Origin of the sequence: Massilia psychrophila (genome assembly GCF_002760665.1) — a bacterium.
Lineage (GTDB): Bacteria > Pseudomonadota > Gammaproteobacteria > Burkholderiales > Burkholderiaceae_D > JAFCUW01.
The window spans coordinates 1-56,727 of the sequence record NZ_PDOB01000023.1; the positions used below are offsets into that span (position 1 = coordinate 1).

A 56,727-nucleotide genomic window follows, 5' to 3' on the forward strand; every position below is an offset into this window, starting at 1 on the left:
GGCCGGCGCCGGCGCGCTACCGGGCGGCGCGGTGACTTGCGCCGGCTCGGGCGCGGCCGCGGCCGTCAATGCGCGCTGCATCTGCGGCTCGCGCTGCAACTGCGCCAGCGGCCGCTTGCCGGCCGACCATTCGGCCACGTGCGATTCGTAGAACAGGCCGCTGGCGCCGATGGCGTCTTTCAGCTGCGCCGCCAGCTTGGCCGGGTCGGTCGGCACTTGCGCCAGCAGCGGCAGCGGCGCGACGATCGACGTTTGCGGGTGTTCCGAGCGAGCCGCGGCGCCGAGCACGCTGCTGATGACACGGGCGGCGGCACTCAGGGTCGCCTGGCTGCTGGCCGAGTCAGGCGCGGCCGGCGCGTTGGCCGGCGCCGCCTCGCCGGGCAGGGCAGCAGTGCGCTGCAAGGCGCCGGCCTTGGCCATGCCGGCTGACGGCGTGTACAGTTCCGCGTCAGGCGGGGAGTGACGATCGACAAAGGCGGGGATGGCGGCCGATGTCGGCGCGTTGGTCAATTGAAAGGTGGGGCGCGGCGTCAGCGACACCAGCGTCAGCGCGATCGCGGCGCCCGGTAGCAGAGGCTGCTGCTGGTGCTGCTGCTGCGGCAGCACCATGCGCGCCGGGGTGTCGGCAACGCGGACCAGGAAACTGCCGTCGGTCAGGCGCGAGATCACTTCGGCCGGCATCGACTTGCCGACCAGGCCGGCAAGGGCGCGCTGGAAATCCTGCTGGCGGGCGTCGCCGACTGCGTCAAGCCCGACCGTCGCGGCGACCCGGCCGACCGGCGCGACGGTGATCGTGTCAACGCCCGGAATCATGCCGCGCCCATGCCGGCGCCGGCATCAACGTCCGCGCTGGCGGGCATGGTGGCCAGGCGCGCCTACACGCCGTACGCTGTCGACAGCTTGCGCGAGGCGCTGGTGCTGTTGATCAGGGACGCCAGTTCGGCCATCCACGGCGTGGTCAGGTTACGGATCTCGCGATCGTGCGCAAGGATCTGGTGGATGATTCTGACCTTGCGCGCGCGCTTGTCGCCGGTCAGCGCGACAATTGGCTCGCCATCCTTCAGGCATTGGATGTGGCTGGCGCAGTGCGACTCGAGCACGACCAGGTTTTCCCAGTCGCGCAACTGCGCAGCCTGCAGCATCTGGCCGGTCAGGTCGGAGACGGTTTCGTACAGCGAAATTACTTGGTCACTATTCATCATTATCCGGCACTCACAAAAGAGGCGCTTCGTGGGGTGAGGCTGTCGTAGGCCATCGGCCGCGGCGGCGCGGCGGCGGCGGCGACCGGCTTGGCGCTGTCGCCGATCGCTTCCCATGCGCCTTTGAGGTCGGCCAGCAGGGCGTGCACCTCGTCGAGGATGGCGCTATCGTTGGTCAGATTGGCCGTCAGCAAACGGCGTCCAATGTAGTCGTACAGCGCGTCGAGGCTGTGGGCGATCTGGCCGCCGGCGTCCTTGTCGAGGCTGGCGCGAAGGCCATTTTCGACGATCATGATGGCTTTCGAAATCGCGTTGCCCTTCTTCTCGATTTCGCCCGCTTTCATGTGGACGGCGGCGTCGCGCATGGCGACCAGCGCGCCGTCGAACAGCATTACGATCAGCTTGTGCGGGTTCGAGGCGACGACCCCGGTCTCGAGGCCGACCTTGGCGTAGGCGTTGGCTCCCTTATGCGACGATCCAAACATGGACGTTTCCTTTTCTGTTAACTGATTACTGCGAAGCGAGGTTGGCGAACTGCGCCAGCTGCTGGCTCAAGAAAGAACTGGTGGTATTCATTTTGCTGATGGTCAGGTCCAGCGCGGTAAATTGGGCACGATAGCGCTTTTCCGTCACGGCCAGGCGCGCGCTCATGTCGGCCTGGGCTTTGTCCAAGCCCTTGATAGAGGCTGCAATGCCGTCAGTCCGCGCAGACAGCGGGCCGGCGGTGGCCAGCATCGCGGTGGTCAACTTGTCGAACTGGTGCGCATAGCCCTGCGAAAAATTGAGCTTGCCGCGCGCCCCCAAAGCGCCGCCGGCGATCGATAGCGCCAGGCCAGAGGAATCGCCGCTGTTGCTCGTAAGCAATTGGCCGTTTCCTCCGGCAGGCAATCCATTAATTGTGCCCTGCACATCGGCGCCGGCCAGCTCAGTGACGCCGCCGGTAGGCAGGTTGAGGTAGGTCTGGCCAGTACCGCCGGTGATGCTCACTTTCGACGCAGAGCCATATTTTGTCGACGCGATCGTCAGGGCGCCGCCCGATTCGGTCACGACGACGGCCGCCCCGACGGTGGAAAATGCGGCCGCGCCGTTAATTTTCGATTGCACTTCGGCGGCCAGATCGGCTGCGCTGGCATACGTTTTTTGTGTCAGTTTGATTGTCGCTGTGAGACCATTGAGCATCACGTCGAGCGTGTCGTTGCCCGCTCCGATTGTCTTCCCGGCGACACCGGTGCCGCTGGTGCTGCCCTTGGTGGCCAGTTGTGACACGACGACGTCGTAGGCGCCCGGCTTGGTGGCCGGCGAAAATCCCGAATAGCCGATCAGACTGTCGCTGCTCTTGCCGATCGCTGCAAACAGACCGGAAAAATCGTTGAAATTGCTGCTGATCGCTGCTGACAGCTTGGTACTGTCGACGCCCAGCAGTCCGTCTTTTTGCATCGTCACACCGATGTCCGAGAGGCGCGAAAAAACGCCGGCGCCGCCTGCCACCGAGGTCGACAGCACGCTGCGCACCTGGCCCTGCATGGCGCGCACGGACGCTTCGCCATTGAGGATCGCTGCCTGCTTGGTGGCCGGATTGTAGGCGGCAGCGTCGAGCAGGTTCTGGCTGATGTCGTTGTATGCCTTGACGAAGGCGTTCACTGCGGTCGTCACCGACGCCGTGTCGCGCGCGATGGTGAGCGCGGTGGCAGTATCGGGATTGGTCTTGAGCAGGTTCAGCGTGACGCCGCCGATCACGTCGCTGACCGTATTGGTCGCCTTCGACACGGCAATGCCGTCGATGGTGAATTTGGCATTCTGCGCAGTGCTGGTCTGCACCAGCGCCTGCGCACTCGCCGGGTCGTGGTTCAATAGTGCCGACAGGCCGGTGTCGGCCTCGGTGTTGGTCACGGCGATTTTCATGCTCATCGCTTCGCCGGTCTTGTCCGACGTCAGCGCCAGCCGGTACGGCGTGCTGCCACCATCGTTGACAATGGTAGCAGTGACGCCGGCGCCGGCCTTGTTGATGGCGTCGCGTACGCCTGCCAGCGAGTCATTGGTCGCGTCGATGGTGACCGTCTTGACCCCGGAGCCGGAAGTGGTAAAAGTGGCGCCGGTGTACTTGCCGGTAACGGCGTCAAAGCTGCCGGCGCTGACGGTGCCGAAGTCGAAACTGATTACGCCCTTGCCGACCGGCGCGATGTCACTGAAGGTGCCGGCGGCGACCAGCTTTTGTGCTTGCGCCACCTGCGTCACCTTCAAGGCGTAGTTGCCCGGCACGGCAGTGGCCGAGGCGTTGGCAGTGGCGATGGTGGGATCGGCCGTGGTAACGCGCACCCCTTGAAACTTGCTGATGTCGGCCAGGCCACGTACCGAGGTCTGGAATTGCGAGAGCGCACCTTTAAGCGTACCGAAGCCCGACAGTTTCGCCTGATAGCTCGCTTCTTGTTTGGCAAGCTTCCTCAGTGGCTGTTGCTCCACTGACATAAGCTTGCTGACAATGCCATCGACATCCAGATTGGAACCGATGCCTGCAGAGGAAAGACCCACTGTTGACTCCCACGAAAGACTTGAATATAACTTATTAACGGCGCCGTTTAATCGGACTTTAGAGGGGGAATTACCCGTCTGTTCCGACGCGCGCGTTTAGGCGGTTTGCCTGATCAGCATGCTTTGCAGGCGATCGAGCGCCTTGGCAATTTGCAGCGCCTCTTCCGACGGCATCTGGCGAATGACTTCCAGCGTCTTCTTGTCGACGACCTTGACGATAGTGCGGTCGCTGTCCTTGTCGACCGAAAATTCCAGATCCGGTGAGCGCGACTGCAGCAGGTCGTTGATGCTCTTGAGCGCTTGCGTGACCTGGTCCTCGCTGGGAACCGGGTTTGCCTGCTGCGCTTCTTTTACTTTTTGCGCCGGGTCGACGCCGGCTTTTTTGCTGACGACGGCCTGTGGCGCCAGGTCGGCCGCGCGCGCGGCGGCTGCCTGGGTGGTCGTTGCGAATGGTTGGATATCCATGATTGCCCTTGAATGGAAAAAACCCGGCCGGGGAAAACCGGGCCGGGTTCAAATAAAGCTAAATTGCTGATTAGCCGCGCAGCAGTGCCAGCACGCCGTTTGGCAGCGAGTTTGCCTGTGCCAGCATGGCGGTACCGGCCTGTTGCAAGATCTGGCCGCGCGTCAGCGAAGCGGTCTCTTTGGCGAAGTCGGCATCCTGAATCCGGCTGCGCGAAGCAGACAAGTTTTCCGACGTCGTTTGCAGGCTGCTGACCACCGAAGCGAAACGGTTTTGGTAAGCGCCGAGCGAAGCGCGCGAGTTGTTCACTGTCGCCAATGCGGTATCGATCGTGGAAAGCGCAGCCTGTGCGCCCGCGGCCGTTTTCAGATTCAGCGCGGACATGCCAGAGCCAGCGGACGCGGTCGCCGCAGTTGTTCCAGCGGCCGCACCGATGATCGCTACCGTTGCCTGTGTCCCGCCGAGCGTGATGCCAGCGGCCGAGTCGGAGCTCAGTGAAACCGTCCCGTAGGTCGTGCCCGCAGTTGCGCCGGTACTACCAGCGGTACCTGCAACGATGTCGATGTTGCGCCCATCGGCCGCTGCAAGAGTGTAGGTTGCGCCGCTGACAGTGGCGGTAATGCCTGTCTGGGCTGAAACGGCGTTGAATGCGGCTGCGACTTCGCTGGCGCCAACAGTGGCGTTCGCCGTTGCAGTGCCTGCCACAGTCACGCCGTTGGCAGTCAAGCTGAACGCGCCTCCAATAGCTGTCGCTGTATTCGTCAAGCTCGCACCCGTCACAGAAGCGGTTACGCCGGTTGAGCCTGTAACGGCATTGATCGCATTTGCCTTTGCCAGCGCGCTGCCAGCGGCGCCAGCTGCTACCGAGACGCCGTCCGTGACTGATGCGCCAACGTTGTAGCCATTGATGGTCAGGCCGCCGGTCGTCAGTGAGGTGCCAGAGGTTATTGCCACGCTGGGAACGGTAGCCGAGTAGCTTGAATTCGATCCAACTCCGAGGCTGCTCGATTTGGCGCTGGCGATGGATGAGATGTTGATGCGGTCGTTGGCGGTATTGTTGGCGCCAACCTGAAACGACTGCGAAGTGAACGAACCGTCGAGCAGTTTGTTGCCGTTGAACGAGGAGCTCGAAGCGACACGGTCGATCTCCGCGATCAACGAGGTTGCTTCGTTGTTCAGTGCGGCACGGTCGCTGGCGCTGTTACTAGCGTTCGACGACTGGACAGCCAGTTCGCGGATACGCTGCAAGTTGGTACCGATCTGCGCCAAGTCGCCCTCGGCCGTTTGAGCCAGCGAGATGCCGTCGTTGGCGTTGCGTGCCGCTTGATCGTTACCGCGGATCTGTGACGTCATACGCTCGGAAATTGCCAGGCCAGCCGCATCGTCTTTTGCGCTGTTGATACGCAAGCCGGACGACAGGCGCTGGAGCGACGTGGTCAGTGCGGTTTGCGACGTGCTCAGGTTGCGCTGCGAGTTCAGGGATGCGGTGTTGGTGTTGATAAAAGCTGCCATGATACTTCTCCAAACTGGGTATTTCGGGGGGGCGACGTGCCGCTGTTCACCTTGGTGTGTCCCAATCTTCCGGGACAATCACACCGCAGTTGAATCTGGTAACGTCGGTCTTTGTAAAAAGTTGATAGCAGAAAACAATAATAATTCTGCGTTTTCACACTCAGATTTGGCCCGTTCGGTGCGCTTAAGCGACAGCGGTAACGGGAACTTTAGGGCGAAAATAATTTTATTTTTCGGCCTTACGGCCTCGAAAAGAGACCTGGCAGCGACCGTTTGTTGTCGTTTAATTCAGGTAATTGACGGTCGACGAGGGCACGCTGAACGGTGCCCGTAAAAAAACCATGCTACTGCTTATGCTGAAGAATTTGTCTCGCCGTCGCGCACGCAAAAAATTGGATCCCCGCGTGCGCCAGGGCGACAAGCGATGGGCGACAGGCGACGGAGCCCGGGGGCGATGGGCGATAGGCGATGGGCGCGGCGGCGCACACGCGAGGACTCCATTGTCGGTGCGTCGGTATAACGCGGCTTTCAACGCGCGGCAATGAGACAGCCGAAAAAAACCGCCGGCAAGGGCTAATGCCGTTCAGTTAAGCTGAACGGCATTTTTTATTTATTGGTTGTAAACGCCGCAGCACGCTGTTAACCTTCGTCGCAATGTTCGACGACACCCTTCATTTTCTTACCAATCATCTCGAGTCCCCTGACTGGCGGCGACTCGGAAAACACTTGCCGTTTGAGTGGATCGAACAGGCTGTGCAAAGCACCGAGGCAACGAGCATCCGCCATCGGCGTTTGCCAGCCGAGCAGGTAGTCTGGTTGATGGTTGATGGTTGATGGTTGCGTTGGCGCTGTACCGCCACAAATCGATCAGCGAAGTGCTCGATGAGCTTGGGCTGGCCGTGCCTAATGCGCAAACCCCTTTTGTCAGCAAGAGTGCAGTGGCGTAGGCGCGCCAGCGTCTCGGCGCCGACCCATTGAAGTGGTTGTTCGAGCATTCGGCTTGACATTGGAGCGGGCAAGATCGGCGGGTGTACCTGTTTAAAGGGCTGCAACTGTTTGCCATGGATGGTACTACGTTGCGCACCCACGACACGGCCGACAACCGCGCCCACTTCGGCGCGCAGCTCTATTCCAGTGGCGCCGTCGCCAGCTATCCGCAAGTGCGCGGCGTCACGCTCACCGCGCTGCCCACGCATGTCGTTCACAGTGCCGCATTCGGTCCTTACGGCACCAATGAAATGCTGTACGCGAAGCAGCTGATCGCGGAGGTGCCAGATGAATCGCTCACCGTGTTCGAGCGCGGTTTTCTTTCGGCGGAAATTCTATGCGGGCTGACCCGCACCGGCCCTGATCGCCACTTCATCATTCCTGCCAAATCGAATACCCGGTGGGAAGTGATCGAGGGCGACGGCGACGATTGCATTGTCAGCATGCGCGTGTCGCCCCAGGCTCGGGCGAAATGCCTTGAGTTGCCCAAATTCTGGGAAGCGCGTGCCATCACCATCGTCGATCAGCAAGCGCGCAAGCGCGTCTTGCTCACTTCATTGCGTGACCGGCGGCGCTATAAACCGGCCGACATCGCACGCATTTACGACAGACGCTGGGGAATCGAGACGAGTTACCGCGAGCTCAAGCAAACAATGTTGGGAACAGCGTTGACCTTGCGTTCGAAAACGGTCGACGGCGTGTATCAGGAAATCTGGGGCACCCTGATCGGCTACAACCTGATCCGCCTGGAAATTGCCAAAGCGGCGCTGACTGTCAAATGCGACCCGACCGAAGTGAGCTTCATCCGCGCATTTCACCTGATCCAGTTCGAGCTCCACTGGGCTGCCGTCACCAGGTCCTACGGCAAGCTGCCCGCTTCGATGAAGCACCTGCGTGAAAGGTTGGTTGGTCTCCTCAATGACGAACGGCCTGATCGTAAATACGACCGGGCCGTCAAGGCCAAACCAAACCGCTATGCCGTGCGGGTTCTGCGAAAACCTGCTTAACTGAACGGCATTAGCCGGCGAGGGCGGTTTGTTGGCTGCGGTATTATAGAGGCGAGATTACTCGGCCACCATCACCCGGTTCTTGCCAGCCTCCTTGGCCCGGTACATGGCCTGGTCGGCGCGCGCCACCAGCGCGGCCTGCTCCTCGTTCGGGATGCGCAGCGCGACGCCGGCCGAAAACGTGATCAGCAGTTTTTCGTTCTCGTGCAGGAAGAAGTGCTGGGTCAGTTCGCGCTGCAGCCGCGTCATCGTCTGCGCCGCCGCCTCGACGGTGGTCTCGGGCAGCAGGATGAGGAATTCCTCGCCGCCGAAACGGGCGATCACGTCCATCGAACGCAAGGTGTCCTTGACGATGCGCACCAGGTGCTTAAGGGCGGCGTCGCCGGCCTGGTGGCCGTAGGTGTCGTTGAGGCGCTTGAAGTCGTCGAGGTCGAGCATCGCCAGGCACAGCGGCGTGCCGCGCCGGTCCGAGCGGGCGGTCTCGCGTTCGAACACGTCGTCGAGCCCACGCCGGTTCAGGCTGCCCGTCAGTTGGTCTTCGCGCACCAGTTCGCTCATGTGACGCAGCTCCGCCTCCAGCGACACGATGCGCTGCTCGGCTTCGTGCACTTCCTGGCGCGCTGCAATCATGCGGTCGCGCGAGTTGAGCGCCTCGGCCTGCACCAGCCGGGTTTCGCGCAGCACGTCGCCAAGCACCACGTTGAGATCCTGGATATTGTCGGCGCGGCTGATTTTTTCCGAAAAACCGCCGATCTTTTCATGGAAGTCGCCGGTGCTGGCCGCGACCGAACCCAAGCGGTCGATGAACGTCATCATCATGTTCTTGACGGTGATCTTGACGTCCGCCAGGCTGTGCTTGAGCTGGCTCTGCTTGTAGATCACGTCTTTTAAACTGCGCGTGGCGTCTTCCAGCGCGCGCTGGTTCATCGGCGCGGCAATCAGTTCCTGCACCGCGTCGATCTGGCCGCGCAGCCAGCTGTCGTCATCGAGCAGGCTGCTGACGTTTTCCAGCAGCAGCTTGAATAGGCGCAGCAACAATTCTTGCTGCTCGGCGACGTCGCCGCTCTTGATTTCGATCTGATAACACAGCTGCTTGAGGCGGGCGGCGATTTCGCCCAGCGCCTCGTCGCCATGGGCCAGCTTGACGGCGGCGCCGAGCGACTCGGCTTCGCTCACCAGGGTGGGCGAACCGTCCAGCAGCGAGGCGACGGCGAACGTCAGCGTGCGGCTCAGCAGGTCACGCAACTGCTTCGATTCGCCATTCTCGTCGGCGGCAATGAGCCCGACCCCGACCCCGACCGGACTGGATTTGCGAAAATGCTTTTCCACCAGTTGCGACAGGCTGCGCGCATAAGCATCCCAGTCGCGCGACTTGACGGCACGGTTGAAACGGCGGCCGAATTCGGCCAGTTCGCCGGGGGTGTCGGACAGCTTGGTGGCGAAGCCGGTGAGGACGATTTCTGCGCCGGCCGGCGCCGGCTCTCTGCGCACGCCGGCGATTTCATTGTAGATGTCGCGGTAGGCATCGGGCGTCGGCGCGATGCGGCGCGTGGCCAGACGGCGGAACGCTTCGCGCGCGATGTCGGCGGGGTTCTGGCCGGGTGGCGCGGCGGCGGCTGGCGGGGTGGCGGGTGGCAGGGACATGGCGCGGGCGACAAGGACTCAGGATGATTCGGTTGCCATAACGATAATTCTATTTTGCCGGATTTCATCGTTCGAACAGAGGCCGAAAAGTTGATTTACTCCGGGGCATTAAAAAATGCCGGATGCTGATTGGTACTTGAAACCGCCTGGCCACGCCGCTATTACTCGATCAGCTGGTTCTTGATCGCGTAATGGGTCAGCTCGGCGCTGTTCTTGAGCTTCATCTTGACCAGCAGGCGGGAGCGGTATTCGCTGATGGTCTTGACCGACAGCGACAATTCCTCGGCGATCGCGCTGACCGTCTTGCCCGAGGCGATCATCGTCAGGGTCTGGTATTCGCGGTCCGACAGCGCCTCGTGGGGCGCGCCATCGTAGCCGTCGCCGAGCTGGCTGGCCAGTTCCTGCGCCAGCGCGGCGCTGACGTACTTCTGGCCGGCCGCAACCTGGCGGATCGCCACCACCAATTCCTGCGGCGCGCTCTGCTTGGTCAGGTAGCCGGCCGCCCCGGCCTTCAGCGAGCGGATCGCGTACTGGTCCTCGCGGTGCATCGACAGCATCAATACCGCCATCTCGGGATGCTCCTTCTTGAGCTGTTTTAAAACGTCGATGCCGCTGCGGTCGGGCATCGAGATGTCGAGCAGCATGACGTGGCACTTGGCTTTGCGGAACAGCTTGATGGCGTCGACGCCGTTTTCGGCCTCGCCGGCGACGATGATGTCGCGCGACTCGGCGAGGATCTGCTTGAGGCCTTCGCGCACGATGGCGTGATCGTCGGCGATAAAGACGCGGATGGTGGTTTTTTCGGTCATTGGTGCGATTGGTTACGAATTTGTGTACGGGTTTGTGTGCATTATGGGTGCGGTTCCGCGGCCGCGGCGGTCAATTTGACCTCGATCGTCACAATGGTGCCACCTCCGGGTGCGCGCGACAAGGCCATTGTGCCGCCCAGCGCGCGCGCCCGTTCGCTCATGCCGCGCAGGCCGAAGGAACCGGGCTTCTGGCGGTCGCCGGCGGCGATGCCGACGCCGTTGTCGGTGATCGTCAAGGCGACGTGATGGCGCCGCCGCTGCAGCGCCACCGTCACCCGGGTGGCGCCGGCGTGCTTGGCGATGTTCGTCAACGCCTCCTGGAAGATGCGAAACAGTGCAATGGCGTGGTCGGCGCCCAGGTCGATGTCTTTTTCGCTCGACGTAAAACTGCACGCAAACCCCATCTGCTTTTCGAATTCCCCGACCTGCCATTCGAGGGCGGCGACGATGCCGAAATCGAGCATCGACGGGCGCAGGTCGAGCGAGATGCGGTGCACCGCCTCGATCGTGCGGTCGACCAGCGCATCGACATATGCGGCCTTGTCGGCCAGTTGCGGCTGGTCGGCCGGCAGGCGCCGCGCCAGCATCGCCAGCGCCATCTTGATCGCAGTCAGGTTGCCGCCCAAATCGTCGTGGATCTCGCGCGCGATGCGGGTACGCTCCTGCTCCTTGACGTCCTCGATGTGGGCGGTCAGCTCGGCCAGGCCGGCGCGCGAGTCGGTCACTTCGAGCTGGGCCAGCTTGCTGGCGGTGATGTTGGTCATGATGCCTTCCCACTGGACGCTGCCGGGATGGCCCGGCAGCCGGCGCGGGGTCGACCGCAGGTTGATCCACTTGACGTCCTTCCAGGCATCGACCCAGATCCGGCCTTCCCAGTTCCAGCTCGACAGCGCGCCAGCCGACGCATGCATCGAGTCGACGTAAGCGCGGCTGTCTTCCGGCAGGATCAGGCCGAAAAACTTCCGCGGTTCCTGCTGCAGCGCCGCCGCGCCCAGGCCGAGCAGGGCGGCGCAGCCTTCGCTCAGATAGGGAAAGCTGACCGTGCCGTCGGCGCCCAGCACGAACTGGTAGACCAGCCCCGGCGTGTTGCTGACGATGGCGTTGAAGCGGGCCTGGTACAGCGCGAGCGCATCGATCAGGGCTGCCTCGCGAGTGGATGGCGGGGTGTGGCTGTTCATCGTGTTAAGCAAAATTTATGGAAAAAAACTTCATCGGTGGCGCGCGCGCCAGATCGCGATAAGGCGGCGCAGCATGCGCACCGGACGGCTCGCATGGCGCTCGCCGATGCCGTGCGGCCGCAACCGCGCCAGGGCGCGGCGGGCGCTAGCGCGCAGCATGGCCGAGACCATGCTGACGCGGCGAAACGCAGCGCTCGCTTTAAGGCGGCCGACCCAGACATTCTTCCAGTCCATGAACTTGCCGTGCCAATGCGCGAACCACGCCAGCGTCACCAGCTTGGGCCGCGTCAGGATGTAGAGCCGGGCCACCAGCGTCGCGCCGCCGATTTTGGCGAGGATGGTCACCGCCACGCCTGAAAATGGGTGACCGCTGGTAATCGCCAGCAGCGCCAGGATCTTGACCGGCAGTAACAGCACGGCCGGCAGCACAAAAACGCACAGCGCACCGTAGGGCGGCAGCGCGGCGACGCGCCGCTCGAGGGCGTTAAGCGGCGGCCACGCCGCCACCAGCCTGACCGGGCGCAGGCCGAGGTCCCACAACCAGTCTTCGAACAACAAGATCAGCGCCGCCAGGTACACCAGGGGCGAGAGGAGCCGGTTGCGCAATGTGCGGGAGCGTTTCATTGCGGCCATGATACGTCAAAACTATCGGCGCCGACATGCCGGACAGGAAGCCCGCCGGCCCTTGTCTTTGCTTTTTTATTGTTACAATGGTTTGATGAATAAAGCTTTTGTCAAAGAGTCGGACAACGAGGACGACGAGGACGCGCTGGCCTTGGCGCAGGCGATCCCGGCCGGTGCGAAAAACTACATCACGCCGGCCGGTTACCAGCGCATCAAGGACGAGTTGCTGCAACTGATCGACGTCGACCGGCCGGAAGTGGTGCGCATTGTCCACTGGGCCGCCTCGAATGGCGACCGCTCGGAAAACGGCGACTATATTTACGGCAAGCGCAGGCTGCGCCAGATTGACGGCCGCATCCGCTTTTTGACTCGCCGCATGGACTCGGCCGCGATCGTCGATCCGTCGGTCCACCATGGCAACGATCAGGTGTTTTTCGGCGCCACCGTCGGCTACCGCAACGGCGCCGGCGAAGCCCACACGGTGACTATCGTCGGCATCGACGAGCTCGATCCTTTGCGGGGCAAGATCAGCTGGGTGTCGCCGGTGGCGCGGGCGATGACCAAGGCGCGCGAGGGCGACGTGGTGACGTTACAGACGCCGCTGGGGCCGGAAGAGCTCGAAATCCTCAGCGTCGCCTATCCGGCGCCGGCGCCGGATTGATTTTTTTCACCGACTCACCAAGACAAGACATGCGTTTCATGATTTTGCCAAAGGGCCGGCAAGGACACCGAGGCCGGCATGATGCCTAGCTAAGTACCCGCCAAAAAATAAATGTGCATTTTGGCGTCCATAACCGCCGCGCTGCTGTGTTGGCCGCTGCTTGCAGTGCTCGCACTGCGGCGCACCGACCGCCTTGCATCGCATCCGGTTCTGTTTGCCAAAACCTCACATTTATTTCTCGACGAGTACTTAGCAGTCGAGCAGGAGCAGGAGCAGGAGCAGCGTGCCCAGATCGCGTCACAACCATCGTACGGCGGTGGCGTTCCGGTGACGTCAGCCTCGACCGCACGATTTCATCGCGCAGCACATTCCGGCAGGTCGCGCTGGCGCTCGCCTCCAGCACCACCCGCGACGCGCATGCGCTGTATTCGGCCGATCTGGCGCACCTGCGCGCGCAGGCCAGATGACGGCATCATGAAGATCGTGATGGACGGCGTGATGAACCGCTTACTTGCGGCGCGCTAACGTGGCTGATCCGGCTGACGCCACCACGATGCAGCCAATCGCGATCCATTGCATGGCATTCAAGCGTTCGCCGAGGACCAGCATGGCGGCGAGGGCGCTGATGGCGGGCGCGGCGCTGCTGAGCATGCCGAACAGCCCCTGCGGCAAGCCGCGCAGCGCGACAATTTCCAGCGAATACGGCAGCGCGCTCGACAGCACGGCAATCGCCAAACCGACCAGCACGATGGCCGGCGTCAGCACCGACGCATCAACATGGAAGGCGCCGAGCGGCACGATGAACAGCGAAGCGACCAGCATGCCCCACGCCACCGCCTGGCCGCCCCGCAAGCTCGACGCGCGCTTGCCGAACACGATGTACAGCGCCCAGCACGCCGCCGCGCCGAAGGCGTAAGCGACGCCGGCCGGGTCGACCCGGCCGGCGTCGCCGCTGTGTATGGGCAACAGCAGGTACAGGCCGAAGCCGGCCAGCGCGCAAGCGGCGATGTTGCGCGGGCGGCGCGACGACAGCAGCGCCACCGCGAGCGGGCCGGTCACTTCGATCGCTACCGCGATGCCGATCGGGATGCGCTCGAAAGCGCGGTAGATCAGCAGGTTCATCATGCCCATCACCGTGCCATACACCAGCAGGTTGACGACGTCGCGGCCGGTCAAACGGAAACGCCACGGCCGGAAGATTGCCAGCAGTAACAGTGCGGAGAAGCCGACGCGAAAAGCCGTGATCGCTTCGACGCCGATGACACCGAACAGATTCTTGGCGACCGCCGCGCCCAGGTTGACGGAAACCTGGCTTCCCAGCAGCGCAAGTATTGGCAACAACATGCTGTCGCGGTGCGGGTTGTCTGCATTGTCCAACTGTCGCCGGCTTTCCATGGTTGATTGCCGCGTACAAAATAGAATGCGGGCGGGCAGGAGCATAACATTGTAGCCGTTTGGCCAGCAGCGCTGAGCCCGGTCCGGCGGTATTCGTGTGGCAAATTGCGCCATTTTTTGTTTCAATAGAGGACTTCGCGAATAACCCCGGGACCAACATGCGCATCGCCACTTACAACGTCAATGGTATCTCCAGCCGGCTGCCGGCACTGCTGCAATGGCTGCAAGAAAAGCAGCCCGATGTCGCCTGCCTGCAGGAATTGAAGGCGCCGCAGGAAAAATTTCCCGAGGCGGCGATCAAGGACGTGGGTTACGAAGCCATCTGGCACGGCCAGAAAAGCTGGAACGGCGTGGCGATCCTAGCGCGTGGAACGACACCGGTGGAAGTGGGTCGCGGCCTGGCGGGCGACCCGGAGGATGCGCAAAGCCGCTACATCGAGGCGACGGTCAATGGCGTGCTGATCGCCGGCCTGTACCTGCCGAACGGCAATCCCGCGCCCGGCCCGAAGTTCGACTACAAGCTGGCGTGGATGGAACGGCTGATCATCCGCGCCGCCGACCTGATCGAAAGCGGCCAGAAGGTGGTGCTGGCCGGCGACTTCAACGTCATCCCGACCGAGCTCGATGCCTACAAGCCGGAGCGCTGGGTCAACGACGCGCTGTTCCGGCCCGAAACGCGCGAAGCATTCGGACGGCTGATGGGCCAGGGCTGGCGTGACGCGCTGCGCACCATGCATCCGGACCAGACCATCTATACCTTCTGGGATTACTTTCGCAATGCCTACGGGCGCGACGCCGGGCTGCGCATCGACCACCTGCTGCTGAGCCCGTCGCTGGCGCCGGCGTTAAAAGCTGCCGGCGTCGACCGTGACGTGCGGGGGTGGGACAAGCCCAGCGACCATGCGCCGACGTGGATTGAACTGGATTTGTAAGCATGTGGGGTGCGGGTTACTGCTGCAGCGCTTGTGCAGCCGAAATCAGGGATGCGGTTTGCCCGCCAGATTCCCAGTCAAGCGTTTCGGTGTGGCGTGAAAGGAAAAAACGGCGCGCAGGCGCGCCGCTCAGGCCCGTTCGCGCTCGACCCGGGTCACGCCGGCCACGCCGCGCAGGTTGCGGATCAGGTGGGCCAGGTGGACCCGGTCCTTGACCTGGATCGTGAAGCGCAACTGGGTCATCACGTGTTCTTCGTCCTCGTCCATGCCGACGTAGCTGATGTTGGTGTCGGACTCGCCGATCTCGGCGGCAACACGGGCGAGAATGCCTTTTTCGTTGTTGATCAAGAGCCGGATGCGACAGTCGAAACGGCGGTTCAGCTCGTTGCCCCACTGGACCGCGATCCAGCGCTCCGGCTCCTTCATGCGCATGCGTTTGGCCGGCATGCAGTCACTGGTATGCACCACCAGGCCCTGGTCGCGGCGCAGCTGGCCGACGATCTGGTCGCCCGGGATCGGCAGGCAACACGGCGCCAGCTGCACCGACACGCCTTCGCTGCCATAGATGGTGACCGGGTCGAGTTCGGCCGGGATCAGGTGATGATGGTGGCTCGAGGGCAGCATGCCGGGCTCGTCGTCGATCAGGCCGAAGATGTGGCGTGCCACCAGCGCGGCCATGCGCTTGCCGATGCCGATTTCAGCATACAGCTCGTCCATCGACTTGGCCGACGATTCGTTGAGCAGTTTTTCGATGGTCGGCTGCGGCAGGTCGGGATTGATGTTGAGCGCCATAAGGGCCTGCGCCAGCAGTTCCTGGCCCAGCTCGACCGATTCGTTCAGGTTGATGGTGCGCAGGTGATGGCGAATCGCCGAACGGGCCTTGCCGGTACGCACAAAACTGAGCCACGTCGGGCTCGGGCGCGAATCGGGATCGGTGACGATTTCGACGATGTCGCCATTGTGCAGCTCGGTGCGCAGCGGCGCTTGCTCGTTGTTGATCGCCACCGAGACGGTATGGTCGCCGATGCCGGTATGGATGTTGTAGGCGAAGTCGAGCGCGGTGGCGCCGCGCGGCAGCGCAATGATTTTCGACTTTGGCGTGAACACATAGACCGAGTCGGGAAACAGGTCGACTTTGACGTGCTCGAGGAATTCGGCCGAGTCGCCCGTTTGCAGCTGGATGTCGAGCAGCGACTGCAACCAGCTGTGGGTACGCTGCTGCAGGTCAGTCAGGTTCGAGTCGCCGTTTTTGTACAGCCAGTGCGCAGCCACGCCCGATTCGGCAGTGCGGTGCATTTCCTGGGTGCGGATCTGGAATTCGACCGGGGTGCCGTACGGGCCGATCAGGGTCGTGTGCAGCGACTGGTAGCCGTTGAGCTTGCGGATCGCGATGTAATCCTTGAACTTGCCCGGCATCGGCTTGTACAGCCCGTGCAGCGTGCCCAGCGCCGCGTAGCAGCCGGCGAAGTTCTCGACCACCACCCGAAAGCCGTAGACGTCGAGCACTTGCGAGAACGACAGGTGCTTGCTGCGCATTTTCCGGTAGATGCCGTACAGCGTCTTTTCACGCCCGTACACCTCGGCCGCCAGTTCAGCCGCCGCCAGCGTGTTCTTGACCGATTCGAGGATCTTCTTGACCACTTCGCGGCGGTTGCCGCGCGCCGCCTTGACCGCTTTTGCCAGCGTCCGGTAGCGCATCGGGTACAGGTGTGAAAACGCCAGGTCCTGCAGCTCGCGGTAGATGTTGTTCAGGCCAAGGCGATGGGCGATCGGCACGTACACTTCCATCGTCTCGGCGGCGATGCGGCGTTTCTTGGCCGGCGCCATGTGCTCGAGCGTGCGCATGTTGTGCAGGCGGTCGGCCAGCTTGATGAGGATGACGCGCACGTCCGACGCCATCGCCAGCAGCATTTTGCGGAAGTTTTCCGCCTGCGCTTCGATCAGGCTCTGGAATTCGATTTTTTCCAGCTTCGACAGGCCATCGACGAGGGTGGCGACCGGCGCGCCGAAGCGTTCGATCAGCTCTTCCTTCTTGACGTCCTGGTCTTCCATCACGTCGTGCAGCAGCGCGGCCATGATGGCCTGGGCGTCGAGTTTCCAGTCGGCGCAGATTTCGGCGACCGCGATCGGATGGACAATGTAGGGTTCGCCCGACCTGCGGACCTGGCCGAGGTGCATCTCGTCGGAAAAACGATATGCTTCCTTGACTTTCTTCAGTTCGGACGGGGAGAGGTATTCGGCCAGCTTGTTGACCAGCAGGGTGACCGAGGCGACCACCGGCGCGGGCGCCGCCGTGGCGCTGTCTTGCAACTTCGACGCTGCGCGCGACGCCCGGGTCTTGGGCGTGTGCGTGGGTGTCAAATCCGGTGTGGTCAGGTTCATACGCAATGTCAATCAGCCGCAGTGTGATGAAAGGATACCAGAATGGCGGATCGACACATAAGGCACGGCCCGACTTACATCGGGACCTTTTTGAGCATCTCGATGCCGACTTTGCCGGCGGCGATTTCGCGCAGGGCAACGACGGTCGGCTTGTCCTTGGCGTCCACCTTCGGGGTGTGGCCCTGCAGTAACTGACGCGCGCGATAGGTTGCGGCCAGGGTCAACTGGAAACGGTTAGGGATTTGCTTCAAGCAATCTTCAATGGTAATGCGGGCCATTATTACTCCTGATCTGGTGGGGGGTGTGCCGGGACTGGGCGATCACGACTGCGACGCATGGATGCCGAATTGGGCAAACAGCGAGGCGTTACGTGCGGCTTGCTGTGGAAACCGGGCACGTGTCGCTCTGACAATCGCGCTCATCTCGGACAAAGCGACGTGAAACTCTTCATTGATGATAGCATACTCGAACTCCGGAGCGTGAGCGATCTCGCCGCCGGCGGCCAGCAGGCGCTTGGTAATGACGTGCGGTTGGTCCTGGCCGCGCTTGTACAAGCGCTCTTCGAGTGCGGCGATCGACGGCGGTAAAATGAAGATGCCGGCCGCGTCCGGGAACAGCTTACGCACCTGGCGCGCGCCCTGCCAGTCGATCTCGAGCAAAATATCGATACCGGTCTTCATTTCCTTTTCGACCAGCAGGCGCGAGGTGCCGTAGTAGTTGCCGTGCACTTCGGCCCATTCGAGGAACTCGCCGGCGTCGGCGCGGGCAACAAAATCTTCGGGCGTTGTGAAGAAGTATTCGCGGCCGTGATGCTCGCCCGGACGCGGCGCGCGCGTGGTGGTCGAGATCGACAGCTTGATGCCGGGTTCCTGTGCCAGCAAGGCGTTGACCAGGGTCGATTTACCTGCGCCCGACGGCGCCGCGACGACGAACAGGCTGCCGGCGAGGGCGGGGTGGATGCTCATGAGATTCCTTGGGTCGAAGCTTACAATTCAAATTTTATTGATCATTCCAGGTTTTGCACCTGTTCGCGCATCTGCTCGATGAGCAGTTTGAGTTCCATCGAGGCATCGGCCAGTTCCTTGACAGAGGCCTTGGCGCCCAGCGTGTTCGCTTCGCGGTTCAGTTCCTGCATCATGAAGTCGAGCCGCTTGCCGACCTGGCCGCCTTTGTTGAGAATGTGGCGCGTCTCGTTCAGGTGGGCGCACAGGCGCGACAATTCTTCCGAAACGTCGATGCGGATGCCGTACAACGTTACTTCCTGGCGGATCCGCTCGAACACTTCCTGGCGCGTCAATGTCGACGGGTTGCCGTGGCCGGCCAGCCCCAAGGCGTCCTGCATGCGCTCGACCGCTTTTTGCTGGAACTGGGCGATCACCTGCGGGATCAAGGGCGATATCCGCTTGACGATGACGTCCATCGCGTCGATGCGGGTGAGCAGCATCGCCTCCAGGGCCGCGCCTTCGCGCCGGCGGCTGTCGATGAAGGCGGCGACGGTGCGCGTGGTGAGAGCGGCGACGTCAAGCTGCAGCGACTCCTGGCCGATATGGGCCTCTTCGATCACGCCGGGCCAGCGCAGCAGTTCGGCCACCGTCATCACCGGCGCCGAGACGAAATGGCGGGCGACTTCGGTTTGCAGCCGCGCCAGGTCGGCCAGCAGCGTCGCATTGAGCGCCTGCGAGGCGCCGGCCACCTTACGCCCGAAGCTCAGGCGCGCCTCGACTTTGCCGCGCTGAATCGCGGCCATGATTGCAGCACGCAGGTCCGGCTCGAGGGCGCGCAGCTCGTCGTTGATACGGAACTGCAGGTCAAGGAAGCGCGAGTTGACGCTCTTGATCTCGATCGTGAGTGTGCCGGCGGCGCCTTCGCTGGTGGCGACCGCGTAACCTGTCATGCTTGAAATGCTCAATGGAGTCCCCGGTTTTTTTATCTCTTCTTTACAAAGCAGACATTTATCCACACAATCGCCGTGTTAAGCAAGGAACCCTTTATGGCTGCACAAAACAACGCTCCCTTGCCCGATGGGCTGGAAATTGGTGGATATCGCATTGTAAAGAAAATTGCGTCTGGTGGGTTCAGTATTGTATATCTCGCTTATGACGGTGACGGCAACGCCGTCGCCATCAAGGAATACCTCCCCAGCGCGCTCGCCTTGCGCCAGCCGGGCGAGCTGATCCCGGTCGTCGCCAAGGCCAACCTGCCGGTGTTTCGCATCGGCCTCAAGTGCTTTTTCGAGGAAGGCCGCTCGCTCGCGCTGATCGCCCATCCGAACGTCGTGCGCGTGCTGAACTTCTTCCGCGCCAACGAGACCGTCTACATGGTGATGGCCTACGAGTCGGGCCACTCGCTGCAGGAGCACATCGCGCGCCTGAGCGCCAAGGGCAGCCGCTTAGGCGAAGCCTTCATTCGCCAGGTCTTTGCCGGCGCCTGTAACGGGCTGCGCGAAGTCCACGCCAACAAGCTGCTGCACCTGGACCTGAAGCCGGCCAACATCTATTTGCGCACCGATGGCACCCCGATCCTGCTCGACTTCGGCGCCGCCCGCCAGACCATCAACGCCGACGTGCCCAAGCTCACGCCGATGTACACCCCCGGCTTCGCCCCGCCCGAACTGTACTCGAAGGCCGGCGCGCTGGGGCCGTGGTCGGACATCTACAGCATGGGCGCGGCAATGTTCGCCTGCATGGCGGGCGCGCCGCCGCAGCCGGCCGACCTGCGCCGGCAGGACGACAAGATGGCACCGCACTACGCCGCGCTGGACGCCGCCTATTCGCCCGACCTGGTACGGATGGTGCGCTCGTGCCTGGAACTCGATCCGCTGGCGCGTCCGCAAAGTGTGTTCGCACTGCAGAAGGTGCTGCAGATGGCGATGCCGCCTGCGGCCCCAGGCCGGCCGGCCGACAAGCTGACCGGCCAGTGGCGCGCGCTGGTCAGCCGCGTGCTTGGGCCGGGCCGCAAGAAAACCGCCGACTAACCCATATCACGGAGCCAGGCACGATGCAGTTTTCAGTCTACCAGCAGAGCCACATCGGTGGCCGCAAGGTCAACCAGGACCGGATGGGCTACAGCTTCACCCGCGACGCGCTGCTGCTGGTGCTGGCCGACGGCATGGGCGGCCACCTGCGCGGCGAGATGGCCGCCACCATCATGATGCAAACCATCTCGGCGCTGTTCCAGAAGCAGGCCACGCCGTACGTCAAAAAGCCGGCCTGCTTCCTGCAGGAGGCGTTCCTGGCGGCGCACCATGAAATTCACCGCTACCGCGCCGAACACGCGCTGCCCGACACCCCGCGCACCACCGTGGTGGCCTGCCTGATCCAGCACAACACGGCGATCTGGGCGCACTGCGGCGACTCGCGTCTGTACTGGATGCGGCGCGGCCAGGTGCTCGGCCGCACGCGCGACCATTCGCACATCGAGCACCTGATCGCCAAGGGACAGGCCAAGCCGTCCGAGCGCGCCACCCACCCCGACCGCAACAAGCTGTACAACTGCATCGGCGCCGGAACCTTGCCCAAGATCGAGGTGGCAAGCCAGGCCAGCCTGCAACCGGGCGACGTGCTGCTGCTGTGCTCCGACGGGCTATGGTCGATGCTGCCCGACGAAGAGATCGTGCACCGGCTGGCCACTCAAACTATCGTGCGTGCCGTGCCGGAACTGATCAACATGGCCACCACCATCGCCGGCGCGACAGCCGACAACACGACCGCGCTGGCGATCATGTGGCAGGGTTCGCCGGACGTCGAGTCGCCGTCCACCGTCACCGCCGACATGGCCACCGTGATCTCGACCCAGATGCTGCCCGAAGACCTCGTCAGCACCACCATCCCGAGCACGCCCGAGCCGGAGGGGCCGCATGAAGTGGACGCTTTTTCCGACGACGAGATCGAAAAGGCGATCGCCGAGATCCGCGGCGCCATCGAGCGCTCGTCGCAGCTACTTAAATAAATAACATCATCGCTTCCTATCTTTAACTCAAGGACCACCATGACATTTGCAGCACGCCCGAGCGCTCGCGCCGTAGACCAGTTGCGCGATATTCGCCTCACTCGCCAGTACACCAAACATGCCGAAGGATCGGTGCTGATCGAATGCGGCGACACCATTGTCATTTGCACCGCCAGCATCGAAGACAAGGTGCCCGGCTTCCTGAAGGGCAAAGGGCAAGGCTGGCTGACGGCCGAATACGGCATGCTGCCGCGTTCGACCCACACCCGCATGGACCGCGAAGCGGCGCGCGGCAAGCAGTCCGGCCGCACCCAGGAGATCCAGCGCCTGATCGGCCGTTCGCTGCGCGCCGCCTTCGACCTGGAAGCATTTGGCGAGCGCACGCTGCACCTGGACTGCGACGTCATCCAGGCCGACGGCGGCACCCGCACCGCCTCGATCACCGGCGCCATGGTCGCGGCCTACGACGCCTTTTCAAAGCTGCGCGAGCGCGGCGCCATCGAGGCGGTGCCGGTCAAAAGTTTTGTCGCCGCGATATCGGTCGGCGTGTACCAGGGCATGCCCGTGCTCGACCTCGACTACGTCGAGGATTCCGGCTGCGACACCGACATGAACGTGGTGATGACCGAGGCCGGTCACTTCATCGAAGTGCAGGGGACGGCCGAAGGCGCCGCTTTTGATCGCGCCGGCATGGACCGGCTGCTCGATCTGGCGCAGGGGGGGATTGCGGATTTGATCAGGATGCAGCGGCAGGCGCTGGGAGTGTAGGGATAGCATCGCAGCGCTACGAAAGGGGGGGCCCTGGTTCGAGGATGTCGCAAAACATCAAATGGCCGCAATGATCACGTCGTCCTCGCGGATGCGGGGACCCAATCGAATATGACGATCGCTAAACTAGAGACCGTCCAGGCCGGCGGCGGCACCGGCACCGCCTCGATCACCGGTGCCGGTCAAAAGTTTTGTCGCCGCGATCTCGGTCGGCGTGTAGCCTACGTCGAGGATTCCGGCTGCGACACCGACATGAACGTGGTGATGACCGAGGCCGGTCATTTCATCGAAGCAGGATGCAGCGGCAGGCGCTGGGAGTGTAGGGCTAGCATCGCAGCGCTACGAAAGGGGGTCCCCTGGTTCGAGGATGTCGCAAAACGTCAAATGGCCGCAATGATCACGTCGTCCTCGCGGATGCGGGGACCCAATCGAATATGACGATCGCTAAACTAGAGACCGATTAGTTGATCATCTTTTTAACGGACGAAGCCAGGCATTGTCGATATTCGCGAAAAACTGGGTCCCCGCATTCGCGAGGACGACGTGTCAGTTGTGGCCATTCGCCCTTTTGCGACACCTTTGGATGCGGGACCTAATTGGGTCCCCGCGTGCGCGAGGACGACGAATATGACGATCGCTAAACTAGAGACCGTCGTCCTCGCGCAGGCGGGGACCCCATTTTGCCAGCCGCGGTAAAATGGTAACTCCCCCCCAAGTCCCCGCTGCCATGACCCAACGTCTCGTCCTCGCCTCCAACAATTCCGGCAAACTCAACGAATTCAGCCAGATCCTCGCCCCGCTCGGTTTCGAACTGCACCCGCAAGGCGAACTGAACGTGCCCGAGTGCGCGGAACCGTTTGCCACCTTTGTCGAAAACGCGCTTGAAAAAGCCCGTCACGCCGCCCGCCTGACTGGCTTGCCGGCGCTGGCCGACGACTCGGGCGTGTGCGTCAATGCCCTTGGCGGCGCCCCCGGCGTATGGTCGGCGCGCTATGCGGGCGAGCCGAAATCGGACGCACGCAATAACCAGAAACTGATCGCCGACCTCGACGCGCACGCCGACAAGTCGGCCTACTACTACTGCGTGCTGGTCTACGTGCGCCACGCCGACGACCCGCAGCCGGTGATCGCCGACGCTGTCTGGCCAGGCGAAATCAGCGCCACCGCGCGCGGCGCCAATGGCTTTGGCTACGATCCCCATTTCTGGATTGCGTCGCTCGGCAAATCGGTGGCCGAACTGTCATCGATTGAAAAAAACGCGCTGTCGCACCGCGGCCAGGCGCTGCGCGCGCTGGTCGGGAAGCTTAAATGATTCCGATCAAAGTCGTTGGCGCCGCTTCTAATACGGCCCCGAACACCGCGCCGCGTTCGCCCGCCGCCAGCGCCCTGCAGTACCTGAAACCGGGCGCGCTAAATTTGTCCGCGCTGCCGCCGCTGTCGCTCTACATTCATTTCCCCTGGTGCGTACGCAAGTGCCCGTACTGCGACTTCAATTCGCACGAGGCGCGCGGTAAGTTTCCCGAGCAGGAATACCTCGACGCCGTGCGGCTTGACCTCGAGCAGTCGCTGCCGCTGATCTGGGGCCGCAAGATCTACACCGTGTTCATCGGCGGCGGCACGCCAAGCCTGATGTCGGCCGAGGGCCTCGACCGGCTGCTGTCGGACGTGCGCACCTTGCTGCCGCTCGACCTCGATGCCGAGATCACCATGGAAGCGAACCCCGGCACGTTCGAGGCCGAAAAATTCAAGTCCTACCGCGCCAGCGGCGTGAACCGGCTGTCGATCGGCATCCAGAGCTTCAATGCCGATCACCTGAAAGCGCTCGGCCGCATCCACGACGACAACGAGGCGATGCGCGCGGTGGAAATCGCGCAGGCGAACTTCGACAATTTCAACCTCGACCTGATGTATGCGCTGCCGACCCAGACACTGGCCCAGGCGCGGCGCGACCTCGACACCGCGCTGACGTTCAAGCCGCCGCATCTGTCGCTGTACCATTTGACGATGGAGCCGAACACGGTGTTCGCCAAGTATCCGCCGGTGCTGCCCGACGACGACGCCAGTGCCGACATGCAGGACATGATCGCCGAAGTGACCCTTGCTGCCGGCTACGGCCACTACGAAGTGTCGGCTTACGCGCAGCCGGGCCGGCGCGCGAAGCACAACCTTAATTACTGGGAGTTTGGCGACTATCTCGGCATCGGGGCCGGCGCGCATTCGAAGATATCGTTTCCGCACCGGGTGCTGCGCCAGGTCCGCTACAAGCAGCCGGAGTCGTTCATCAACGCCGCGCGCGCCGGCAATCCGGTGCAGGAAGAGCATGAAATCGCGCGCGCCGACATGGGCTTCGAATTCATGCTCAACACCTTGCGCCTGACGGCAGGGTTTTCGCCGAACCTGTTCGGCGAGCGCACCGGCATGGCCATCAATGCGATCGACGCCATGCTCGACGCGGCCGAGGCGAAGGGGCTGCTGTACCTTGACCACAAGATCATCCGGCCGACCGAACTTGGCCAGCGCTTTCTCAACGACTTGCAGCAGATGTTTTTGGGCGACTGAATCAACGTCGAACTACCTGCCTTGCGAACCGTCATCCTCGCGCACGCGGGGATGACGGTTCGCAAGGTAGTGGTGTTGTAGCAATTACGCGATGCGCAGGCGCGGCTCGCCTGCCGCCGCAGCCGGCCGCCGGCGGCCGGCCGGCGCCTCGGCTGCCAGCTTGAACCCCGCCGCCACGCTGGCCAGCGCATCGGCCTGCTCCTTCAGGCTGGCCGCCGCCGCCGCCGCTTCTTCCACCAGCGCCGCGTTCTGCTGCGTCACCTGGTCCATCTGCGTGATTGCCTCATTGACCTGGTCGATGCCGGTGCGCTGTTCTTGGCTGGCCGAGGTGATCTCGGACATGATGTCGTTGACCCGCGCCACGCTGTCGACGACGTCTTGCATCGTACTGCCGGCTTCCTTGACCAGTTTGGTGCCGATGTTGACCTGGCCGACCGAGTCGCCGATCAGGTCCTTGATCTCTTTCGCCGCACTTGCCGAACGCTGCGCCAGATTGCGCACCTCCGACGCCACCACCGCGAAGCCGCGCCCCTGCTCGCCGGCACGCGCCGCTTCCACTGCCGCGTTCAGCGCAAGGATGTTGGTCTGGAAGGCGATGCCGTCGATGACGCCGATGATGTCGACGATCTTGCGCGACGATGCCTCGATCGCCCCCATCGTGTCGACCACCTTGCCGACGATGTCGCCACCCCTGGCCGCGACGCTCGAGGCGGCAAGCGCGAGCTGATTGGCCTGGTCGGCGTTGTCGGCATTCTGGCGTACGGTGGCCGTCAGTTCTTCCATCGTCGCCGCGGTTTCTTCGAGCGAGCCCGCTTGCTGTTCTGTGCGCGAGGACAGGTCGAGGTTGCCGGCGGCAATTTCGTTGGACGCTACCGCAATCGAGCGGGTGCCCTGCTGCACTTCCGAAACGATGTTGAACAGCGAATCGTTCATCGCCTTCAATGCCAGCATCAGTTCGCCGATTTCGTCTTGCGAGGCAGCCTCGAAGGTAGTGCTCAGGTCGCCGTTGGCGACCGTTTCGGCCACCTTGACCGCGGCCCGCAGCGGCCGGGTGATGCTGCGCGAAATCAGCCAGGCGAACGTGGCGCCGATCAGCACCACCAGCACGCCGAGCAGCAGCAGTAGCTTGAACGCGCGGGCGCTGGTCGCATCCAGCGCCAGCGCGGTATCGTCGATCGACTTGCGCTGCATGGCAACGAGCGCCTTGAGCCTGTCGGAATAGCGATCCGCCGCCGGCATGAAAACCGTATTGAAAACGCGAGCGCTGGTTTCTGCGTCGCCGGCTTTTTTTGCGTTCATTACTTCTACCTTGGCGGCCTGATAACCGGTGCGATCAGCAATGATCGCCGCCATGATCGCCTTTTCTTCATCGCTCGTGAGCAGCGCTTCGACCTGCTTGATCAGTTCCGTGCTCCGGGTGACGCTGTCGGCGATCGGTTTAGCGAACGTGGTGGCCAAGGTTTCGTCAGTGCTGCGGGCAATCAGCGAGGTCCGTACGATGGCCGTACTGGTGTACATGTACCAGTCGGCCACGAGCCGTTCCTTGACCAGCGGCTGCTCAGTCATGCGTTTGGTCGCTTCGGCCGCACTGCGCGCGGCAATCAGCGAATAGGACGTTGAAATAATCGACAACAAAAGGACAAAGGCAAAGCCTGCTGCCAGACGGGTGCCGATACGGAGATTGGGAAAAAGTTTCATGGTGGCCTGGATAATACTTACGGGCAACCATTATCGTGGGAATACGCACAATCGGCCATACACATGATTCACCTGTTGTTTTTTAAGAGAAGTCAGAGATGCGCAACGGTAGCATTCGCACCGGGTCAGGCCGGTGCCGCCAAGACTTCCTGATATCAGCGCTTCGCCGTGCTCCAGCCGCCGCCCAGCACGCGGTACAGCGTGACCTGGTTCTGCAGGCGCTGCAGGTTCGCCTGCACCGCCTGCTGCTGCGCCGTGAATAGCGAGCGCTGGGCATCGAGCAGGTCGAGGTAGGATGCGGCGCCGCTCCGGTAGCGCAGGTCCGACAGGTTGAAGCGCTCCGCTTCGGCTTGCGCCACCGCGCGCTGCGCGCGCAACTGCTCGGCAAACGTGGACTGGCCGGCCAGCGCGTCCGACACTTCGCGAAACGCTACCTGGATGCTGCGCTCGTACTGCGCCACGGCGATGTCGCGCCCGGCGCGCGCGCTGCCCAGGTTGGCGCTGTTGCGGCCGACATCGAAGATTGGCAGCACCACCGACGGCGCGAACGTCCAGCCGAATGAGCCGCCCTTGAACAGGCCGCTCAACTCCGAGCTGGCCGAGCCGGCACTGCCGGTGAGCGCAATGCGTGGGAAGAAGTTGGCCCGCGCGGCGCCGATGCTGGCGTTGGCGCCGATCAGCTGCTGCTCGGCGGCGCGGATGTCGGGGCGCACCGCCAGCAAATCGGACGGCAGGCCGGCCGGCAGCGCCGACAGTTCGGTTTGCGCCAGCGTGTTGGCCGGCGCCAGCGAGGCCGGCAGCGGCTGGCCAACCAGCAGCACCAGGGCGTTGATGTCCTGGGCGCGCTGGCGCTGCTGCTGGGCCAGCGCCACGCGGGCGGTGTCGACCAGCGACTGGCCCTGCGACAGGTCGACCTTCGAGACCACGCCGTTGTCGAACTTCAGCTGGATCAGCTTGAGCGATTCCTCGCGCGCGGCCAGGGTCTGGCGGATCAGCACCAGCAATTCGTCGTCCGCCAGCAGAGCGAGGTACGTATTGGCGACCGAGCCGATCAGGCCGATCTGGGTGCTCTTGCGCGCTTCTTCGGTGGCCAAAAATTGCCCCAGCGCGGCCTCGGACAGGTTGCGCACGCGGCCGAACAGGTCGAGCTCGAATGCGCTCACGCCAAAGCCGGCCGTGTAGGTGCTGGTGATGCTGTCGTTCGAACCCGGCACCCGGCTGCCGGTGACGGCGGCGTTTACTGTCGGCAGGATGTCGGCGCGGCGGATCTGGTACTGGGCCCGCGCCTGCTCGATGTTGAGGATCGCCACGCGCAGGTCGCGGTTGTTGGCCAGCGCCAGGTCGATCAGCTGGCGCAGGCGCGCGTCGGCAAAGAAGCGCTGCCATTCGAGCTGCGCGGCCGCCTCGCTGGTGGCCGGGTTGGCCGGGGTGGCCGGGTTGGCCAGTGCGTCGTCGAAGGCGAGGGCGACCGGCGAGGCAGGGCGTTGGTACTTCGGCGCCAGCGAGACGCAGCCGGACAGTCCAAGGGCCAGCGCCAGTGCCAGTGCCAGCGGCGTGGCGCGCAGGGTCGGTTGTTTCGTCATATTTTTTCCTCGATTGCTGGAGCGGCACCTTCTTCATGCGCAAATTTCTTGCGCTGGCGCTCGCTGCCTTTGAACAGATTACGCACCACGACGAAAAACACCGGCACGAAGAACAGGCCGAGGGCGGTCGCGGTTACCATGCCGCCCATCACGCCGGTACCGATGGCGCGCTGGCCGGCCGAGCCGGCGCCGCCGGCGATCACCAGCGGCAGCACGCCGAGGATGAAGGCCATCGACGTCATCAGGATCGGGCGGAAACGCAGGTGGCAGGCGCGCAGTACCGCTTCCTTGAGCGGCACGCCCTGGGCCTGCAGGTCCTTGGCGAACTCGATGATCAGCACCGCGTTCTTGGCGCCGAGGCCAATGATGGTGATCAGGCCGAGCTTGAAGTAGACATCGTTGGGGTAGCCGCGCGCGGTCGCCGCCAGCAGCGCGCCGAGCACGCCGAGCGGCACCACCAGCAGCACCGCGACCGGAATCGACCAGCTTTCGTACAGCGCGGCCAGCGCCAGGAACACCGCCAGCATGGCGAAGCCGAGCAGGATGAATACGGTCGAGCCGGACAGCTTTTCCTCGCGCGACTGGCCGGTCCATTCGAAGCCGAAGCCGGCCGGCAGCTGGGCCGCCAGGCGTTCCATTTCGTCGAGCGCCTGGCCGGTGCTGTGGCCTGGCGCCGCGTCGCCCGACAGGCGCATGGTGGAGTAGCCGTTGTAGCGCACCGTCTGCATCGGGCCGGTCACCCAGCGGGTGCTGGCAAATGCGGACAGCGGTACCGGCTGGCCCTTGGCGTTCATCGCGTTCAGGCGCAGCAGGTCGTCCGGCTGCATGCGGGCCGGGGCGTCGGCCTGGACCACCACGCGCTGCAGGCGGCCGGCGTTCGGGAAGTCGTTGATGTAGGTCGAGCCGAGCGACGTCGACAGCGCGGCGTTGACCGCCTCGAAGGTGACGCCGAGCGCGTTGGCCTTGTCGCGGTCGATGTCGAGCTGCACCTGGGGTGCGTCTTCCAGGCCTTCGGGGCGCACGCCGGCCAGGATCTTGCTCTGGCGGGCCAATCGCATCAGCTGGTTACGCGCCGCCAGCAAGGCGTCGCGGCCATTGCCGCCACGGTCCTGCAGGCGGAACGAGAAGCCGGTGCCGCGTCCGAGTTCCGGAATCGGCGGCGGGCTGACGGCGAACACGAACGAATCGCGCTGCTTCGACATGGCGCCGGTGATGCGGTTGGCGACATCCTGCGCGCCCTGGCCGGGGCCGCTGCGTTCATCCCAGTCCTTTAACGGAATGAAGGCCAGCGCCACATTCTGGCCCTGGCCGGAGAAGTTGAAGCCGACCACGCCGACCATGTCGGCCACTTCCGGCTGCTTCATGATGAACGCCTCGGCGTCGGCCAGGACCCGGCTGGTGCGGGTGGTCGTGGCGCCGGCCGGCAGCTGGATGTTGGCGATGATGTAGCCCTGGTCTTCGTTTGGCAGGAACGACGACGGCATGCGCATGAACATCAGCACGACGACGCCGATTACCACGGCGAACACCGCCAGCGCGCGGCCGGTGCGGCCCAGCGTCGTGGCGACGAAGCCTTCGTAGTTCTTGGCAGTGCGCGCGAAGCCGCGGTTAAACCAGCCGAAAAAGCCGGTCTTGGCATAGCCGTGGCCCTTTTCCACCGGTTGGAGCAGGTGAGCGCACAGGGCCGGGGTGAGCGAGAGCGCCATGAAGGCCGAGAAGAAGATCGCCGACACCATCACCGCCGAGAACTGGCGGTAGATATTGCCGACCGCGCCGGCGAAAAACGCCAGCGGCACGAACACCGACATCAGCACCACGGTAATGCCGATGATGGCGCCGGAAATCTGGCCCATCGCCTTGCGCGTCGCCGCCAACGGCGGCAAGCCTTCCTCGCTCATGATGCGCTCGACGTTCTCGACCACGACGATGGCGTCGTCGACGACGATACCGATCACCAGCACCATGCCGAACATGGTCAGCACGTTGATCGAGAAGCCAAGCGCCAGCAAGGTGCCCAGGGAGCCCAGCAGCGCGACCGGCACGACGATGGTCGGGATAATGGTGTAACGGAAGTTTTGCAGGAACAGGTACATCACCAGGAACACCAGGATGACCGCTTCGATGAGTGTCGTCACCACTTGCTTGATCGAGATGTCGACGAAGCGTGAGCTGTCGAACGGCAGCGCGAATTTCATGCCTGGCGGGAAGTATTTCGACAGCTCTTCCATGCGCTTCTTGACCAGGTTGGCCGTTTCCAGCGCGTTGCCGGAAGACGACAGCTGGATGCCGATGCCGGTCGACGGCTTGCCGTTCAGGCGCGCCGAGGTGGCGTAGCTCTGGCCGCCGATTTCGATGCGGGCGACATCGCGCAGCCGCACGGTGGAACCGTCCGCGTTGGCGCGCAGCACGATGTTGCCGAACTGCTCGACGGAGTTGAGCTGGCCGGTGACCACGACCGTAGCCGAAATCGTCTGCCCCGCTTGCAGCGGCAGGTCGCCGATCGAGCCGGACGCAACTTGCGCGTTCTGCGAACGGATCGCCGCGTTGACGTCGGTTGGCGACAGGCTCAAGCCTTGCAGCTTGGCCGGGTCGATCCAGATCCGCATCGCCTTTTCGGTGCCGAACAGCTGGGCCTGGCCGACGCCCTTGATGCGCTGGATTTCAGGCAGCACGGTGCGCGAGGCGTAGTCGCCCAGCGCAATCGGGTTCCATTGCGGATCGTCCGACGACAAGATTGCGAACATCAGGAAGTTGGCGCGCGCCTGATCGACCCGCACCCCTTGCTGCACCACCGCCTGCGGCAGGCGCGGGGTGGCGCGGCCGAGGCGGTTCTGGACGTCGACCTGGGCCAGCGCCGGATCGGTGCCGGTCTCGAAGGAGAGTGTCAGCGTGCCGGTGCCGTTGGCCTGGCTGATCGACTCCATGTAGATCAGGCCGGGCGAGCCGTTCATTTCGCGTTCGATCACGCTGATGACGCTGTCTTCGAGGGTCTGGGCGGAGGCGCCCGGATAGGCGGCGCTCACCACGATGGACGGCGGCGCGACGGTAGGGTATTGCGCGACCGGCAACTGTGTGATCGCCGCTGCCCCCACCACCATGATGAACAGGGCGATCACCCAGGCAAAAATGGGGCGGTCAATAAAAAAGCGAGCCATGAAAGATTCCTGTATCTGTTATTAACGGCTGACGCTGGCAGTGGCCGGTGCGGCATTACCGGCAGGCGCGGTCCACGGCACCGGCTTGACTGGCGCGCCCGGCACCATCATTTTCTGGAAGCCGTCGACGACGACCTGCTCGCCCGGCTTCAAGCCGCCCTGCACGATCCAGTTCGTGCCTTGCTGCGAGCCGATCTTGATCGGGCGCGGCGCCGGCTTGCCGTCGGCGACGACGATCACGGTGTCGCCCTGGGTACTGCGGGTGACCGCCTGTTGCGGCACGACGATGGCGGCCGGCAACGACGCCTGCGACAGGCGCACCCGCACATACTGGCCCGGCAGCAGCAAGCCGTCCTGATTCGGCACTTCGGCGCGCAGCGTGACCTGGCCCGACGTCGGGTCGACGGTGACGTCGGAAAACAGCAGCTTGCCCTTGTGCGGCAATTCGGTGCCGTCGTCCATCAGCACCGTGACGGGCACGGCGCCGGCGGCGCGCGCGTTGCTGCTGCTGCCTGCACCTGCACCTGCGGCTGCTGCGGCATCGCGGCGCAGCCGCAGCAGCTCGGTGGCCGACTGCGTGATGTTCAGGTACACGGTGTTGGTTTGCTGAATCAGCGCCAGCTGGGTCGCTTCGGTGGCGGACACCAGCGCGCCTTCGGTGACCAGCGCGCGGCCGATGCGCCCGGCGATCGGCGCCTGCACGCTGGCGTAGCCGCTGTTGATCCGGGCGATCTGCACCGCGGCTTTCTGGGCGGCGACATCGGCTTCGGCCTGCTGCTGGGCCGCCACCACGTTGACGTACTCTTGCTTGCTGATGGCATTCGCCTCGACCAGCGGCTTGTAGCGCGCGGCCAGCGCCGCGGCCTGGTTCAGGTTCGCCTCGGACTTGCCAAGGTTGGCGCGCGCGCTGCTCAGCGCGGCCTGGTACGGCGCCGGGTCGATCTGGAACAGGGTCTGGCCAGCTTTAACTTCGCTGCCTTCCTGAAACATCCGCTTGAGCACGACGCCGGTCACGCGCGCCCGCACTTGCGCCACGCGCACCGGTTCGACCCGCGCCGGCAATTCCGTCTGCAGCGCGACCGGTTCGAATTTGGTGACGATGACGCCGACTTCCGGCGGCGGCAGGTTGGCACCCGGGCCGCCGGCGGGAGCGGCGGCGTCCTTGGCGCCACAAGCGCTCAGCATGGCGAGAGCGGCCAGGGTAGCGGCAGCGAGCCGCGTCATGGACAAGGTGACGGAGTGGGCATGGCGCATGACGTGGACATCCTCTTGTGGTGCGGGCAGAGCCGTTTTGGAGACAACTTCACCGCTGGCTTTTGTCGAATTTGCGGATATACTATCACGAGTGTATGTTTAAAGTTCGACAATCCCAGAAACGGAGTATTGCCAATGGCACGTAGGACCAAGGAAGACGCATTGGCGACCCGCGACAGCATACTGGATGCAGCGGAGCAATTGTTCGTCAAGCAGGGAGTGTCTGGAACGACGTTACAGCATATCGCAACGGCGGCGGGGGTGACGCGCGGTGCCATCTACTGGCATTTCCTGGACAAAGGGGCGATGTTCAATGCAATGATGGAGCGCGTGAAGATGCCGCTCGAGTCCGCCATGCTGCTGTTCGACCAGGCCAACGCGGCCGATCCGATCGAGGTTTTGCGCGAGAGTATGATGCGCGTGTTCCGCATGACGGTGGAAGACCCGATGGCGCGTCGGGTGTTCGAAATCGCCACCCTGAAAATGGAATTTACCGATGAACTCAACGCTGTGCGCGAACGCAGGAAACTGAATCAGGCGAGCTGGATGGCACGCACCGAAAGCCGCGTGCGCGAAGGCATCGCCAACGGCCAGGTCAAGGCGGGGGTGGAACCGTACGCCGTGGCGCTGGGATTATGGGCCATCATCGACGGCCTGCTGCGCGCCTGGCTGCTCGATCCGCAGGAATTCGACTTGATTGCGCTGGGTACGCGGATTGTCGATACGCATCTGGAGTCGCTAAGGGCGAAGCCGGATTAACATCGATCCATGTGAACATCGTCGTCCTCGCGAAAGCGGGGACCCCATTCGCAAGGACGACGGCAGAGGGAACCGTTACCGTTTAACGCATTCCACTGATCATCTGCTTCAACTTCCCCGAATCGGCGCAAAACGCACGGATGCCTTCGGCCAGTTTCTCGGTCGCCATGGCGTCTTCATTCATCATGAAACGGAAGGTTTTCTCGTCGATCGACACCTTGTCGATGGGCGCGACGGCTTCGGCGGCGGTGAGCTTGCGCTCGACCAGCGCGTTGGTGTCGGCCATCTTTTGCAGCAGGTCCGGTGAGATGGTCAGCAGGTCGCAGCCGGCCAATTCGACGATCTGCGAGACGTTGCGAAAGCTCGCGCCCATCACTTCGGTCTTGTAGCCGAACTTGCGGTAGTAGTTGTAGATGCGTTTGACCGACTGCACGCCGGGGTCGTCGGCGCCGCTGTACTCGATGCCGGTGGCCTTTTTGTACCAGTCGTAGATGCGGCCGACGAAAGGCGAGATCAACTGGGCGCCGGCTTCGCCGCAGGCGGCCGCCTGCGGCAGCGCGAACAGCAGCGTCATGTTGCAATGGATGCCGTCGCGTTCGAGCACCTCGGCGGCGCGGATTCCTTCCCAGGTCGAGGCAATCTTGATCAGCACGCGCTCGCGCTCGACGCCGGCCGCTTCGTACAGCGCGATCAGCTCGCGGCCCTTGGCGATGTTCGCTTCGGTATCGAACGACAGGCTGGCGTCAATCTCGGTGGAGACGCGGCCCGGAATGATTTTCAGGATTTCGACGCCGAACGCGATCAGCACGCGGTCGATGACGTCGGCGGTCGACAGCGCGGGGAAGTCGCGCACGGCTTGCTCGAGGAGCGGGCGGTATTCGGGTTTTTGCACCGCCTTCAGGATCAGCGACGGGTTGGTGGTGGCATCGCGCGGCGTGTAGGCCTTGATCGACTGGAAATCGCCGGTGTCGGCGACCACGGTAGTGAATTGCTTGAGCTGTTCGAGTTGATTCATGGCGGTCACGATGATGAAGGAGGAGTGAAGTTGTATTGTACCAAGTGAGGGTGGCGCCTGGATTCGGCTAACGCGAGCGTGGCGCAATATTTCCCATTTGCAAACGCACGCTGCTGTCGGGTTTGCATCTATACACTGGATTTTGGTTAAGATTTAATCCAATCAATACTTTCGCGGTCTCATCCGCGGCGTCATTTTCAATTTCAAGGATAACGACATGTTCAACAATAAAACCATCAAATCATTACTGGGCGCATCGGCAGCCGTAGTCCTGCTCGGCGCATTTTCGGCCAACGCGCAAAAAGCGCCGCCCGTCACCGGCGAAGCGAATGATCACACGTCCTCGGGGGCCGTCACCCAGCCAGCCGGCAAGAGCAACCGGGCGACCAACAACATCAACCCGGGCGTGGTGCCGCCGCAAGTGGGCGAAGCGAACGACCATACGTCGGCGAACGCGGACGTGCGTCCGGCAGCGAAGGCCAAGCCGATGAAAAACAAGGTAAAAAAAGCCAAGGTCAAGACGCCGGTGACCGGCGAAGCCAAAGACCACAGCTCCGCGGGCGGCACGACCGAAGCGGCCAAGGCGGCCAAAATGTAAAGGTGTTTCGGCGGCGCCGCTGAAGGGACCGTGCCTGGATGCTGCAGATGATCCGGGTTACAAATTGCAACAATCAAAATATTTATCGAAGAGTGCCACCGATTCGACCTCGGGCGTGCTGTACGGCGTCGGCGTCGGCTATGCGTTCACTCCGACCATCTCGGCCCGCCTCGAAGCCCAGAAGCCAAGCAGCGATACCAGCAACGTGGCCGCCAGCCTGTCGCTGAAGTTTTAATTACAGGCATCACGCGTATTCACATGAAATCCGCTTCAGCGGGTTTTTTTGGCCTGCTTTCCTTGCCGACGGCAAGTGAAGCGTTGTCAGGATCGATCCGCGGGGTGATCGACCCCATCATTGGTCGGGACCGCGCCCAGATCGAACGGATTGACGCCTTCCAAACAGCCGACGTTAAAGCCGTATTGATCCGGATTGGAGCGCCGCTGATGGTGGGTGTAGATGCCGCAGCGCGAGCAGAAGTAATGTTTGGCGGTGCGCGTATTGAATTGGTACAGCCTCAGGACATCCTCGCCTGCAAGTATCTTGATCCCCGCCAGCGCTACAGATGCGACGATTGCCCCTTTGCGTCGGCAGACCGAACAGTCGCAGCGGCGCGCATCGACAATGCCGTCAGGCAGGTCCAGTTCCAGTACGACTGCCCCGCAGTGGCAAGTGGCGCGGTGCTTCGCCTTGATTTCAGTGGTGCCGACGTTTTTAATCATGGTGATGTTTGAAAGCGGGTTGGCGTTAGGGGAAGGGGCCGACGGACAGTCGATCGTTATTGGCCAAGCAGGCAATTTTTCACGCGACCGGCTCGCGATCCAAGCTCGCTAGCTGAAGTCGGTCGCCGCCAAAAACGCCGCTACCAGCGCCTCCAAACCTTCGCGGTCTTCCTCGCTGAAACGATTCAGGATTGGGCTGTCGATGTCGAACACGCCCAGCAGCTTGCCGTCCTTGATCAGCGGGATGACGATTTCCGCGTTCGATTGCGAGTCGCAGGCGATGTGGCCGGGAAAGGCGTGCACGTCCGGCACCAGCATCGTGCGTCGTTCGCTGGCGGCGGCGCCGCAGACGCCGCGGCCGAACGGGATGCGGGCGCAGGCAACCTTGCCCTGGAAGGGGCCGACCAGCAGTTCTTCACCGTTGCCGTTTTTTGCCGGACGGGCCAAGTAGAAGCCTGCCCAGTTCAGCTCGGCGATGGTGTCGTAAATAAAAGCGGAAAACTGCGCGGCGTTGGCGACCAGGTCGCGCTCGCCTTCGAGGATGCTGGCGACCTGGCGGGTCAGCATGGCGTAGTCGGGCTTGGTACTCGCGGCGGAGGTGATGTGCATGGGTGCGAAAATGGCTGGTCGAAATAGCTATTTTATCTGATTGGGTGAGCGGGCCGGTGATGCGCTGGCGTCAGCAGAACCTGGATGCTCAGCGTGCGCGAGGATGACGTGTTAGCGAGGATCACGTCGCACGGTGAGTTCGAGCGTCAGCCGATGAACGAATCGAACTGCATGTCGAATTCCTGCAGCGCCTTCTGGGCGTTCTGCATCTTCTTGCGAAATTCGGGGCCGCGCTGCAGCGCCAGGCCGACCGCCAGTACATCGATCACCACCAGGTAGGCCAGCCGCGCCGAGATCGGCGTGTAGGGGTCGGTATTGAACACCAGGTCGATCGGGATCAGCACGGTGGCCAGATCGGCCAGCGGGGTGCCCGAGGGCGCCAGCACGATGACGTCGGCGCCGCCGCGGCGCGCCAGTTTTACCGAGCGCACCAGCGCCGGGCTGTTGCCGCGCTGCGAGATGGCCACCACCGCGTCGCCGCTGCGCAGCAGCGCCGCGGCGATGCTGTGGATGTTCGGATCGGCATACGCCACCGTCGGCACGCCGGAGCGGAAGAACTTGTGCTGGGCGTCGGCGGCGACGATGCCCGACGTGCCCTGGCCGTAGAACTCGATCTTGCTGGCGCGCGAAAGGATGTCGAGCGCCTTCTGGATCTGCTCCGGCTTGAGGTTGTTGCGCAGGTCGAGCAGGGTGTTGATCGAGCGGCTGCAAATCTTGTTGACCAGGTCAGAGGCCAGGTCGTCCTGGGCCGGCTGCTCGTTGGCGCCGGGCAGCGCCAGCGCCAGTCCCTGCGCCAGCTTGAGCTTGAACTCGTGCCAGCCGTCGTAGCCGAGGGTGCGGCAAAACCGCACGACGGTCGGCTCCGACACCTGCGCGCTCTTGGCCAGCGCGGTAATGTTCTGGCTGACCGTTGTCGACGGCTGTTCCAGCACCGCCAGCGCAACCTTGCGTTCGGATTTGGACAGCGAATCGAGCTGGGTGCGGATCGAATCGAGCAGCATCAGTGAGCAGGCGCCATGATCTTGGTTTTCACCTCAGTCCGCCGGCAAAACTTCTTCGCGCCACTGCAGGCCGTCGCGCCCGATCAGTGCGCTGGCGGCGGCCGGGCCCCAGGTGCCGGAGGTGTACGGCGTCGGGTTGTTGTCGTCCTGCTCCCAATAGTCGAGGATCGGTTCGATCCATTCCCACGCCGCTTCCAGTTCGTCGCCGCGCATGAACAAGGTCAGCTGGCCGCGCAACACGTCGAGCAGCAAGCGCTCGTAGGCGTCCATCCGCGGCGTCTTGAACTGCTCGCGGAAATCGAGTTCGAGCTCGGCCTGCTTGAGGCGCATACCGTCGCCCGGTGTCTTGGCCATCAGGTTAAGCGAGAGCCCTTCGTCGGGCTGCAGGCGGATCACCAGGCTGTTCGGCTGGAAGCTCGACGTCGGCTGGTTGAAAATCGAGTGCGGGATCGGTTTGAAGCGCACGACGATCTCGGCCAGCCGGTCGGCCATCCGCTTGCCGGTGCGCAGGTAGAACGGCACGCCGGCCCAGCGCCAGGTGTCGATTTCAGCCTTGAGGGCGACAAACGTCTCGGTGCTCGAGCGCTCCGGCGCATCGGGCTCGTCGCGGTAGCTCGGCACCGGCTGGCCGTCGACGTGGCCGGCGCGGTACTGGCCGCGCACGATGTTCTGCGACAGCGTGGTCGGGGTGAATTTTTTCAGCGAGCGCAGCACCTGCAACTTGGCGTCGCGCACCGCGTCCGGCGAAATCGAGGTCGGCGGCTCCATCGCCACGATGCACAGCAGCTGCAGCAGGTGATTTTGCAGCATGTCGCGCAAGGCGCCGGAGTGGTCGTAGTAACCCATCCGGTTGCCAACGCCAATCTTCTCGGCGATGGTGATCTGGACGTCGGAAATCCATTCGCGGCGCCACAGCGGCTCGAACAGGATATTGCCGAAGCGCAGGGCCAGCAGGTTCTGCACCGTCTCCTTGCCGAGGTAATGGTCGATCCGGTAAATCTGCGATTCGGCGAAGACCTTGCCCACTTCGGCGTTGATCTGCCTGGCGCTGGCGAGGTCGCGCCCGAGCGGCTTTTCCAGCACCACGCGCGAATTGGGCGTGGCCAGCCCGGTCGTCGACAGGTTGTCGCAAATTTGCGAAAACAGGTGCGGCGGGGTCGCCAGGTAATAGATGCGGGTCAGGCTGTCGTCAAGGCGCAGCGCCGCAACCAGCGCGTCGTAGGTGGCGACATCGGTGGCGTTGAGCGACACATACATGATGCGCTTGATGAACTCGGCGTAATGAAGCTCGGCCGGCGCCTTGATGTGCGGTTTCGAGGTCGTCTCGACGGTTTCCAAGAAGTCCTCGGTCGACCATTCGTGGCGGCCGACACAGATGATGCGCGCGCCGGGCGGCAGGTCGCCGGCGACATGGCGCGAGTACATGGCGGGCAGCAGCTTGCGCATCGCCAGGTCGCCGCTGCCGCCAAAAAGAACCAGGTCGAAATCGTTGAGTGCCATAATATTGTGATCGAAAAAGGTGGTGTCGAAAAGGATGATGCCGCTATCGCGCCCATACTGGCGCACGCAAGGTAGTCGAAGCACGTAAAGATTCATGCCGCGACGGCGATTTATGTAAATTTACTACATAAATACCTGGATCGCAAGTAATTTTACTACGCTGGCGCCGGGTTCCAGGCTTCGGCGCCCTGCGGCAGCACGATGCTGAAGATGCTGCCCTGGCCGGCGCCCCGGCTTGCCACGGTGAGCGCGCCGCCATGCAGTTCGACGATCCGGCGGGCGATGTACAGCCCCAGGCCCAGGCCGGTGGCGTTGGCCTGCGTTTGCAGCGTGAAGGCGCCGAACACGTGCTGCAGGTCGTCCGCTTCGATGCCCTGGCCGCTGTCGGCGATATCGATCTTCACCTGGCCCGTTTCGACGCCGGCCTCGGCGCCAACGCCGATGTTGACCTCGATGCGGCCTCCCGGCGGAGTGAACTTGATGGCGTTGAGCAGCAGGTTCCACAGTACCTGCTGCAGGCGGCGCGCGTCGCCGGCGATGATGGTGCCGTCGCCGAAGTCGCCTGGCGTCACTGTCAGGGCGATGCCTTTTTGTTGCGCACCGACTTCAACGGTCGAGACGGCGTCGCGCACGATGCGCCCGAGCGGCACGCTGGCCCGCACCACCGACAGCTGGCCGGTCAGGGTGAGCGCCGCATCGATCAGGTCGTCGACCATCGCCGCTTGCTGGCGCACATGCACCCGCATCGAGTTCAGGCCTTTGGTAACTGCCGGCGGCAGGTCGGGATGGGTCTTGAGCATCAGGTCCAGGCGCATCGACAGCGCCGCCAGCGGGGTGCGCATTTCGTGCGAGACGGTGGCGAGGAACAGGTCGCGGGTGCGGTTGACGCGGTTGAGCTGTTCGATGGTCTCGCGCTGGTGGTCGATCGAGCCGGCCAGGCTGCGCAGCAGCGCCGTGTTGGTGGCCATGCGGGCGTCGGTCACCGGCGCCTCGAGCCTGACCTGGCTCCACAACACCGGCCCCGAAATCCCGACCATGCGGGCGATCTGCTCGCACGCCATCGGCGAACTGAAATCGCTGAAACACCAGCCGAACACCAGCACCCCATACACCTTGCCGAACTGGGTCAACGGCAGCGCGCGCACGCGCAGGCCGAAAAACTGCCGCTCCGGCATGTCGCTGCCATGCGCCTCGCTGCCATCGTTGTCGTTGCCGCTCGCCACCACGGCGGCGGCGAGTTCGCGCTCGAACGCGCTGCCGGGACCGTCAAGCTCCCACAGCGTCGAAGCGAGCAGCAAGCGGGCCGTGTTCGACGCCACCAGCGGCCCGGCCATGCGCGCACCAAACCTGTCGTAGGCCGATACCGTCAGTCCTGTGGCCTGGGCAAACTGGTCCAGCGGCGCCAGCCATTCTTCCCAGTCAACCAGGGTGCGCGAGGGGAATGCGACACTGATCACGGCGGCGTTTCGATCGGCAGATCGACCGACGGCGGCAGGGCGGTGTTGTTGGCGATCGCCTCCTCGATGGCCGGGGCCTGGCGCGACGGCGAGCGCGACAGAAGGCCGTAATAGGCCGAAAACGGCAGCTGCGGCACCGCGTTCGACGCTTCGCCCGCGCCGTCCTCGTCAAGCAGTTTGAGGCCGCCTTCGGCGATCACGTACTCGCGCGTGACCTGCAGGTTGCGGCTGCCGCGCACTTTCGGAATGGCGATCGCGCGCCGCAGCACGGTCGAAATTTCGACATAACTGAGCAGGATGATGTTATCGACCAGGTGGGAGCCCTTGAGCTCCTGGCTGATCTGCGACAGGCCGAGCAGCTCAGGGCTTTCGTAGTTGAACAACACCGTCGCCAGGCGGTTCTTGAAGAACGTCGCCAGCGCGTACAGGTAACCTGCCGCCTCTTCCGGGCTGGTCATTGCGTACACCGCGCAGGAGTCGAGCACGATACAGTCGATGGCTTCCTTTTCGACCAGCCTGGTGATGTGCTCGAAGTGGACGTCGAGGTCGAGTTCAAGCGGCGACTCGTAGTGGATGAACAGGTCGCCGCGTTCGGTCAGGCCTTCGAGGTCGAAGCCGAGCGAGCCGGCGTTGCGCATCAGCTGGCGTGGGTGCTCGTCGAGGCTGACCAGCAGCGTCTTGTGGCCGGCCGCGATCGCCGAGGTCAAAAACTGCACGCTCAGGACTGTCTTGCCGGTGCCGGAGATGCCGCAAATCATGGTTACCGAGCCGGCGTACAGGCCGCCGTCCATCATCGTGTCGATCGCCGCCGAACCGGTCGACAGGCGAAGCGCGGAGGTCGGCTGTTCCTGCAAGGCGACCGGGCGCGATTGGGCGCGGCGGTAGACGTGCACGCCCTGGTCCGCTTCGATGCGCATGGTGTGGCTGCCGCTGATGAAGTCCTGGCCGCGCGACTTCTGTACCGTCAGCCGGCGCTGCACGCGCCGCTGGTTTTCGCCGCGCGTGAGCGAAATGATGGTGTCGAATATGAAGCGCTCGTGGGCCGCGGCGGTGGTCGTCTCGTCGCGTTCGGCGGTGACCATGGTCGTAACGCCGAGCCGGTTGAGCCCTTCGACCAGCACGTGCACGTCCTCGCGGAACGGCAGGTTGTGCACTTCGGCGTACAGCCGCATCGGGGTCAGGCCGTCGATCAGAAGGCGCCTGGCGCCCATCGCGCGCAGCGTTTCGGCGAACACGCCTTCGGTATTGCGAAATTCGCTCAGCAGCACGGCCGGGCTGGTCTGGATGATCTTGATTTTCCCGGCATCGAGCATTCCTTGCAGGTCCCAGCCGAAGCCGGCGGCGTCGCGCATCAGCTTGGCGGCGTCGAGTTCGAACGAGACGATCGCGCCCGGCTCGCCATGTTCGGCGGCGCCAGCGTAGATGAAACCCAGGCCAAGCGTGGTCTTGCCGGTGCCCGGCGCGCCTTCGACGATCAGGTTGTTGTGGCGCGGGACGCCGCCCAGCAGTATTTCATCGAGCCCGGCAATCCCGGTTTTCACTAAGGTATCCACGCGGCTTCACCTATTTTTCGTCATTCAATTCGGTGATTAGTCTAGCAGCGCTTTAAGTACGCTGGCGCACGTAAGGATTCGTCGCCGACCGCGCGCTCATGGCTGATACAGCGGCTCGGCCAGGCCGGCGACGTCGACCCGCAGCGACAGCACGCAGCCGCTCAAGGGATGCCGCGCGCGTTCTTCGGCGGGGCGCTTGTGGCTGGCGCTGGTGATGTACAGCGTGCGCAGGTCGTCGCCGCCGAACGCCACCATGGTCGGGCAGCGCAGCGGCAGCGCCACTTCGCGCAGCAAGGTGCCGTCGGGCGCGAAACGCAGCAGGCGTGCGCCTTCGAACATGGCGCACCAGTAGGCGCCTTCGCTGTCGACCGCGGCGCCGTCCGGGCGGCCGCCATAGCCGGGGGCCGACTTGTCGCTTGAAAACTGCTGGAAAAGCTGCCGCTTCGATACCGCGCCGGTGGCGACGTCGAAGTCGTGGCGGTCGATGCGGTGGGCCGCGGTGTCGGCGTGGTACATCGACTGCCCGTCGGGACTGAAGCCCAGGCCATTCGAGTTCGTCATCCCGCCCGACCAGGCCAGGCGCAGCTTGCCGTGTTCGAGGACGTACATCTCGGCCGCCTGGCGGTCGCGCGGCTCGTACAGCGTGCCGGTCCAGAAGCGGCCGGCGGCATCGACCCGGCCGTCGTTAAAGCGCGCCAATGCGGTGTCGTACGGCGCCGGGGCGATCGGCGTGACGATGCCATTGGCGCTGTCGAAGTGAAACAGGCCTTCGCGCAGCGCGACGACCAGGCCGCCGCCGGCCACAAGCCCCAGGCAGGCCGGTTCGCTCGGCATGGTCCAGCAGTTATGCGCGCCGCTGGCCGGATGCAGCCGATGGATCGCGAAACCGTCGATGTCGACCCAGTACAGGCACGATTCGGCCGGGTTCCACAGCGGGCATTCGCCGACCGCCATTGGTTCATCGAAGGCGACATCAATGACCCCGATATCGCTCATACCGCCGCCTTGGCCATCGCGATCAGGCCGTTGGTCGAGCTGTCGTGGCGCTGTGGTTGGGCGTCACCCGTCAGCTCCGCCTCGATGTTCTTTGCCAGCACCTTGCCCAGCTCGACGCCCCACTGGTCGAAACTGTTTACGTCCCACAGTACGCCCTGGACGAACGTCTTGTGCTCGTACAGGGCCACCAGCGCGCCCAGCGCATACGGCGTCAGGTATTCCATCAGGATGGTATTGCTGGGGCGGTTGCCGGGAAAGGTCTTGTGCGGCGCCAGGCGCTCGATATCGGCCGGGCCCATGCCCTGCGCCTGCAGGTCGGCGCGCACCTCGTCGATGTTTTTGCCGCGCATGAAAGCTTCCGACTGGGCGAAGCAGTTCGCCAGCAGCGCCGCGTGGTGCGCCTCGAGTTCGTGGGCCGGGCGCAGGCAGGCGATAAAATCGATTGGCGTGACGTCGGTGCCCTGGTGCAGCAGCTGGAAGAAGGCGTGCTGGCCGTTGGTGCCGCAGTCGCCCCAGATCACCGGGCAGGTGGAAGTGTCGACCGGCTGGCCGGTGCGGGTGACGCGCTTGCCGTTGCTTTCCATGTCGAGCTGCTGCAGGTAGGCCGGGAAGCGGTTCAGGTCTTGATGATAGGGCGCGATCGACACCGAGGCGCAAGCGAGGAACTGGCGGTTCCAGAAGCCCGTCAGCGCCAGCAGCACTGGCATGTTCTGCTCCAGTGGCGTGGCGGTGAAGTGCAGGTCCATGGCGTGGGCGCCGGCGAGAAAATCGCTGAAATAGCCAAAACCGACCGACAGCGCAATCGGCAGGCCGATCGCCGACCATACCGAATAACGCCCGCCGACCCAGTCCCAGAACGGGAACATGTTGGCCGGGTCGATGCCGAAGGCTTCGATCGCCGCGGTATTGGTCGACACGGCGACGAAGTGGCGCGCCAGTGCGTCCGGCCTGGCGCGGGCCAGGAACCAGCGGCGCGCGGTCTGGGCGTTTTGCATCGTCTCGCCGGTGGTGAACGTTTTGGAGGCGACGATGAACAGCGTCGTTTCCGGGTCGATGCCGGACAACGCCGCATCGATATCGTGGCCGTCGACGTTCGAAACGAAGCGCATGTTCAGGCGCGGATGGGCGTACTGGCGCAGCGCCAGGCAGACCATTTTCGGGCCGAGGTCGGAGCCGCCGATGCCGATGTTGACGATGTCGGTGATCGGCTTGCCGCTGTAGCCGAGCCAGGCGCCGGAGCGCACCGCATCGCTGAACGCGCGCAGGCGCGCCAACACGGCGTGGACGTCGGCGCTGACGTCCTGGCCGTCGACCACCAGCGCGCAATCAAGGGGCGCACGCAAGGCCGTGTGCAAAACCGCGCGCTGTTCGGTCAGGTTGATCTTTTCGCCGCGAAACATCGCCTCGCGCCGCTCTTCGACGCCGCGCTCGCGCGCCAGCTCGACCAGCAGTTCAAGCGTGCGCCGGTCAAGCCGGTTTTTTGAATAGTCTAGAAACAGGCCGGCCGCTTCGACCGACATGTTTTTAAAACGCAGGGGGTCAGCAGCGAACAGGTCGCGCATCTGCCAATCCGTCGAATCGATGGCGTGGGCGGCAAGGGCCTGGAAGCTGGCGGTAGAGGTCAGGGAGGGCTGGCGCATGGCGGTCGGCAGTCAGAAAAGTTGTCGGGTGTGGTTGGTAAATTCAGATTGGTGGATGATACATTAAAAATTCGTAAATTCACTACATCAGCTGGCAGAATCAACTCGTGCGCCACCCTGGTATCCGATAGCAATACCATGTCGTAACAACGCGAAAACCGCTTGTCCGCACCAAAGAAGGCGTAAACTGGTGCAAATTGAACAGCAATATCTGTCAAAATTGTAGTAAAATTTCATAAATTAATTTTGAAGGATTGGACATGGTGCTTCATCCGGTAGTTCTGGCGGTGACCGACCGCATCGTCAAGCGCAGCCGCCCGTCGCGCGCGGCCTACCTGGCCCACCTCGACGCCGCCCGCGTCCAGGGCGTGCAGCGCACCGCGCTGTCGTGTACCAACCTGGCCCACGGTTTCGCCGCCTTCCCGGTCGATGACAAGCTCAAGCTCAGGGAGCAAAAAAAACCTTCGGTAGCGATCGTCTCGTCGTACAACGACATGCTGTCGGCCCACCAGCCGTTTGAGTCGTTCCCGAAAATTATCAAGGAAGCGGTGCGCCAGGTCGACGCGGTGGCCCAGTTCGCCGGCGGCGTGCCGGCCATGTGCGACGGCGTCACCCAAGGCCAGCCCGGCATGGAACTGTCGCTGTTTTCACGCGACGCGATTGCCATGGGCACGGCGATTGCGCTGTCGCACAACATGTTCGACGCCGCCCTGTACCTGGGCGTGTGCGACAAGATCGTGCCGGGCCTGTTGATCGGCGCGCTGCATTTCGGCCATCTGCCGGCCGTGTTCGTGCCGGCCGGCCCAATGACGAGCGGCATGTCGAACAAGGAAAAAGCCCGCATCCGCCAGCTGTACGCCCAGGGCAAGGCGACGCGTGAAGAACTGCTCGAGTGCGAGTCGGCGTCCTACCACGGCGCCGGCACCTGCACGTTCTACGGCACCGCCAACAGCAACCAGATGCTGATGGAAATCATGGGCCTGCACCTGCCGGGCGCCGCCTTCATTACCCCCGGCACGCCGCTGCGCGATGCGCTGACCGCCGCCGCCGCCCAGCGCGCGGTGGCAATATCCCAGCAGAACGGCAATTACACGCCGGTTGGCCACATCGTCGACGAGAAATGCATCGTCAACGCGGTGGTCGGCTTGCTGGCCACCGGCGGCTCGACCAACCACACCTTGCACCTGGTGGCGATCGCCAAAGCCGCCGGCATCGTCATCGACTGGGACGACTTCGACGAGCTGTCGGCGATCATCCCGATGCTGACCCGGATCTACCCGAACGGCGACGCCGACGTCAACCACTTCAACGCCGCCGGCGGTCCCGGCTTCGTGATCCGCGAACTGCTGGACGCCGGCCTGCTGCACGACGACGTCACCACCATCCTCGGCCGCGGCCTGCGCAAGCACTGCATGGAACCCTTCCTCGACGCCGACAAGGTCGTCTGGAAGCCGGTGCCCGAAGTAACGGCCGACGACAGCGTGCTGCGCCCGGCCAGCGCGCCGTTCGCCAAAGACGGCGGCATGATCCTGGTGTCGGGCAACCTGGGGCGTGCGGTGATGAAAGTTTCGGCCGTCAAGCAAGAGCACCGCATCGTCGAAGCGCCGGCGCTGACGTTCGACTCGCAGGAAGACTTCATGCACGCCTACCAGGCCGGCCGCCTCGACCGCGATTTCGTCGCGGTGCTGCGGTTCCAGGGACCGCGCGCCAACGGCATGCCGGAACTGCACGCGTTGACGCCGGCGCTGTCGAACCTGCAGGACGCCGGCCGCCGTGTCGCGCTGGTGACGGACGGGCGCATGTCCGGCGCGTCGGGCAAGGTGCCGGCGGCGATCCACGTGTCGCCCGAGATCCTCGCCGGCGGTCCGCTCGGCCTGGTGCGCGACGGCGACATCATCCGCCTCGACGCCAGCGCCGGCACGCTCAACGCGCTGGTGCCTCTGGAAGTGTGGCAGGCCCGCTCGCAGGCGACGGCCGACCTGTCGTCGTCCCACATCGGCATGGGACGCGAGCTGTTTTCCATGTTTCGCAATAACATCAGCGAAGCGGAGAAGGGCGCCACCACTTTCCCGCTGCCGTCGCCGATTCCCACCATTGTGCCGCTGCATGAGAGCTCCGATGTCAACGACATCGTGCCCGGCTCGGACGAAGACTTCCTGATAAAGACCTCAAAATGACCATGACCCTGCTCGACATCATGCGCTCGGCGCGCGTCATCCCCGTCATCGCCATCGACGATCCGGAACACGCCGTGCCGCTGGCACGCGCGCTGGTCGCCGGCGGCATCTGCGTGCTCGAAGTGACCTTACGCACCGCGCATGGCCTGGCGGCGATCCGCGCGATGGCCGCAGTAGCGGGCGCGATCGTTGGCGTCGGCACCCTGACCCAGGCGGCCGAATTTGCCGCCGCGCGCGACGCCGGCGCCGTGTTCGGCGTCTCGCCGGGACTGACGCCGGCGCTGATCGAGGCCGCCCGCAAGAGCGGCCTGCCGCTGCTGCCGGGGGTGATGACGCCGTCCGAAGTGCTGGCCGCACGCGAAGCGGGATTTCGCGAACTCAAATTGTTCCCGGCGGTGCCGGCCGGCGGCGTCGGCATGCTTAACGCGATTGCCGGCCCGCTCCCGGACGTGACGTTCTGTCCGACCGGCGGCATCTCGATCGATACCGCGGCGCAGTTCCTGGCCTGCAAAAACGTCGCCTGCGTCGGCGGCTCATGGCTCACCCCCAAGGATGCGCTGCAGGCCGGCGACTGGGCCCGCATCACCGCACTGGCGAAGGCAGCGGCGGCGCTGCGCTAGGCCGAGCTTGGGCTGGTCACATGGCAAGCCGGGCGCTTACCGCAGGCGAGGTGGCAATGGCATCGGCCCTGTTCGGCGCCGCCATCGACTATGCCAGGGTGCGCATCCACAACCGGCGCTACCTGCCGTTCCAACCGAAAAATTGCGCGATGGCGCCGAACGGGCGGCTGTATTTTCACCGCTCGTGTTTTCTCGACGACTTCGCTTGCGGCGGTCCCCACCTTCGACACTGGTTCATGCACGAGATGGTGCACGTCTGGCAACACCAGCTCGGCTATCCGGTACGGCTGCGCGGCGCCGTGCGCATCGGGCTCGATTACCGCTACCGCTTGCGCGCCGGCGCGACCCTGGCCGACTTCAACATGGAAGCGCAAGGCGACCTGCTGGCCGATTATTTCGTCCTCAAATTTCTCGGCAATCCGGGCGCCATGCGTTGGGTTGATAACGCCGGCAACTTGTCCTTGTTCGAGGCAGTGTTGGTTGATTTTTTGGCTGCCCCGGCCAGCCGGGCGAACCTGCCACGCATGTTGCCGCACTTATTTTGGCGACGCTAGCCGCGCCAGGGGATCTAGCTAAAAAATTTTGGCCAAATGTCCATCGTCCGGTTGACCTTGGATGGCAGACTATTGACGGGACGGTGTATGGCAAGCCTTCGTAACCGGCGTTTCGAAAGCGTATTTGATCGCCAGACGCAAAAGTACGGCATTTATTGCAGGACTCAATGCCAATGCAGGGCACAAAAACCCGCATGGCTGAGATAGCGCTGGAATGGGCTACGCGCAAGCCGTATGGTATTTGCCTGGACGCAAGATTGCCTTTGGTACTTGAAACCGCCCCCTTTCGATATGAAGGCGACTTGCACGCCCTTGATGGACACGAACTCTTCGGCAAAGGTGAATGTGTGGATATCATCAAGGCACTTGTACCGGAGCCGACAGGCGTTAATACTCAACGGTGGGCGGCAGGGGCGATGGTAAAAGACGTACCTTACTTGCGGTGTGGTACGGTGCAAATGATGCCGTCGCTGGCGATGCCATGTTATCCCTGCCGAGCTGACAAGGTTTTCGAGCATGCACTGGCGCCACGCGACCTTGCCGCGATCCCGGCGCGGGCGTTTCCACGCTGATTGCGATAAATCTTGACGCGCTGGCGATTGATTGCCCGGTTTGCGCGGCATCAAACCGAGTCGGGCTGCAACACGTACGCTTGAAGTTTGCTTCACGCAATTTTCTGGCGACGACATTCCATGGTGTTCCAAATATTTCCCTCTTTGTGCATGCTGCTGGCGGCTGCCTGGGCCACTGCGGCGCCGGCGCCGCGCACTGGCGAAGCGGCGGTGCGCGAGGCCAGCAACGGCGTGCCTTGCTTCACCATTGCCGAGCGCGAAGAGCAGTTGGGCGGCGCGCCCGATTTTGAGTCCGTTACCGTCTACGATGCTTCGGCCCGGCCGCGCACCAGGATGTGGACGATGTCAATGCCGTCGACCCGGACCTTCCCGGTGTTGTTCAGCATGTGCATCCCGTACGCCGGCAGGGTGCAATCGCTGCCGCAGACCAAGGCGGCAATGCTCGAGGCCGGCAAGGTCTACGAAGTCGTCATCGACGTCAGGGGCGGCCAAGGCCCGGCCACCCGCAGCCGGCCGCGCGGCTATGGCGCCAGGTTCTGCCTGGCGAAGCAGCGCGACGGCACCGTAATCGTGCATCACATCGGGGTGGACGCGCAGGAAGGGCGGAATTTGTACGGTTGCGTGGTGCAAAAATAAGGATATAGCGCACAATGCACGCTGTCGATATCTCTTGTAACCAGCAATGGATTTTAATTTTCCTGACGACGGCCGTATCGCCGACTTCGAAACCCTCGAGCAACTGTTTGGCAAGCCCGTGCTTACCGCGCGGCAGGAATCCGATCGGCTGCACGCGCGGTTCCGCGACTTTGTCGAAGGCGCACCTTTTATGATTCTTGCCACCACCGGCGCGAACGGGCTGGACGCTTCTGCCAAGGGCGACGCTGGCGGCTTCGTGCGCGTGCTCGACGACAAGACCTTATTGATTCCCGAGCGCGGCGGTAACGGGCGCAACGACAGCGTGCGCAACATTGTCGGCGATCCGCGCGTCGCCTTGACGTTCTTAATTCCCGGCAACAATGACCTGCTGAGGGTCAATGGCCGCGCTTTCGTCAGCGTGGCGCCTGATCTGCTCGAACAATTTGACAGGCTGCCGCGCTGCGTGATCGTCGTGAGCGTCGACGAGGTGTTTTCCCAGTGCTCACGGGCGGTTGAACAGTCGAAGCTGTGGGCTTCAAATTGTTAATACTGCCGTCCGTGATAGCAACGCCAATCAGTATTGTGCTTAGCGTCCCGTCATAGAGCAGGTCGAACCGGCTGACCCGACAGTCGTCACCGTGACGCCAATGCAGCATTGAGACGATACTCCTTCGTCTGGCGGCGGGCAGCTCCCGCGGTCGCCTGCATCCTTACATCATAAAGACGCAGGCCCCGGTTTCAAGAGCCCCCCGGTATAGCGATGCCTGGTTAGCGCTGTCCGGGCACCAATTTCATGACCACGCCTGTTTTGCCAAGCAGCGTGCCAGTACCACTGGCCAACACGTACAGCTCGCCCCGCGCATCCTGGCCGAAGCCCAGCACCGCTAAATCGAACGGATTGCGGTTGCTTGGGACGAGACTCTCGACACGCTGATTCCTCCCCAACACGAATAGATTACCGCGCGGCGACGGCGTACCCCTGCCGGCATAGTCGCCGAACACGTACTGATCGCGCAGCTGACGAAGCTTGTTGCCGCGGTAGACGTAGCCGCCGATGACCGCGACGCGGGTCACGTTTCCTCCCACACTGTCTGCGTGATCGTACTGGGCGATCGGATCGATGAGCGTGGCCGGCATACCCGGACTGTCGCGATACACGAAGCCCGGAGCAGTCGGTCCGGCGGTGTTGAACAGGAACGTACCTTCCTTGATACGCCAGCCGTAGTTCCCGCCTGCCGTCACGACATCGATTTCCTCGATCGCATTTTGACCGACGTCGCCCGCGATGACGTGGCCATCCCGGTCGATAGACATCCGAAACGGGTTACGGAAGCCATAGGCAAAAATTTCGTCGGCACCGGTTTTGCTGACGAAAGGATTGTCGGGTGGAATCCCGTATTTGCCATTGGCCGAGTTCCGTCCGAGCGGGTCGATGCGCAATATCTTGCCGAGCACATTTCCGGGCGCAAGGCTCTGCGCATTGCCTTCAGGCGCGTGGCCGACGCCCTCGTCGTCAGCGCCGCCGCCATCGCCGAGGGACACGTAGAGCATCTGGTCAGCGCCGAACGCCAGCGCGCCACCGTTGTGGTTGAATTGGGGCTTGTCGATGCGCAACAGCTCGCGCGCGCTCGTCAAGTCAACCGAGTTGTTGCGCTCGCCAGGACGCTTGACCCGCCACTCGGTAACCACGCTCTGGCAGTTCGGCGCCACGCCCTGCGGCATCGTGCTGAAGTCGGGATTATTTTTCACCGGCTGCGATGTAAAGGTATAGAACAGTCCGTTGAACTTGAACTGTGGGTGGAAGGCAATACCCAGCAGGCCGCGTTCGTCATATTTCCCTGGCCCCAAGCCCAGCGGCGCGATCAGTAGCTTGCTCACGTCCAGAAACAATTCTGGCTGTCGCGAGCCGCTGCCTCGACCGCTGTTGTCGTCATCATTATCTTTATCTTTATCATCATTATCATTATCAGCATCATCGTGATCCTCACGATCGCCGGTGCGAAAGCGCCAGACCTGGCCGATTTGGTCAGCCACGTAGAGATGGCGGCGATCGCCTGGCGCCGCAGCTGTGGCTACCGGCGAAACGAGGCCGGACATAACTGTTTCCAGGGCAACCTTCAGGGGGCTTTGCGGTATCAAGGCTGGTATTGGGTCGGCCAGGGGCACAGGCTGCTGTGCCCCTGCACTGGAATAGGCGGTTGCGACGGCAATTCCGGCAACTCCTTGAATCAACATTCGGGTGATCATACGAATTTTCATCATGTGCTTTCCTCTTGGCTAATTGGCTAATAACAAGAATTTCGGTTAATTTCGCGGATGTAGCTGAAGACTCGGCTAATTTAGCTCGTTTGAATTTGATCTGTATCAAATATCTCGTCAAGCCCCTCACCGCGGAGGAGTAACGTTTAGCAGTTAGCGGTAAGCCAGTGCCATTGTTTTTGCGGTCGTGGGTAAGCGTGCTACTCAGCACCGTCTTGAGTTTGCCATGGCGTTGCCAGATGATGTAATCGCACCGCTGGGAAGCGGCGTATCAGGAGCTTGCGTGAGCTGAGCTGGGCAGTTCCATGGCAGGAAGTCGTCAACGCGGTTGACGGGATGGTCGGCGATACAAATCACCACATGGCGCGGCGAGGCTTCGGGGTAAAAGCCGTTGAGCTTGGCGGTGCCGATCAACCGGTAGATCGCGCCAACGCGTTCGCCGCGACGACCGACGGTAACACCGCGCAACGCCCGCTCGGTGACCGAGTGATCTCGATCAGTCCATCTTGAGCTCGACCAATGTCAAGCCATTCTTCTGAGCGGGGCGGTTGTCTAAGCGAGCAGCAAAATTGGCAGGGCGGTTTCAAGTGCCAGGCGCAGACTTCGTTTGTGGGTTGATCGATTGATTCTGTCAACATTACACCAGAAAAAAAGTCATTTTTCGACTATCTTGTCGGTCCTCGTTTTATTGTTCCGGCCGCCCGGCGAAAAGATGCCATGCCAGCATTTCGCCTGCGCTGGCCTTGTCGGACGCGGCGTGCAGGTGGATCGTCGCTTGCATCGACGGATGCCGGTTCCACGACGGCGGGAAGGTAGGCACGCCGACATCGGCACGATCGAAATATCAGGTAATTCCCGTAACATCGTGTTCATCCTCCGGCCTTGGTCTTCAGCGCTTTCAACTGGTCTTCCGCATCCGCCTTCATTTTCGGCGACATCGCCCCTTTGAATGCCAGCGCCTTTTCGTACGCCGCCGTCGCTTTTGCCTTCTCGCCCAGCGCCTGCTGCGACTGGCCGATGCGGTACCAGGTGCTGGGGCGCGGGTTCATCAGGGTCACTTGTTCCATGGTGGCAAGGGCTTCGCGGTGCTTGCCCTGTTCCTGCTGCAACCGCGCCAGGCCGTATAGCGCGCCGTCGCTGTCCGGATGGCGCTTGAAGGCCTCGCGCAACATGCGCTCGCTGTCGGCGAAACGCTTGTCGCTCAGGTATTTGTTGCCGAGGTTGACCATCAGGTCGCGCTGACCTTCGGCAACCGCCTCGTTGCTACTGGTGGGCATCGCCAGCACCGCCGCTTCAGCCTTGTCCAGCTTGTCGTCGGAGGCGTCGAGCCGCGCCAGCATCAGCTTGCCGCCGTCCGGGTTGATGCTGGCGGTCTGCGCCGCCAGCACTTTGGCCTTGCCGCTGCCGCCGCCGACGATTGCCGGAGCCTGCATGTAATATTGCAGCAGCGAAAAGCGCGCCTCCATGTTGTGCGGATCGAGTTCGACCGCTTTCTTGAAGGCGTCGCGGATGGTGCCGGCGTAGCCCATCGCCGACATGATGCCGTTCGACATCGCCTTGGCGCCGAGGGCGTTGCCCAGCGTCAGGTGGCAATTCGACAGCTGCGGGTGAACGCTGACGCATGCTTCGCCCAGTTTGACCGCTTCCTCGAATCGGCCTGCCGCCCCGCTGGCAAGGATGGCTTCCGCTTTCGCCACCAGGGCATCAACGTTGGCCGGATCCTGCGCCAGCTTTGCGCTGGCAATACGCTCGACGTCGGCAAATTTGCGCGTTTTCAGCAGCGCGGAATAGTCGTTGGCCGCTGCCTGCGCGGATAACAGCAGGCAGAATGCGGCGCAAGCGCCGGTAAAGATCGATTTCATGGGTTCTCCATTCAAATTGAAATAGCGCGCTTATTCATAGCGCAGGCAGTCGACCGGCAGCAGTTTCGACGCGCGCCGGGCTGGATAAAAGCCGAAAAACACGCCAACCAGGCTGGAAAAGCCGCAGGCGACGACAATCGCCTCGGCGGTGATAAAGACGTCGAACTTGCCGGTGGCGGTGATGCCGGCCGCGCAGCCGGCGGCAATGGCGATGCCGACCACACCGCCGGCCAGGCAGATCGCCACCGCTTCGGTGAGAAACTGCAGCAGCACGTCGCGCGGCTTGGCGCCGATTGCCATGCGAATGCCGATCTCGCGGGTACGTTCGGTGACCGATACCAGCATGATGTTCATGATGCCGATGCCGCCGACGACCAGCGAGATGGCGCCGATCATCCCCAGCAGCAGGGCAATGCCGGCGCTGATTTTCGCTGCCGTCTCGGCGAACGAGGCGACGTTCTCGACGCGGAAGTCGTCGGGCGCGTCGACCTTGATGCGGTGGCGGTCGCGCAGCACCTCCTTGATGTCTTCGATGGCGTCGAGCAGGCTCTGGCCCGACTTGCCCTGGGTGGCGATGTAATGCACATTGTCGGGGAAGGGGGTGCGCACCAAGTTGGCGCGTGCCGCCGTGATCGGCACGATCACCAGGTCGGCCAGGTTGCCGCCGTCGATCTGCTTGCCTTCGCCGTGCAACACGCCGACCACCTGGAAGGAAATGTTCTCGATGCGAATGCTTTTGCCCAGGGGATCGGCCTTGTAGAAGAACTGATCGGCCACCTTCTGGCCGATCACCACCATGCGGGCCGCCGCGCGCACATCGGCCTCGCTGAAGCTGCTGCCCAGTTCCAGCTTCCAGCCACGGATCTTGAACATCTCCGGCGTCACGCCGAAGACCATCGCGTTCGCCGTTTCGTTGCCGGCGGTAAGTTTGAAACTGCCTTGCAGCGCCGGCGCCGAACCGGTCAGACTGCCGAGCGAGTTGAGGGCGCGGGCATCGGCGAAGGTCAGCGCCGGCGCGGCGTTGGCGCGCAGCCGCCGTTCTTCGGTTCGATTGCCGCCGGGGAAAACGTACAGCATGTTGGTGCCGAGCGCCTCGAGTTCCTTGCCGATGAAGCGTTGCATGCTGTCGCCCAGCGCCAGCAGCAACGTCACCGACGTGATGCCGATGGTGATGCCGAGCATGGTGAGCACTGTGCGCAGTCGGTTCGCGCCCATCGAACGGAATGCTTCGACGCTGACCTGGAAGAAATTCATGGCGGGTTCTCCTGTTCCTGTCCCTGCTCCCGTGCATGCTTTTCGTGGCTCAACGCCATCTGACGCAAGCCTTCGGCGGCCGGGCCGTCATAGATTACGCGGCCGTCTTTCAAGCGCATCAGGCGCCTGCTGTAGGCGGCGATGTCGGGCTCGTGGGTGACCAGCAAAATGGTAATGCCGCGGTCGAAGTTGAGTTGCTGGAATGAGCGCATGATCTCTTCGCTGGTCTGGGTGTCGAGGTTGCCGGTCGGCTCGTCGGCCAGGATCAGCGGCGGGTCACCGACCAGCGCGCGGGCGATGGCGACGCGCTGCTGCTGGCCGCCGGACAGCTGGTTCGGCGTGCGTTTGGCGTAGTCAAGCAGGCCGACGCGCTCGAGCTCGGCTAGCGCCTTGGCGTGCGCCTTGCCGCGCGCGACGCCCGCGTAGATCAGCGGCAGCGCGACGTTTTCGGCCACGCTCATCCGCTTGATCAGGTTGAAGCTCTGGAACACGAAGCCGATCGTGCGGTTGCGGATCATCGCCAGTTCGGCGCGCGACAGGGTCAGTGTGTCGATACCGTCAAGCAGGTAAGTGCCGCTGGTGGCCTGGTCGAGGCAGCCGAAAATGTTCATCAGGGTCGATTTGCCCGAGCCGGACTGCCCCATCACGGCAAGGAAGTCACCGCGCGACACTTGCAGGTCGATGCCGAACAGCACCTTCGTTTCCACGCTACCCGAAAAATAACTCTTGCTGACGGCGCGGATATCGATCAGCGGCCCTGTCATTCCGGCTTGTCCTGGGCGATCAGGCTGCGGGTGACAACCTTGTCGCCCTTCTTCAGGTCGCCGCTGACCACTTCGGTAAAGCGGAAGTTCGACAGCCCGATCTTGATATCGACCGGCACCGCCTGGTTTTTGGCGTCAAGCTTGTAAATTTTGAACTGGCGCGCCGCTTCGTTCTTGCTGTGGAACGACAGGTCGTCGTCCTCGGCCGCCACGGGCACGGCGGGTTCGGCGGGGGCGCCAGGCGCGGCCCGGTTCGCCTTTCCTTTATCTGCCTTCTGTTTTTTCAGTTCTTTCTCCGCTTCCTCGTCCGACAGCCGGAAGCGCAGCGCCGCGGTCGGGATGCGCATCACGTTTTCGCGGTTGGCCACCACCAGCCGCACCTGCGCCGTCATGCCGGGTTTCAGCAATTCCTGCTTGTTCTCGACATCGAGCACGACGTTGTAGGTGACGACGTTGGCAACCACGTTGGCGGCGAGGCGGAACTGGCGCGTGCTGGCGTCGAATTCGCGGTCGGGGTAGGCGTCGACGACAAAGCGGGCCGCCTGGCCGTCCTTCAACGCGCCGACGTCGGCTTCCGAGACGCTGGTGTCGATCTGCATCTTGGTCAGGTCGCGCGCGATCTGGAACAGGTTCGGCGTGGTGAACGACGCCGCCACGGTCTGGCCAAGGTCGATGGTGCGCTTGATGACGACGCCGTCGATCGGGGCGCGGATCACGCTGTTGTCGAGGTCAGCCTGGGAACGCGCCAGTTGCGCTTCGGCCAGCTTGACGTTGGCGCTGGCGACGTCGAGTTCGCGGCGCGACTGGTCCAGCGTCAGCGCCGAAATGTAGTTCTGGCCGACCAGGCGTTGATTGCGTTCGAAATTAGCCTGGGCCAGCCGCATCGAGGCCTGGGCCGAAGCGACGCTGGCCTCGACCTGGCGGATCTGGGCGTTGAAGATGGTCGGGTCGAGCTTGAGCAGCACCTGGCCTTTTTTTACGTGGTCGTTGAAGTCGGCCTTCAGTTCGACCACGGTGCCCGATACCTGCGAGCCGACGTTGATCAACGCCACCGGGTTGATGGTGCCGGTCGCGTTGACGGTCTGGGTCAGGTTGCCGATGTCGACGGCGACGGTGCGGTATTTCGATGCAGGCAGCGGCTTTTCTTTTTTGCTGTACAGCCAGGCGGCGGCGGCGGCGGCGGCCAACACCAGTCCGAGCGCCAGCACTACCCGTTTTTTCGTGAGTATTTTCATCGTTATCCACACTTGAGCCCGGTGAAGCGCCGTGGCGCGATATCGAGAGTGTGCGATAACTTTGCAATTACTGCAACATGCATACATGTTGAGGAGGGCGGCGATGGGCTGGCCTAGCGGCCCGCGGATTCACGCAGACTACGGGTTTTCGATCACCACCTGGTTGCGTCCATGCCGCTTGGCGGTGTACAGGGCGCGGTCGGCGGCGCCGATCAGCGCGGCCACTTCGACCGGCTGGTGCGGCGCCTGCGTCGCCACGCCGATGCTGACGGTGATGCGCTGCGAACCGTGACCGCCCGGCGCGCCGGCATGCGGAATCGCCAGTTGCGCGATGCGCTGGCGCAAGCTTTCGGCGACCCTGGCGCCGCTGGCGCTGTCCATGTCGGGCAGGATCACGACGAACTCCTCGCCGCCGTAGCGCGCGATCAGGTCCTGCGGGCGCTGCAGCATGGCCGCCAGCGCGCCGGCCACCCTGATCAGGGTGTCGTCGCCCTGCTGGTGGCCGTAGTGATCGTTGTAAGCCTTGAAGAAATCGATGTCGATCATCAGCATCGTCAGCGCGATCGCCGAGCGCTTGGCGCGCCGCTGTTCCTTCTCCATCGCCAAATCGAAATGGCGGCGGTTGGCGATGCCGGTCAGGCCGTCCGAAAACGTCTGCG

52 protein-coding genes and 3 pseudogenes (1 of these 55 only partly in view) are annotated in these 56,727 nt (G+C 63.3%); 19 read left to right on the forward strand and 36 right to left on the reverse strand.

The annotated features are described in order from the left end of the window. The 6 genes and pseudogenes from CR103_RS14175 to CR103_RS14200 all read right to left on the reverse strand — a co-directional run. A pseudogene (locus tag CR103_RS14175) lies at nucleotides 1–813 on the reverse strand (hypothetical protein); the annotation flags it as partial. Between the two features lie 62 nt (nucleotides 814–875). After that, the gene (locus CR103_RS14180; protein WP_099916682.1) at nucleotides 876–1,199 is read right to left on the reverse strand and encodes a flagellar protein FliT; all 324 of its coding nucleotides are present in this window, start codon (nucleotides 1,197–1,199) and stop codon (nucleotides 876–878) included. 2 nt (nucleotides 1,200–1,201) lie between these two features. Further along, a complete protein-coding gene (gene fliS, locus CR103_RS14185) occupies nucleotides 1,202–1,684 on the reverse strand; it encodes a flagellar export chaperone FliS (RefSeq protein ID WP_099916629.1) in 483 nt (160 codons plus the stop codon). 25 nt (nucleotides 1,685–1,709) lie between these two features. After that, on the reverse strand, nucleotides 1,710–3,728 hold the full coding sequence (gene fliD / locus CR103_RS14190; RefSeq protein WP_099916630.1) for a flagellar filament capping protein FliD: 2,019 nt from the start codon (nucleotides 3,726–3,728) through the stop codon (nucleotides 1,710–1,712). Between the two features lie 96 nt (nucleotides 3,729–3,824). After that, nucleotides 3,825–4,193 (reverse strand): flagellar protein FlaG, encoded by a 369-nt coding sequence (locus CR103_RS14195; RefSeq protein WP_099916631.1) that lies wholly within the window; start codon nucleotides 4,191–4,193, stop codon nucleotides 3,825–3,827. Nucleotides 4,194–4,263: 70 nt separating this feature from the next. Continuing rightward, on the reverse strand, nucleotides 4,264–5,781 hold the full coding sequence (locus CR103_RS14200; RefSeq protein ID WP_307719711.1) for a flagellin N-terminal helical domain-containing protein: 1,518 nt from the start codon (nucleotides 5,779–5,781) through the stop codon (nucleotides 4,264–4,266). A gap of 576 nt (nucleotides 5,782–6,357) precedes the next feature. Between CR103_RS14200 and CR103_RS14205 the strand changes: the two are divergent. Further along, nucleotides 6,358–7,697: pseudogene (locus CR103_RS14205) on the forward strand (IS4 family transposase). Nucleotides 7,698–7,754: 57 nt separating this feature from the next. Here CR103_RS14205 and CR103_RS14210 read toward each other — a convergent pair. From CR103_RS14210 to CR103_RS14225, 4 genes are all read right to left on the reverse strand, one after another. Continuing rightward, nucleotides 7,755–9,341 (reverse strand): GGDEF domain-containing protein, encoded by a 1,587-nt coding sequence (locus CR103_RS14210; RefSeq protein WP_099916633.1) that lies wholly within the window; start codon nucleotides 9,339–9,341, stop codon nucleotides 7,755–7,757. Between the two features lie 161 nt (nucleotides 9,342–9,502). After that, nucleotides 9,503–10,150: a response regulator gene (locus CR103_RS14215; protein WP_099916634.1), complete on the reverse strand. Its 648-nt coding sequence runs from the start codon at nucleotides 10,148–10,150 to the stop codon at nucleotides 9,503–9,505. A 41-nt stretch (nucleotides 10,151–10,191) separates the two neighbouring features. Further along, nucleotides 10,192–11,328, reverse strand: a complete 1,137-nt coding sequence (locus CR103_RS14220; protein ID WP_099916635.1) for a sensor histidine kinase — start codon at nucleotides 11,326–11,328, stop codon at nucleotides 10,192–10,194. A 30-nt stretch (nucleotides 11,329–11,358) separates the two neighbouring features. Beyond that, nucleotides 11,359–11,952, reverse strand: a complete 594-nt coding sequence (locus CR103_RS14225) for a hypothetical protein (protein ID WP_099916683.1) — start codon at nucleotides 11,950–11,952, stop codon at nucleotides 11,359–11,361. Between the two features lie 94 nt (nucleotides 11,953–12,046). Between CR103_RS14225 and greB the strand changes: the two genes are divergently transcribed. Together greB and CR103_RS14235 are read left to right on the forward strand one after the other, a co-directional pair. Continuing rightward, nucleotides 12,047–12,613: a transcription elongation factor GreB gene (gene greB / locus CR103_RS14230; protein WP_099916636.1), complete on the forward strand. Its 567-nt coding sequence runs from the start codon at nucleotides 12,047–12,049 to the stop codon at nucleotides 12,611–12,613. Nucleotides 12,614–12,724: 111 nt separating this feature from the next. Beyond that, on the forward strand, nucleotides 12,725–13,138 hold the full coding sequence (locus CR103_RS14235) for a hypothetical protein (RefSeq protein ID WP_099916637.1): 414 nt from the start codon (nucleotides 12,725–12,727) through the stop codon (nucleotides 13,136–13,138). On the opposite strand, the gene CR103_RS14240 is transcribed toward CR103_RS14235, so the two are convergent. Continuing rightward, nucleotides 13,121–13,957, reverse strand: coding sequence for an EamA family transporter (locus CR103_RS14240; RefSeq protein ID WP_099916684.1), 837 nt, complete (start codon nucleotides 13,955–13,957; stop codon nucleotides 13,121–13,123). The two genes, CR103_RS14235 and CR103_RS14240, sit on opposite strands and share 18 nt — an antisense overlap. 209 nt (nucleotides 13,958–14,166) lie before the next feature. On the opposite strand from CR103_RS14240, the gene xth reads away from it, so the two are divergent. After that, complete coding sequence (xth, locus tag CR103_RS14245; RefSeq protein ID WP_099916638.1) at nucleotides 14,167–14,940, forward strand: exodeoxyribonuclease III; 774 nt, start codon at nucleotides 14,167–14,169, stop codon at nucleotides 14,938–14,940. A 129-nt stretch (nucleotides 14,941–15,069) separates the two neighbouring features. Here the strand turns inward: xth and CR103_RS14250 are convergent, their stop codons facing one another. The 4 genes from CR103_RS14250 to CR103_RS14265 form a co-directional block, all read right to left on the reverse strand. After that, a complete protein-coding gene (locus tag CR103_RS14250; protein ID WP_099916639.1) occupies nucleotides 15,070–17,322 on the reverse strand; it encodes a RelA/SpoT family protein in 2,253 nt (750 codons plus the stop codon). Nucleotides 17,323–17,396: 74 nt separating this feature from the next. Further along, nucleotides 17,397–17,600 carry a DNA-directed RNA polymerase subunit omega gene (gene rpoZ, locus CR103_RS14255; protein WP_094441537.1) on the reverse strand — a complete coding sequence of 68 codons (204 nt, stop codon included), beginning with the start codon at nucleotides 17,598–17,600 and terminating at the stop codon, nucleotides 17,397–17,399. Between the two features lie 42 nt (nucleotides 17,601–17,642). Beyond that, entirely contained in the window at nucleotides 17,643–18,287 is a 645-nt protein-coding gene (gmk, locus tag CR103_RS14260; protein WP_099916640.1) for a guanylate kinase, read from the reverse strand. A 41-nt stretch (nucleotides 18,288–18,328) separates the two neighbouring features. Next, on the reverse strand, nucleotides 18,329–19,216 hold the full coding sequence (locus CR103_RS14265; protein ID WP_099916641.1) for a YicC/YloC family endoribonuclease: 888 nt from the start codon (nucleotides 19,214–19,216) through the stop codon (nucleotides 18,329–18,331). 96 nt (nucleotides 19,217–19,312) lie between these two features. Between CR103_RS14265 and CR103_RS14270 the strand changes: the two genes are divergently transcribed. From CR103_RS14270 to hemW, 6 genes are all read left to right on the forward strand, one after another. Next, nucleotides 19,313–20,296 carry a serine/threonine protein kinase gene (locus tag CR103_RS14270; protein ID WP_099916642.1) on the forward strand — a complete coding sequence of 328 codons (984 nt, stop codon included), beginning with the start codon at nucleotides 19,313–19,315 and terminating at the stop codon, nucleotides 20,294–20,296. A gap of 23 nt (nucleotides 20,297–20,319) precedes the next feature. Further along, nucleotides 20,320–21,270, forward strand: coding sequence for a PP2C family protein-serine/threonine phosphatase (locus CR103_RS14275; RefSeq protein ID WP_099916643.1), 951 nt, complete (start codon nucleotides 20,320–20,322; stop codon nucleotides 21,268–21,270). Nucleotides 21,271–21,309: 39 nt separating this feature from the next. Then, entirely contained in the window at nucleotides 21,310–22,038 is a 729-nt protein-coding gene (gene rph, locus CR103_RS14280; RefSeq protein ID WP_099916644.1) for a ribonuclease PH, read from the forward strand. Nucleotides 22,039–22,149: 111 nt separating this feature from the next. Continuing rightward, a complete protein-coding gene (locus CR103_RS24155; RefSeq protein WP_370659445.1) occupies nucleotides 22,150–22,476 on the forward strand; it encodes a hypothetical protein in 327 nt (108 codons plus the stop codon). 289 nt (nucleotides 22,477–22,765) lie between these two features. Next, nucleotides 22,766–23,350: an RdgB/HAM1 family non-canonical purine NTP pyrophosphatase gene (gene rdgB, locus CR103_RS14290; RefSeq protein ID WP_099916645.1), complete on the forward strand. Its 585-nt coding sequence runs from the start codon at nucleotides 22,766–22,768 to the stop codon at nucleotides 23,348–23,350. Beyond that, the gene (hemW, locus tag CR103_RS14295; protein ID WP_099916646.1) at nucleotides 23,347–24,597 is read left to right on the forward strand and encodes a radical SAM family heme chaperone HemW; all 1,251 of its coding nucleotides are present in this window, start codon (nucleotides 23,347–23,349) and stop codon (nucleotides 24,595–24,597) included. The genes rdgB and hemW overlap by 4 nt, the downstream gene beginning before the upstream one ends. An 84-nt stretch (nucleotides 24,598–24,681) precedes the next feature. Here the strand turns inward: hemW and CR103_RS14300 are convergent, their stop codons facing one another. The 4 genes from CR103_RS14300 to CR103_RS14315 all read right to left on the reverse strand — a co-directional run bounded on the left by CR103_RS14300 (nucleotide 24,682) and on the right by CR103_RS14315 (nucleotide 32,287). Then, nucleotides 24,682–26,295, reverse strand: coding sequence for a methyl-accepting chemotaxis protein (locus tag CR103_RS14300; RefSeq protein WP_099916647.1), 1,614 nt, complete (start codon nucleotides 26,293–26,295; stop codon nucleotides 24,682–24,684). Nucleotides 26,296–26,450: 155 nt separating this feature from the next. Beyond that, nucleotides 26,451–27,878 (reverse strand): efflux transporter outer membrane subunit, encoded by a 1,428-nt coding sequence (locus tag CR103_RS14305; RefSeq protein ID WP_099916648.1) that lies wholly within the window; start codon nucleotides 27,876–27,878, stop codon nucleotides 26,451–26,453. Further along, nucleotides 27,875–31,033, reverse strand: a complete 3,159-nt coding sequence (locus CR103_RS14310) for an efflux RND transporter permease subunit (protein WP_099916649.1) — start codon at nucleotides 31,031–31,033, stop codon at nucleotides 27,875–27,877. The genes CR103_RS14305 and CR103_RS14310 overlap by 4 nt, the downstream gene beginning before the upstream one ends. A gap of 21 nt (nucleotides 31,034–31,054) precedes the next feature. Next, on the reverse strand, nucleotides 31,055–32,287 hold the full coding sequence (locus CR103_RS14315) for an efflux RND transporter periplasmic adaptor subunit (RefSeq protein ID WP_099916650.1): 1,233 nt from the start codon (nucleotides 32,285–32,287) through the stop codon (nucleotides 31,055–31,057). Between the two features lie 162 nt (nucleotides 32,288–32,449). Here CR103_RS14315 and CR103_RS14320 point away from each other — a divergent pair, with 162 nt between their 5' ends. Continuing rightward, entirely contained in the window at nucleotides 32,450–33,046 is a 597-nt protein-coding gene (locus tag CR103_RS14320; RefSeq protein WP_229443068.1) for a TetR family transcriptional regulator, read from the forward strand. Nucleotides 33,047–33,128: 82 nt separating this feature from the next. Here the strand turns inward: CR103_RS14320 and tal are convergent, their stop codons facing one another. After that, nucleotides 33,129–34,061 (reverse strand): transaldolase, encoded by a 933-nt coding sequence (tal, locus tag CR103_RS14325; RefSeq protein ID WP_099916652.1) that lies wholly within the window; start codon nucleotides 34,059–34,061, stop codon nucleotides 33,129–33,131. Between the two features lie 217 nt (nucleotides 34,062–34,278). Here tal and CR103_RS14330 point away from each other — a divergent pair, with 217 nt between their 5' ends. Further along, a complete protein-coding gene (locus tag CR103_RS14330; RefSeq protein WP_099916653.1) occupies nucleotides 34,279–34,659 on the forward strand; it encodes a hypothetical protein in 381 nt (126 codons plus the stop codon). A gap of 64 nt (nucleotides 34,660–34,723) precedes the next feature. Beyond that, entirely contained in the window at nucleotides 34,724–34,894 is a 171-nt protein-coding gene (locus CR103_RS22155) for an RNA methyltransferase (RefSeq protein WP_143752625.1), read from the forward strand. Between the two features lie 86 nt (nucleotides 34,895–34,980). On the opposite strand, the gene CR103_RS14335 is transcribed toward CR103_RS22155, so the two are convergent. From CR103_RS14335 to pgi, 8 genes are all read right to left on the reverse strand, one after another. After that, nucleotides 34,981–35,379 (reverse strand): GFA family protein, encoded by a 399-nt coding sequence (locus CR103_RS14335; RefSeq protein ID WP_099916654.1) that lies wholly within the window; start codon nucleotides 35,377–35,379, stop codon nucleotides 34,981–34,983. Between the two features lie 108 nt (nucleotides 35,380–35,487). Next, entirely contained in the window at nucleotides 35,488–35,988 is a 501-nt protein-coding gene (gene msrC, locus CR103_RS14340) for a free L-methionine (R)-S-oxide reductase MsrC (RefSeq protein ID WP_099916655.1), read from the reverse strand. Between the two features lie 146 nt (nucleotides 35,989–36,134). Further along, nucleotides 36,135–36,989 carry an SIS domain-containing protein gene (locus tag CR103_RS14345; protein ID WP_099916656.1) on the reverse strand — a complete coding sequence of 285 codons (855 nt, stop codon included), beginning with the start codon at nucleotides 36,987–36,989 and terminating at the stop codon, nucleotides 36,135–36,137. Between the two features lie 33 nt (nucleotides 36,990–37,022). Continuing rightward, nucleotides 37,023–38,489, reverse strand: a complete 1,467-nt coding sequence (zwf, locus tag CR103_RS14350) for a glucose-6-phosphate dehydrogenase (protein ID WP_099916685.1) — start codon at nucleotides 38,487–38,489, stop codon at nucleotides 37,023–37,025. A gap of 155 nt (nucleotides 38,490–38,644) precedes the next feature. Continuing rightward, entirely contained in the window at nucleotides 38,645–39,946 is a 1,302-nt protein-coding gene (locus CR103_RS14355) for a sensor histidine kinase (protein WP_099916657.1), read from the reverse strand. Then, nucleotides 39,943–41,499, reverse strand: a complete 1,557-nt coding sequence (locus tag CR103_RS14360) for an ATPase domain-containing protein (RefSeq protein ID WP_099916658.1) — start codon at nucleotides 41,497–41,499, stop codon at nucleotides 39,943–39,945. The genes CR103_RS14355 and CR103_RS14360 overlap by 4 nt, the downstream gene beginning before the upstream one ends. A gap of 96 nt (nucleotides 41,500–41,595) precedes the next feature. Continuing rightward, nucleotides 41,596–42,495: an SMP-30/gluconolactonase/LRE family protein gene (locus CR103_RS14365; RefSeq protein ID WP_099916659.1), complete on the reverse strand. Its 900-nt coding sequence runs from the start codon at nucleotides 42,493–42,495 to the stop codon at nucleotides 41,596–41,598. Further along, a complete protein-coding gene (gene pgi, locus CR103_RS14370; RefSeq protein WP_099916660.1) occupies nucleotides 42,492–44,135 on the reverse strand; it encodes a glucose-6-phosphate isomerase in 1,644 nt (547 codons plus the stop codon). Before pgi ends, CR103_RS14365 begins: the two co-directional genes overlap by 4 nt. A 260-nt stretch (nucleotides 44,136–44,395) precedes the next feature. On the opposite strand from pgi, the gene edd reads away from it, so the two are divergent. The 6 genes from edd (at nucleotide 44,396) to CR103_RS14400 (ending at nucleotide 49,241) form a co-directional block, all read left to right on the forward strand. Beyond that, on the forward strand, nucleotides 44,396–46,312 hold the full coding sequence (gene edd / locus CR103_RS14375) for a phosphogluconate dehydratase (protein ID WP_099916661.1): 1,917 nt from the start codon (nucleotides 44,396–44,398) through the stop codon (nucleotides 46,310–46,312). Continuing rightward, the gene (gene eda / locus CR103_RS14380) at nucleotides 46,309–46,932 is read left to right on the forward strand and encodes a bifunctional 4-hydroxy-2-oxoglutarate aldolase/2-dehydro-3-deoxy-phosphogluconate aldolase (protein WP_099916662.1); all 624 of its coding nucleotides are present in this window, start codon (nucleotides 46,309–46,311) and stop codon (nucleotides 46,930–46,932) included. The genes edd and eda overlap by 4 nt, the downstream gene beginning before the upstream one ends. Before the next feature lie 56 nt (nucleotides 46,933–46,988). Beyond that, nucleotides 46,989–47,486 (forward strand): Rhs element Vgr protein, encoded by a 498-nt coding sequence (locus CR103_RS14385; protein ID WP_099916663.1) that lies wholly within the window; start codon nucleotides 46,989–46,991, stop codon nucleotides 47,484–47,486. Nucleotides 47,487–47,659: 173 nt separating this feature from the next. After that, a complete protein-coding gene (locus CR103_RS14390; RefSeq protein ID WP_099916664.1) occupies nucleotides 47,660–48,058 on the forward strand; it encodes a hypothetical protein in 399 nt (132 codons plus the stop codon). Between the two features lie 120 nt (nucleotides 48,059–48,178). Continuing rightward, nucleotides 48,179–48,694 (forward strand): hypothetical protein, encoded by a 516-nt coding sequence (locus tag CR103_RS14395; protein WP_143752626.1) that lies wholly within the window; start codon nucleotides 48,179–48,181, stop codon nucleotides 48,692–48,694. 46 nt (nucleotides 48,695–48,740) lie between these two features. Further along, on the forward strand, nucleotides 48,741–49,241 hold the full coding sequence (locus CR103_RS14400) for an MSMEG_1061 family FMN-dependent PPOX-type flavoprotein (protein WP_099916666.1): 501 nt from the start codon (nucleotides 48,741–48,743) through the stop codon (nucleotides 49,239–49,241). 221 nt (nucleotides 49,242–49,462) lie between these two features. On the opposite strand, the gene CR103_RS14405 is transcribed toward CR103_RS14400, so the two are convergent. The 8 genes and pseudogenes from CR103_RS14405 to CR103_RS14435 all read right to left on the reverse strand — a co-directional run. After that, entirely contained in the window at nucleotides 49,463–50,956 is a 1,494-nt protein-coding gene (locus tag CR103_RS14405) for a PQQ-dependent sugar dehydrogenase (protein ID WP_143752627.1), read from the reverse strand. Between the two features lie 282 nt (nucleotides 50,957–51,238). Then, nucleotides 51,239–51,445, reverse strand: a pseudogene (locus CR103_RS23435) (transposase domain-containing protein); the annotation flags it as partial. Between the two features lie 193 nt (nucleotides 51,446–51,638). After that, nucleotides 51,639–51,773, reverse strand: a complete 135-nt coding sequence (locus tag CR103_RS23865; protein ID WP_267874000.1) for a hypothetical protein — start codon at nucleotides 51,771–51,773, stop codon at nucleotides 51,639–51,641. A 49-nt stretch (nucleotides 51,774–51,822) separates the two neighbouring features. Beyond that, nucleotides 51,823–52,815 (reverse strand): tetratricopeptide repeat protein, encoded by a 993-nt coding sequence (locus tag CR103_RS14415; protein ID WP_099916668.1) that lies wholly within the window; start codon nucleotides 52,813–52,815, stop codon nucleotides 51,823–51,825. 30 nt (nucleotides 52,816–52,845) lie between these two features. After that, nucleotides 52,846–54,069: an ABC transporter permease gene (locus tag CR103_RS14420; RefSeq protein WP_229443078.1), complete on the reverse strand. Its 1,224-nt coding sequence runs from the start codon at nucleotides 54,067–54,069 to the stop codon at nucleotides 52,846–52,848. After that, nucleotides 54,066–54,833, reverse strand: a complete 768-nt coding sequence (locus CR103_RS14425) for an ABC transporter ATP-binding protein (protein WP_099916669.1) — start codon at nucleotides 54,831–54,833, stop codon at nucleotides 54,066–54,068. The genes CR103_RS14420 and CR103_RS14425 overlap by 4 nt, the downstream gene beginning before the upstream one ends. Beyond that, nucleotides 54,830–56,068 carry an efflux RND transporter periplasmic adaptor subunit gene (locus CR103_RS14430; protein ID WP_099916670.1) on the reverse strand — a complete coding sequence of 413 codons (1,239 nt, stop codon included), beginning with the start codon at nucleotides 56,066–56,068 and terminating at the stop codon, nucleotides 54,830–54,832. Before CR103_RS14430 ends, CR103_RS14425 begins: the two co-directional genes overlap by 4 nt. A gap of 138 nt (nucleotides 56,069–56,206) precedes the next feature. Further along, nucleotides 56,207–56,727: the 3' portion of a GGDEF domain-containing protein gene (locus tag CR103_RS14435; protein WP_229443091.1), read on the reverse strand. Its footprint extends 451 nt past the window's final position; 521 of the gene's 972 nt are visible here — the last part of the coding sequence; its start codon lies beyond the right edge, outside the window — the gene reads right to left on this strand; it ends in the stop codon at nucleotides 56,207–56,209.

Coding starts and splice junctions, on each gene's coding strand:
- CR103_RS14180 (WP_099916682.1), bottom strand. CDS start 1,199: ATGAATAGTGACCAAGTAATTTCGCTGTACGAAACCGTCTCCGACCTG.
- fliS (WP_099916629.1), bottom strand. CDS start 1,684: ATGTTTGGATCGTCGCATAAGGGAGCCAACGCCTACGCCAAGGTCGGC.
- CR103_RS14195 (WP_099916631.1), bottom strand. CDS start 4,193: ATGGATATCCAACCATTCGCAACGACCACCCAGGCAGCCGCCGCGCGC.
- CR103_RS14210 (WP_099916633.1), bottom strand. CDS start 9,341: ATGTCCCTGCCACCCGCCACCCCGCCAGCCGCCGCCGCGCCACCCGGC.
- CR103_RS14215 (WP_099916634.1), bottom strand. CDS start 10,150: ATGACCGAAAAAACCACCATCCGCGTCTTTATCGCCGACGATCACGCC.
- CR103_RS14220 (WP_099916635.1), bottom strand. CDS start 11,328: ATGAACAGCCACACCCCGCCATCCACTCGCGAGGCAGCCCTGATCGAT.
- CR103_RS14225 (WP_099916683.1), bottom strand. CDS start 11,952: ATGAAACGCTCCCGCACATTGCGCAACCGGCTCCTCTCGCCCCTGGTG.
- greB (WP_099916636.1), top strand. CDS start 12,047: ATGAATAAAGCTTTTGTCAAAGAGTCGGACAACGAGGACGACGAGGAC.
- CR103_RS14235 (WP_099916637.1), top strand. CDS start 12,725: ATGTGCATTTTGGCGTCCATAACCGCCGCGCTGCTGTGTTGGCCGCTG.
- CR103_RS14240 (WP_099916684.1), bottom strand. CDS start 13,957: ATGTTGTTGCCAATACTTGCGCTGCTGGGAAGCCAGGTTTCCGTCAAC.
- xth (WP_099916638.1), top strand. CDS start 14,167: ATGCGCATCGCCACTTACAACGTCAATGGTATCTCCAGCCGGCTGCCG.
- CR103_RS14250 (WP_099916639.1), bottom strand. CDS start 17,322: ATGAACCTGACCACACCGGATTTGACACCCACGCACACGCCCAAGACC.
- rpoZ (WP_094441537.1), bottom strand. CDS start 17,600: ATGGCCCGCATTACCATTGAAGATTGCTTGAAGCAAATCCCTAACCGT.
- gmk (WP_099916640.1), bottom strand. CDS start 18,287: ATGAGCATCCACCCCGCCCTCGCCGGCAGCCTGTTCGTCGTCGCGGCG.
- CR103_RS14265 (WP_099916641.1), bottom strand. CDS start 19,216: ATGACAGGTTACGCGGTCGCCACCAGCGAAGGCGCCGCCGGCACACTC.
- CR103_RS14270 (WP_099916642.1), top strand. CDS start 19,313: ATGGCTGCACAAAACAACGCTCCCTTGCCCGATGGGCTGGAAATTGGT.
- CR103_RS14275 (WP_099916643.1), top strand. CDS start 20,320: ATGCAGTTTTCAGTCTACCAGCAGAGCCACATCGGTGGCCGCAAGGTC.
- rph (WP_099916644.1), top strand. CDS start 21,310: ATGACATTTGCAGCACGCCCGAGCGCTCGCGCCGTAGACCAGTTGCGC.
- CR103_RS24155 (WP_370659445.1), top strand. CDS start 22,150: ATGACGATCGCTAAACTAGAGACCGTCCAGGCCGGCGGCGGCACCGGC.
- rdgB (WP_099916645.1), top strand. CDS start 22,766: ATGACCCAACGTCTCGTCCTCGCCTCCAACAATTCCGGCAAACTCAAC.
- hemW (WP_099916646.1), top strand. CDS start 23,347: ATGATTCCGATCAAAGTCGTTGGCGCCGCTTCTAATACGGCCCCGAAC.
- CR103_RS14300 (WP_099916647.1), bottom strand. CDS start 26,295: ATGAAACTTTTTCCCAATCTCCGTATCGGCACCCGTCTGGCAGCAGGC.
- CR103_RS14305 (WP_099916648.1), bottom strand. CDS start 27,878: ATGACGAAACAACCGACCCTGCGCGCCACGCCGCTGGCACTGGCACTG.
- CR103_RS14310 (WP_099916649.1), bottom strand. CDS start 31,033: ATGGCTCGCTTTTTTATTGACCGCCCCATTTTTGCCTGGGTGATCGCC.
- CR103_RS14315 (WP_099916650.1), bottom strand. CDS start 32,287: ATGCGCCATGCCCACTCCGTCACCTTGTCCATGACGCGGCTCGCTGCC.
- tal (WP_099916652.1), bottom strand. CDS start 34,061: ATGAATCAACTCGAACAGCTCAAGCAATTCACTACCGTGGTCGCCGAC.
- CR103_RS14330 (WP_099916653.1), top strand. CDS start 34,279: ATGTTCAACAATAAAACCATCAAATCATTACTGGGCGCATCGGCAGCC.
- CR103_RS14335 (WP_099916654.1), bottom strand. CDS start 35,379: ATGATTAAAAACGTCGGCACCACTGAAATCAAGGCGAAGCACCGCGCC.
- msrC (WP_099916655.1), bottom strand. CDS start 35,988: ATGCACATCACCTCCGCCGCGAGTACCAAGCCCGACTACGCCATGCTG.
- CR103_RS14345 (WP_099916656.1), bottom strand. CDS start 36,989: ATGCTGCTCGATTCGATCCGCACCCAGCTCGATTCGCTGTCCAAATCC.
- zwf (WP_099916685.1), bottom strand. CDS start 38,489: ATGGCACTCAACGATTTCGACCTGGTTCTTTTTGGCGGCAGCGGCGAC.
- CR103_RS14365 (WP_099916659.1), bottom strand. CDS start 42,495: ATGAGCGATATCGGGGTCATTGATGTCGCCTTCGATGAACCAATGGCG.
- pgi (WP_099916660.1), bottom strand. CDS start 44,135: ATGCGCCAGCCCTCCCTGACCTCTACCGCCAGCTTCCAGGCCCTTGCC.
- edd (WP_099916661.1), top strand. CDS start 44,396: ATGGTGCTTCATCCGGTAGTTCTGGCGGTGACCGACCGCATCGTCAAG.
- eda (WP_099916662.1), top strand. CDS start 46,309: ATGACCATGACCCTGCTCGACATCATGCGCTCGGCGCGCGTCATCCCC.
- CR103_RS14385 (WP_099916663.1), top strand. CDS start 46,989: ATGGCATCGGCCCTGTTCGGCGCCGCCATCGACTATGCCAGGGTGCGC.
- CR103_RS14390 (WP_099916664.1), top strand. CDS start 47,660: ATGCAGGGCACAAAAACCCGCATGGCTGAGATAGCGCTGGAATGGGCT.
- CR103_RS14395 (WP_143752626.1), top strand. CDS start 48,179: ATGGTGTTCCAAATATTTCCCTCTTTGTGCATGCTGCTGGCGGCTGCC.
- CR103_RS14400 (WP_099916666.1), top strand. CDS start 48,741: ATGGATTTTAATTTTCCTGACGACGGCCGTATCGCCGACTTCGAAACC.
- CR103_RS14405 (WP_143752627.1), bottom strand. CDS start 50,956: ATGATGAAAATTCGTATGATCACCCGAATGTTGATTCAAGGAGTTGCC.
- CR103_RS14415 (WP_099916668.1), bottom strand. CDS start 52,815: ATGAAATCGATCTTTACCGGCGCTTGCGCCGCATTCTGCCTGCTGTTA.
- CR103_RS14420 (WP_229443078.1), bottom strand. CDS start 54,069: ATGAATTTCTTCCAGGTCAGCGTCGAAGCATTCCGTTCGATGGGCGCG.
- CR103_RS14425 (WP_099916669.1), bottom strand. CDS start 54,833: ATGACAGGGCCGCTGATCGATATCCGCGCCGTCAGCAAGAGTTATTTT.
- CR103_RS14430 (WP_099916670.1), bottom strand. CDS start 56,068: ATGAAAATACTCACGAAAAAACGGGTAGTGCTGGCGCTCGGACTGGTG.